Below are 57,671 nucleotides of genomic sequence, written 5' to 3'. Positions count from 1 at the left end.
GTGGGACACGGTGCACCAACGCGCTGGTCCTAAACTCTTCCCGTCCAAGGCACGATAAGAGGGCCATCCTCAGGCGCAGTTAGAACATTTGCAACTGGACCGGGGATTCCTTCTTCGCAGCGGTCACCACTTCTCCTTCGTTCTCCGGATTCACGATAATGACCGCACCGTCAAACTCCTCTGGCGTCAGATCGTCACGGACGGGACGCCCATGCTCATCCAGCTTGATGTCGGCCTCGGCCGTCACGCGTTTGGCCACCTCCATGAGGTCCCGATATACTTCGTCCCGGTCCACGCCTCGCATTATCGAGACGGCGTTTGCCACCTCTTTGAGATAGCGGAGAAAGATATTCCGTCGTTCGCCCTGCTGGCGGACGCGCAGACGCCGTCTCAGGTACATTCCCAGACGCCTACCGACGGCTTGAAATGCCAGCCGCAACTCTTTCTGAATTTCCGGATAGGCCGCGATGGCCTCCTTCGATTCGCTGGTGAACGGAACCCACACGCTGGCAAAGTGCACAAGGAGCGTCACCGGACCGCTTGGCAGGGAGTTGCGCGACTGGCTCAACCCGTAGGGTCGCCAATTCGTGCTCATTACTGTCTGCGTGATTGCGCAGGCTCCGGCCTGGAAGAGAAGCGGCACGCGGTTGGCATAGCGGAGCACGGTCATGGTCTGCCCTTCTGTGAGGTTGACGCTTTGCAGCGCCTCACAGAGTTGCTGACGCTCCCTGGCCTTGAGCTTGGCAGGAGACATGCGCGCTTTCAAGCGTGCCTGCTGAAGAATTTTGTCCGCACCCTCGGCACTGATGCCATCGAACGTCGTGGTCAAGAACTGCCGGAGTGTTCGCGCGTCGGTTTCGGCGAGCAGTTCCTCCAGAGTCTCCAACGAGACCCGGTAAGTGGCGGGAGCTCCACCGTAGGCCAGGCCGACTTCCACCTGGAATGGGTTCCCGCGATACACTGCCGGGGGACGCGTGACGGCTGTGTAAAACTCACCGGGAACCAGTTGTCGCAGTCCCCGCAGGATGAGTTCTTCCCCGATGGGTGAAAGACAATCCGTGGCCGGTGATTGGATCTTTGTCGTTTGCAGGGCCTGGAATAGCGTCTCCGCCTCGTGACGACTGACTCGCCGCGGATTGGCACGGCTACTCAAGCCTGCCGTTTCCAAAATCTTTTGCGCCACCGCAGGGCTGACCCGCGAAAAGGAATCCGTCAAAAAGCCGCTCAGCGTGTTCGCCTTCGTATCCTTGAGCATCGTTACCAGCCAGCCCAATTCCACACCGTAAGGATGAGGTTTAATTTCCTTGGGCTCGGGCGGCAACTGCTCCGCAACCCGTGGAAAGTCCCGGGTTTTTCCCTCCGGATCCTGATAGTGGAGTGTCACGTGGGGATTGGCGATGGCCGTCTGGAACAGGTATTCATCAACGCTTCCCCGTCCCCGCTGGTATTTCGCTTCAAGTTCGATGGCCACCAGCGTCCCGTGTTCCACATCATTCCAGGGCAAGCCGAAGGGCTGGAGAAACTCACCAATATTCTCATTCGCCGGGATATCGACGCCATCCCCTTTGCCGTTGACGATTTCCGGTCGGTTGTTTTTCGTGTCAATTTGAATTTGATAAAAATGGGCAGGCTTCTTGGGACCGGTTTTGGAAACAATGCTCACCGGTTTTCCGGTGGTCAAAAGGCCGTACATACCGGCCGCACTGATGCCAATTCCCTGCTGTCCGCGACTTTGCCGAAGCCGGTGGAATTTCGAACCGTAAAGCAGTTTTCCGAAAATGAGGGGTATTTGCTTTTTGACGATGCCCGGCCCGTTGTCTTGCACGATAACGCGGTAGCGGCTCTCTCCGGTGGGATCGATGCGGACCCACACCTCCGGCAGAACCCCTGCCTCTTCGCACGCATCCAGGGCGTTGTCCACGGCCTCTTTGACGGCCGTCAACAGCGCCTTCCGGGGATTATCAAACCCCAGCAGGTGGCGGTTTTTGGCGAAGAATTCGCTGACCGAGATCTCGCGCTGTTTGGCCGCGAGGGCCTCAGCACTCACCCGAGGGCGCGGTTGCCCATTTCCACCTGCCGTGGACGGAGTCTCGGCACGACCTGCCTGACGCGATTTTTCAATAGTCTGAAGACTCTGCTGTTCTAGTTTTGCGGTAGAAACTCCCATCGCGATCACACGTCCGTGTTGAAAACAAAAACAGGAAAGAAATTCGCATTATAGCGATCGTAACGAGCTATGCCCACAGGAGAGGTGTTTCACAGCCGCGACAAATCCTCAGCCCCCTCGAACTCCTTTTATAAAGTCTCACTGTTTTTGTCCAGAGTGGCCGAATCCTCTATAAAGGAGAACCAGTCCGCAGATGGTATCGCCAGGCAGGTTGCCACTTGTTTCACAATGACACGGACGGACCACACGCAGAAAGGATAGGATGATGAGCGGATCGAGAAATCAACGGATGGGTTTACGTTGGGCGATATGCCTCGCGATCGGTCTGACCACCGGGATGGTGATGGCGTGGGGGACCGCCCTCGCTCACGAACCGGCCCGTTCTGACGCGCGGAATCACAGGGCGGGAGATCTGTTCCCCAGTTACTGGGCGCCGGCCGCACCGGGGGCGATTTCTGCGCCTCTATACGTGGCACCAGTCCCGACGCCCCCGTACGTTGGCCATACCTGGGTTACCTACCAGCCCCTTTATCCCCACGAGTTCCTGTATCCCCATCGAAAGGTAATTGTCAGGAAGAACCCCCAAGGAGGTTGGACGCGGGTGAGTGTTTGCTGGTGGTAAACCTCTTGGCCTGGCAACCTTGCGCCGTCGAGTGCTGAGCAACACAAGCAGAAAACCGACGAGATCAAGGTACCGGCTCCCGGCGATATCTCTACCGCATGCTCGTAGAAGGAACGTCAGCTTGCGTAGATGAGGACAACAACCATGAAAGCAAAGTTATCAGTCACGATCGGTGTGGTGATTGCGCTCACAGCGAGCCTTGCATCGACCGACCTTTTGGCCGGCGAGAACACATTCTTTGGAAAACGGGCCGCCCGTCGCGCCATGTGCACCCCCTGGTACGGGGACTACTACAACGGCGCTTGGGGTGCGCCCGTTGCCGTGGTTGTTCCCCCAACTGCAGAATTTCAAACCCACTGGGGCTGGGGAGTGGGAAACATGCGGGTAACGACCATTGATCACCAATACACTCGCAACTGGCCGGGACCCGCGATGGGCGGTGCTGTTCCTCTGCGTCCCACCCCCGCTTGGCCGCAGGATACCGACCAATTCGGATATTACTATATCCGCGGTCCGTGGTGAGATTTCACCGTGCCTGCCATGACACTCTGCGCCCCCTGGACACGCGCCCAGGGGGATTTTCGGCAGTCCACAACAGGCAACGCGTGAAAGCGAAACGGCTGGGCAAAGGTCAGTTCGGTTCCCGAGTGACATAGCGGGTATGCAGCAGGCGATGCGACATTTCGCCTAGAGGTTGTCCCAGGTATTCCGCATAGAGTTGCTGAATCTGCGGGTTCAGGTGGGACTTGCGAATAGCCTTGTGTTCATCCTCTTTCTTGAGTGCGGCGATTCGGGCAAGGCGAACACGGTTATCGGTGTAGCGGGGTTGACCGCCACCGCCGATGCAGCCGCCCGGGCACGCCATCACCTCCACAAAGTGATATTCTTTTTCCCTTTTTTCGATCACCCGAATTAATCGTTCCGCATTGGCCAGACCGTGGGCCACAGCAACGCGGAGGGTGATTCCTTCCAGGAAACTCCACTCTGGCTTGAGCTGGGTGAGCGGAATCTCGGCCTCCTTGATGCCCTCGAGTCCAGCAAGACCGGGCACGTGGAGATCTGGGGCAGGAAGCTGCCGGCCGGTAATCAACTCGTACACCGTTCGTAAGGCAGCTTCCATGACTCCACCTGTATGTCCAAAAATATCGCCCGCACCGCTAGAGAGCCCTAACGGGGCATCCATCTCTTCCTCCGGGAGGGATGCAAAATCGATACCGGCCACTCGGATCATTCTCGCAAGTTCCCGGGTGGTCAACACGGCGTCCACGTCGCGGGTGCCGCTGGCCGTCATTTCCGGGCGGGCTGCCTCAAACTTCTTGGCCGTACACGGCATTACAGAAACAACAAAAATGTCGTCAGGTCGCTTTCCCAGCTTGTTTGCATAATACGTTTTGGCTATTGCACCGAACATCTGCTGCGGCGATTTGCAGGTCGATAAATTCCCCAGAAGTTCATGATGGAAAAACTCCATGTACTGGATCCATCCCGGGGAACAACTCGTGAACATCGGGAGCCGGACATCCCCGCCCTCCGCAAACTTTTTACGAAGCCGCGTAAGAAACTCGGTCCCCTCCTCCAGAATGGTAAGATCTGCGGCAAAATTCGTGTCAAAAACCGCATCGAATCCCAGGCGGCGCAGCGCCGCCACCATCTTACCGGTGACGAGTGTGCCGGGCGGATATCCAAAGCACTCCCCCAAAGCAGCCCGAATGGCGGGAGCTGTCTGCACGATGACGAAGTTATCGGGGTTATCCAGGGCTGCCCAGACCATCTCCACGTGGTCGCGCTCGGAAATCGCGCCGACCGGGCAAATCGCGGCACACTGTCCGCACTGCACACAGGCCACTGTGGCGAGATCCCTTCCCAAAGCCGGTCCAATGACAGTCTGAAATCCGCGAAATTGTGGAAACAGCGCGCCCACGTTCTGAATTTCATTGCACACGCTCACACACCGCCGGCACTTGATGCATTTACCGCTGTCCCGCACGAGAGCCGGTGTTGATACGTCCAGCCGCTTGCGTGCCCGTTCGCCTCGGTAGCTGATCTCCCGAATCCCCAACTCCGCCGCAAGGGATTGCAGTTCACAATTTCCGTTGCGGTCACACGTCTGGCACTCTCCGTTGTGTTCCGAAAGCAGCAACTCCACCACCGCGGTCCGTGCCCGACGAACCCGGGTTGTATTGGTGTAAATACGCATTCCTTCCCAAACCCGGGTGGCGCAGGAAGCCACCAGATTCCGAACTCCTTCCACCTCGACGACGCAGACCCGGCACGCTCCTATGGGTTTGAGACTTTCCACGAAGCAGAGCGTCGGAATCCGAATCCCGGCCTTCTTGGCGGCACAGAGGATCGTCGTGCCTTCCGGGACTTCCATCTCGTAATCGTTGATGGCAATTCTGACCATGGTTGTGGATTTCTGAGTGGCTGCTTCGGTCACCGCGTTGGAATCCATGGCTTGTCCTATCGGAAGACGTTTCAATCAAATCTCTCCTAACTGGTGTAACACCACCTGATGGGAGTTGCGCTTGCCATAATCGCACCGCAGACAACGTCGCGCCTGTCGGATAGCGACCGGTTCCGGCCAGGGAAGTTCCACTTCGTCGAAGTTGTGGCGACGTCTCTCAACCGGCAGAAGCCGGAGGGGCTCACGGGGCGTGGGGTCTGGCTCAGCCTCAGGGTCAAACGACGTTTCCACGGGATGGGGGTCCCGCCAGAAGGCGTGGTTTTCGCCAGTAAGAAACATGTCGATCCCCACCGCCGCCCGTTCTCCGGCGGCCACTGCCTCCACCACCGAGGCCGGTCCCGTCACGGCATCTCCGCCGGCAAAAATCCACCGCTGCGATGTTTGCCCGGTGACCGGGTCCACGTCGATAAATCCCCGGCTGTTCCTGCGAAGTTCAACATCACCGCAGAGGGCTTCCAGGTCCAGGGTCTGCCCGACGGCCACAAGAATCTGATCCGCAGGAATACAGAAGGCCTCACCGGCTTCTTTGGGCCGACGTCGTCCGGAGCGGTCAAACTCACCCAACTGAACGGGAACACACTTAAGGCCCACCACGCGGCCACCTTCAGTGAGCACCTCAACGGGTGCTGTGAGAAGCTGAAGGCGGACGCCTTCGGCCTCGGCCTCCGTAATCTCTTCCTCATAGGCCGGCATGGCTTCGCGATTCCGCCGATAAACGACCACGACGCTTTCGGCGCCCAAACGAACGGCGGTGCGCGCCGCATCAATAGCCGAGTTGCCTCCACCCACGATCACCACCCGACGCCCCACGGGTACCGACCCGCGAATGTTGTATGTCCGCAAGAAACTGAGCGCGTCCTCCACACCCTGAGCGTTTTCCCCGGGAATATTGAGTTTGGCCCCCTGAGGAGCGCCCACGCCGAGAAACACAGCATCGTAGCCCTGGGCGTGCAAACTGCTGAGTGTGAAATCTCGCCCCAGGGCCATCCCCGTTATGATTTCCACGCCCATCTGCTCGATCATGCGGACCTCTCGGGCGACCACCTCCCTGGGCAACCGATAGGCCGGGATCGCCTGGACGAGCATACCTCCTGGCCGTTGCTCAGCTTCGAAGACCTCCGGACGGTAGCCCAGTCGGGCCAGAAAATACGCGCAGGTCAGTCCCGCGGGTCCCGCTCCGATGATGGCGATTTTTTTCTTGGCATTCTTGGGGTTTTCCCGGATCTCCGGAACTTGCAGCGTCACCTCCTGATCGACCATAAACCGTTTGATCGCGCGGATGGGCACTGGGGCATCCAGTGTGGCGCGGCGGCACTTATCCTCGCACGTGTGGAAACATACCCGCGAGCAGACAGCGGCGAAGGGATTCCGTTCGCGGTGAAGACGAAGCGCTTCGGCGTAACGCCGCTCTGCCACGAGGGCGACGAAGCCGGGAATATCCACATTGGCAGGGCACGCACTTTCACAGGGAGCCGCCACCATCGCTGAGCAAACACCCGCCCGGCAGTGTTTGTCACGAATGTGCTCAACATATTCGGCACCAAAGTGGCGAATGGTGGATAGGACCGGGTTGGAGGCCGTCTGCCCTAAACCGCATAGCGAGGTCTCCTTGACCATTTCGCCGAGCTCGATGAGGCGTTCCACATCCTCCTCTTGTCCCTGGCCATTGCAGATCCGCTCCATGATCTCCAGCATCCGCTTGGTACCCACGCGGCACGGCACGCACTTGCCGCAGGATTCGTCCTGAACAAATTCCAGGAAATATCGGGCGACATCGACCATGCAACTATCGTCGTCCATGACGATCAGCCCACCGGACCCCATGATGGCGCCGAGCTCGGCCAGGGACTCATAGTCCAGAGGAACATTCAGATGCTGTCGGGGAACACACCCGCCAGAAGGCCCCCCAATCTGTGCTGCTTTGAACGGTTTGCCGGAGGCCGTGCCGCCGCCAATGTCGTAGATCAAATCCCCGAGGGGCATCCCAATCGGGACTTCCACGAGCCCCGCATGCTTGATCCCACCGGCCAGCGCGAAGACTTTTGTGCCGCGGCTTTTGGGCGTGCCCCACTGGGCATACCACTCACCCCCGCGAAGAACAATGACCGGGATATTGGCCAGTGTTTCGACGTTGTTCAGCACGGTGGGATGATCCCACAGACCTTTTTCCACAGGAAAAGGCGGTCGCGGACGCGGTTCTCCCCGATTGCCTTCGATTGAGGTTAGAAGAGCGGTCTCTTCTCCGCACACAAAAGCCCCCGAACCCATGCGGATTTCAATGTCGAAGTCAAATCCCAAACCGAGAATATTCTCTCCGAGCAGGCCTGTTTCTCTGGCCTGAGCAATGGCAATGTGGAGGCGTTCCACGGCCAGGGGATATTCCGCCCGCACGTAAACAAAGCCCCGCGACGCTCCAATCGTCGCCGCAGCAATAGCCATTCCCTCGATGACACTATGGGGATCACCTTCTAGAAGGCTGCGGTCCATGAAGGCTCCGGGGTCGCCCTCGTCGGCATTGCAAACAACAAACTTGATGGGATCTGTTTGTCGCCTGGCCGCATCCCATTTTCTCCAGGTGGGAAAGCCAGCTCCTCCCCGACCGCGAAGCCCGGACTGGCGCAATGTCTCGATCACCCCGTCGGGATCGCGCTCCTGGAGCACTTTCGCCAGTGCCTGGTAACCGTCCCGCTCAATGTAGTCTTCGATCCGCGTGGGATCGATCTCCCCGCAGTTACGAAGGACGATTTTCACTTGCCGTTTGAAGAAATCGATCTCCTCGATCCGCGCCACGTGCCTGCCGTCAGGACGGCGGTGCGTGAGTCGCTCCACAATCTTTCCCTGAAGGAAATGTTCCCGTGCGAGCTGGGCGGTGTCCTCCGGACAAACGTGCTCATATACGATGTCCTCGACCATGAGCACGGGTCCGCCGAAGCACGGCCCCATACACCCCGTCCCGATGATCCGCCACTGCTCGCGGATCCCCATCTCCACAAGGTTCTGCTCAAGCGCTTCTTTTGTGCGGAGTGATCCCGAGGCGATGCAACCGGCGCCTGTGCAGATGCGGACTTCCCGGCCACCGTTCTGTTGCCAGGAAGTCCGTTGTGTCCGAAGCTTATCACGCCACTGGCTGAGCTGTTCAACACTTGTGATCCGTGGCCGGTTCATAGGCATGTGACCCGTTGGTGGTTTTTCCCCGAACCGAGACTCCAAAACCGTCGTGAAACTACCTCGTGATGCGGCACATTTCCGGGAAGGATTGTTTGTGGAAGAATCCAAAAGCCGAAGCTTTTTGCTTGATGGTTGTACTTCGGTGCAGGCTTTTGAGGCTGCAGAATCTCCCAAGTTGGCGGAAAATAATCATTTGTCCCCGTTGCGATACTTTCGGAGGAGTTCGCCCAGGCGGGACACCTTGACCCTTTGGTGAACGTCGTTGTCGATCATGATGACGGGAGCAAGACCACACGCACCGAAGCACCGGCCCACGTCCAGGGAGAAACTCCGGTCTGAAGTCGTTTCCCCCACGTCGATCCCCAGTTCCTCCCGCAATGCTGCAAGCACCTGCTTGCCTCCCCGAACGTAACACGCGGTACCCAAACACACCCGGATCATATGCCGCCCGCGAGGCACGGTGTTAAAAAACGAATAGAAGGTCACCACGCCGGTTACCTCGCTGAGGGGCTTGCCGAATGCCCGCGCAATACGCTTTAGAACCGGTTCGGGGAGGTATCCAAAAATCGCTTGAGCCATCTGCAGTACGGGGATAAGCCCCCCCGGCACGTCCCGGTATTGTGCGAGGATGTCGTCAAGCTGGGCAAGCTTTTCTTCTTCGGTGACTTCCGCACAAAGACACCCTGAGGATGCGCCTGGTGCAGGCGTTACAACTCTCTGATCGTCCACGCGAATCCCTCCCGGTGTTTAAGTCCTGCGGCTGTTGCCCGGAAATAACTTGCGTCTCATCTTGAAAAACTTACATCACAATGCCACTTTCGACTAGGAGCGATAATTCAGTTTTTATTTGTCAAATTGGCCAGCTATTAATTCTCTTTTACACGACTAACCAACCCGCCATTATCTACGCAAAACCCTGACCATGGTTTGAATGAATTTCAACAAACGCGGCGAATCGGACTCCCAAGTTCCTCGAGGGGCCTGCCTGTCCCGTGCGTTTTTCAGTTCCTGCACAAGCCCTTTCTCGTGTCACCGCGTCTTGCGGCGGGCTTTCCTCCCGTGGAAAATCAGAGGCACAATCAGATGCTGCTGGCCGTCCGGCAGCGTGGCGCACATGCCCCAATCCCCAGCCCGGCGCGCCGTATGGGAGATCACCACCATGAGCAAGACCACAGACATCCGCATTGTGCGCGTGGATACAAATACCGAAGAATACGCCTACCGAACCCCGATGAAATTCGGTGGCCGGGTGGTGACCGACGTGACCCTGCGGAATGTGGTCATCGAGGTGGAAACCCGTGGCGGACGGCGGGCTCAAGGGTTTGGTTCCATGCCCGTGGGCAATGTCTGGGCCTGGCCAAGTCAGACGCTCCCTCCCGATAAAACCCTCCAGGCGATGGTTCTCTTCGGGAGCCATTTCCAGGCCTGGCTGGGCGAATACAAGGGCATCGGCCATCCTCTCGAAATCACGGAGGAATGGTCATCTGCTTACGACTACGTCGCGCGCTCCGTCGAGGAACACCTGCACCTCTCCGAACGGATGCCGCGACTGGCCCAGCTCGTCGCAGCCAGCCCGTTTGAAGCCGCGCTCCACGATGCCTACGGCCGAGTGCTGGAGCAGAACTCTTACAATGTGCTGGGAAAAGAATTTGCCAACGCAGATCTGTCACATTACCTTTCTGCAGAATTTCGCGGTGAGTACCTCGATCAATACACCCATCGTGAACCGACACCGCGGATGCCGCTCTACCACCTGGTGGGCGCCCTGGATCCTCTCACGGATGCGGATCTCAAGGAACGGCTCAACGACGGACTGCCGGAAACGCTTCCTGAGTGGATCATGTTCAACGGTCTCACGCACCTCAAAATCAAGCTCAATGGAGATGATCTCCGCTGGGATGTAGAACGGGTGCTGGCCATTCATGCTGTGACGGCCGAAACGCAGCGCAAGCGGGCGTGCGAGAGATGGTTTTATTCGGCCGACTTCAATGTACGGTGCCAGAACGTTGAGTATGTGCTGGAATTTATGTTGCGAATTAAAGAGCGCGCGCCCGAGGCGTTCGATCGTCTCCAGTACATCGAGCAACCCACCCATCGCGATCTGCGCGCCCACCCCGAAAACCGGATGCACCGTGCCGCCGAGATCAAGCCCGTCGTGATCGATGAGTCTCTCGTGGATTTTCAAAGTCTGCTTCTGAGTCGTGAGATGGGCTACTCGGGAGTCGCTCTGAAGACATGCAAGGGTCACTCAGAAGCGCTCCTCATGGCGGCAGCCGCGCAAAAATACAAGCTTTTCCTGTGCGTGCAGGACCTCACCTGCCCCGGCTATTCTTTCCTCCACTCGGCCTCACTGGCCGCTCGCATTCCCGGCGTGGCTGCCATCGAAGGCAATGCCCGCCAGTACTGTCCGGTAGCCAATCGCGGCTGGGAAGACCGCTATCCTTCCATGTTCCGAATCACCGACGGAACCGTGGGAACAGGAGTTTTGAACGGGAGAGGCCTGGGGTTTGAGCCGCTTGCGTGGTTGTGATAGGGCCCTTACCGTCTGGGAGGTTGGCAGCGGGTGGACTCACGGGTCACGGAGCGAAGACGGATATCTTCCAGCTTAACGACTTGCACTGACGATGCCTGGAATGAGTTTCGGACTCTCAGGTGGATTGCTCCACCAGTTGTTTTGTCGAAGCGGAAGTCCGCTCAGCATCGGGGAGTAGCGCCAACCCGACTTCAAGCGACAGATCGCCCCAATCGCATGTGAATTGAATAGAGATGGGCACGACGTTGGAGGGGAAGTGGACTTCGTGTTGTTTTCCCGTGATCACGTTGGGCAGACTGACCGCCAGTTGAAACTCTTCCAGCTCGGCTTTGGCGCCCCCCGCAACCATGTTGGTGAGTTCTCCCACGGCGTCCAGGACATCTTCGTTAACGTCGGACATCTCCGTGCACAAGAGAGTCGACGCGGCTTTGAGGGCCACTTCCCGGGACAGACTGAGAACGACAGCCCCGACAGCCTTGCCTGTCAGTCCGATGACGCCGCTCACCTCGTGGCACGCCCGACAGTCCTCCTTGACCATCAAACTCGTCCGCCGAACAGGGCAGTTGAGCATCGTGGTGAACGTCTTCTGAAGTGACCGCATGAACGGATTGATCAATTCGGCCCGCATTGATTCACCTTTCGCATCTCACCGACCGTCATACTTGCCTGCTGACCGCAGGCAAGCCGCCAAAACTGGTCAGCGCGAATCGCCCGACCGCAAGCTTTGGCTTGGCTCGTGATTGTGCCTAAACCGCACGGCGCTCCGCTGCGTTCTGCGATATTGAAATGTAGGCCAGTTTTGGTGACTGGGGCGACGGGCCATTGCGCCCCGGTGCCATTCTTGAGTGGGGTCTGCCCGTATTTTGCCTCCGAGGCGAACCCGGACGCACCCAACCATTTGGCGCTAGCGGCACATCGAGCATCACTGGGAAAGCAAAACACCAGTATGTTTAGCGACATAGTAATTTTATCTTCTGTCGCCGATTGAGTTTGCTTTTCGACGTTCGATTGGTCTGTTGCATGTAGCAATGTCCATTCGAGGAAATACTGAACTAGATTTTTCTTTCAGCAACAGATATACTGAATCGAGGCCCATGGTCTGGATCAAATCTCGACCGTCCGCCTCCCCGCGGCCGAGCGTTTGCCAGACCCACTGGGCCTGTTTTTGTCCCAAAATCCCCCATTTGTGCAGAAAGGGTTCAATCTCGCCCCCAAGGGGCCCGAGAAGCGGGCCCCGCCGGTCATTGACAACGATTGCGCCCGGCTTTCCCTCACGCCAGACCGGAACCACCCGTGGCTTCCCAATTCCTGAACTGATTTGTTTTGTCCGTCATGCCCGCTTCACGCGCAATTCAGCCCCGGGTAGAATAGGTATTTTCGCGATGACGATTGCCGGCTCTCTGCTAGGCGCCCAACCGGCTTGGACCGGCGACATCGCGGCGGGGTACGATTTGGTTTGATGTCTGGAAGGAAGGTTTTTCTCATTCCATGCCCAAGCAAAAAACGAAAAAGGCTGCGGCAAAACGGTTTAAGATCACGGCCACGGGAAAGGTGAAACACCGAAGTGCCGGGACGAGCCACCTGGCGACGCGGAAGTCAAAAAAGCGGCGCCGACAGCTTCGGGGTACGGATGTTCTTTCCAAGGTTGAGGCCAAGCGGATTATCCCCTTGATTGGCACGTGAAGGGCCCTTTCTTCTGCTAAGCGTTATCAGGGCCATCCAGCGCAATCGAAAAAGTGGGATCCGCAAGCTTTTGATGGTAACATCGCGGGGCGGGCAGGGTCAAACGCCTTCAGGGCACTGAAGGGGCCTTGTCCCCGCTTGCCGAGGGAGTCGTACTATGCGAACCAAAACAAGTGCAACGCGCAGACGGCGTGTCAAGAAGCTGTTTCGCCGAGCGAAAGGTTTCGTCGGCGGACGCCGCCGACTTCTGCGGACGGTCAAGGAGACCCTGATTCGAGCGGGTGTTTATGCCTATCGTGATCGCCGGGTTCGCAAGCGCGAATTTCGCCGCTTGTGGATCACCCGCATCAGTGCCGCGGTCCGCCAGCGTGGCATGTTGTACAGCCGATTTATAGATGGACTGAAAAAAGCGGGCATCGAACTGGATCGCAAGAGTCTTGCCGAAATGGCGGTCAACGATCCCGAAGGGTTCGACCGGGTCGTCGAGCAGGCCAAGGCTGCACTCCAGGCGGCTGGCTCGCCCTTGTGGTGACCAGCATGGCCCGTGGGGTGGCCCCAACACCGAGGGCGGCGCCGTCCAAATGCAGAATTTCGCGGAGACGTCATAGGGCAGGAGCAACCCAGCGGTTGCTTCTGCTTTTTCGTTGATGCTCCTTCGTAGCGTGTCCCGCAAAAGGAGGGCAGCCGTGGCAACCGTCCTGCAGTGGATGGACGCTCTCAGGCCCCAGTCTTAACGACTACCGCATGGCCGTTCAGATTGTGCACAACCACTTGCCCCGGTTGTCCTCGCAAGCTATCCACAAAGGAGGCTACTCCCGCACACTGGCTGAACCCATAATCGTCGAAGACGACAATCCCGCCGGCCGACAGCCTCGGCCAGATCCATCGAAAACTATCCGCTGCCGAGTCGTGAGTGTCCACATCGATGTGACAGAACCGAATGGGACCAAGCGGAAGCAGAGGACCGGTTTCATCCGGGAAAATCCCCCGGAGAATCTCGATGCGGGCAATCCCTAATGTCTCGGCAAGACGCTCAACGATTTCGGGCGAGGCGTCGGCATGTTCGCCCCCTCTATAGAACGCGTCCCTTTGCGAGGCTTTGACGACACCGTTGAACGTGTCGCACAGAAAGATCGGGGAATCAATTCCCAATTGCCGGGCACGACAGGCCAGGAGGACACCCGTCCCACCCCTCCAGACTCCCACCTCTACGAGAATCCCCGGAACTGAACGGACTTCGTTGAGGAGCGTCCACAGCTCCCAGCATCGGTACCGGTCTACAAGCGTGTGATCGCGAATTTTTTCGTAAAGCTTTAGGAATGTTCCGTCACGTAACCAGGGTGCGTAATCGGCGTAGGGCTGGACGTTTTCCACCGGCAGGTCGCGGTCCGAAAAACGCGGTACGCGACGTACTTCGAGTCCGAAACTTCGGATCAGATCTTTCGCAATTTGCCGCCAGGTTAAAGAGGTATTGACCATATGAGCCGAATCTCTTCTCGCTCCTGCATCAAACCTGTTCGTACCAGTACGGTGCCGCCGCGCTTATCGGCACTTTTGATGTCAAACTTTGACGATTTTTCAAATATCACACACGCAGTGGACATTAATTGATGGAGTCACAATACGAAAATCTTGTCGCTGGATTCCGGGAGCACCTTCGGTACAATGGAACGCGTCCCCAATCCCGGGGGCGAGTGAAACCAGTGCTGAGAAAATGATTCACACAGATCTAACGCAGGACTTTTCCCTGACGTACACAAGCGAGGAGGTCCGGACCATGATGAACGTTTCACGACGAGCGTTTTTGGCAGGGATGGCGGCAGCGGGCGGCGCTGCTTTGGCGGGTCGCTGGACGTTCGGCCACCCACATATGCCCGACATTAAAAGCGGGGTGGATCGCATCACGCTGGGCCGAACTGGTCTCAAGACTTCCGTGCTGGGCATCGGCACAGGTACCGTGGGCGGAAGCCAGCAACTGGCCATGGGCAGCGAAAACTTCACCAAAATGGTTCGCCACGCCCTCGACCGCGGCATTCACTACATCGATACAGCCGACAACTATAGCACGCACGTCTTTGTTCGTTTGGCACTCCAAAAAGTGCCGCGAGAAAAGTATTTCATCCAAACCAAAACCCGCGCGAGAAGTGCCGAGGTCCTGCATGCCGATATCGAGCGGTTCCGCCGCGAACTACGCGTGGACTACATCGACTCCGTCCTGATGCATTGCATGACCACCGCTACGTGGCCAACCGACATGCGCCCCGTCATGGATGCGCTCTATGAAGAAAAGCAGAAAGGGCGGGTCAAAGCGGTGGGTGTTTCCTGTCATGGCTGGGAACCACTCGTTGCCTCTGTGGATGTCGACTGGGTGGACATTCAGCTCGCCCGGATCAACCCCTTCGGCATGAAAATGGACGGCAAGCCGGAGGACGTAGCGGCCGTCCTCAAAAAGATGCATGACGCCGGTCGGGGTATCATCGGGATGAAGATCTATGGAGAAACGGGCCTCAACTCCCGGGATGAACGATTGCAATCCCTCAAGTACGTCTTGGGCTTAGGATGCGTGGACTGCTTCACCATCGGTTTCACGAGCGTCGAGCAGATCGATGAAACGCTGGCTCTGATTGAACAGGCACTCCAGCAGGGAGTTCACGCCTGAGACCCACGATCGGAATTGGAGGTGGGGTAATGGGTCGGGGTGGAACCCGACCTTCCAATTTCTCTGTCGGCCGGACGCCTTTCACTGCGTCCGGCCGCGGGATTCGCGCTATCGCATGCCATCCCTTAGGGGGGAAGGGTAATCTCATTGATCCCACCGGCTCACTAAAGCCCCAAAGCGGCCCTCACCAGCGTATTGTTCTGTTGAACCGGAGGGGCACATTTGCCGCGCCACCTTGTTGTTGTTGTTCATAACGCAAACAGCTTTGCCGCCCAGCTCGCTCAACAGACGGTTTGCTGCCCGGACACCCTCCGCATTGTCACTTTCCAAACTGTCCAGAAGAGAACCAAGACCTCGTACAAGCATTAAAGATACTATTTTTCTGACTTGACGCTTCATTAACATGACTTATCATGGCACTATTGTTCGGGATTCGCCTCCAATCCTCGACCGAAGCCGGCCACCAAAACGCAAAGTGATGGCAATCGCGACCTCCCTCATCGCCCTCGAAGCGAATCCGTTTATAATCCTATTGATGCAATTAACCAATTTGTGCCAGTAAGAAACTGCACACATCGGGAGGGGTTCTCTCCCACTGGCAGGCCCCATGGCAGGTTGCTGCCGGAAGGGGTTGCGTCCGGTTAGGCTCTCCCTAAGTTTGGGAGGTCTTGAGTGCCGCCGATTGTCCGGACCAACGGGCGTCGCTGGGTTCGGGCAAGTCCCCGTCCCGATGGTGACATTGCGATCAATTTCAGCAGTGGTTCAACAACCCGGTATGTTCAAGCCCTACTTACCATTGTGGTTCGATCGTGCCCGCCCCATCTTTGGTGCGCTCCTTCTGTTTCTCCCGCTTTATCTCTTGGGTGTCGCGTGGTTTGCTGCCGATCCGCAAACGATCGACATTGGCTACTCCCCCGCGCAACCCGTGCCCTTCTCCCACGCTCTGCATGCCGGCGAACTCGGGTTGGACTGTCGCTACTGCCACACCACGGTGGAGAAAGCAGCTCATGCCGCGATCCCGTCTACAGAAATCTGCATGAATTGTCATGATCGGATCGCCGCGAACAGTCCCAAACTGGCACTGGTGCGAGAAAGCTATGCAACTGGCCAGCCGATTCCCTGGGTGCGCGTCCACGATCTACCCGATTTTGTCTATTTCGATCACAGTGCTCACGTGAACCGCGGCGTCAGTTGTGTGGAATGCCATGATCGCGTGGACCGTATGGACCGGGTTTACCAGGCCAAAACCCTGCGAATGGGGTGGTGCTTGGAATGCCACCGCAATCCCGAACAGCACCTTCGTCCCCAGGATCAAATCACCAATCTCGCCTGGCAGGCGGGATCTCCGGAGGAGCAACAACGAATAGGCGAAGAATTGCGACGGAAGAATAACATTCAACCTTCAACGAGTTGTTCCACATGTCATCGATGAGTCGCCAAGGTGAGCCGATTGCCGATTATAATCCCCGGTATTGGCGGACACTGGACGAACTGGCAAACACTCCGGAATTCCGGGAGTGGATTGCCAAAGAATTTCCTCACGGTGTCGATCTCGAGGGACTCTCCCGACGGCGCTGGCTGCAACTGATGGCCGCGTCGTTTACCCTCGCCGGTTTTGCGGGGTGCCGCTGGGAGAAAACGGAAATTGTCCCCTTCGTGCATCGCCCGACTGGCCGAATCCCCGGCAAGCCCGAACGCTTTGCCACCGCCATGGATCTCTCTGGTGAAGTGACGGGGCTGGTGGCCACATGCGTGGACGGACGGCCGATCAAGCTGGAGGGCAACCCAGTCCATCCCAGCAGCCTGGGTGGTACCGATGCCTTTGCTCAGGCTGCCGTCCTGCAACTTTACGACCCCGATCGAAGTCGCGACGTCATCGCCCGATCCGACGGTCAATGGGTCGTGCGTTCCTGGGAAGACTTCACAGCGGCCCTGCGCGAGCGAGTTGCCGCTACATCAAGCGGCGAAGGCTGGGTGTTTGTTACCGGAGCAACATCCTCCCCCACCGTGCGGCGTTTGCGGAAACTTCTCGAACAGCGCTGGCCGAAGGCCCAATGGTTCACCTACGAGCCTCTGCATGACGATTTTGTGCGAAGGGGCACGCGGGAAGCCTTCGGGGTGGAGGCCCGCCCTGTCTATCGGCTGAATCAGGCCAAAGTCATCCTTGCGCTGGATGCCGACCTGTTTTTTGAGTCGACGGGACATGTTCGTGCTGCCCGAGATTTCGCGGCCACACGCGACGGAAACCCCGACCGCATGTCGCGGCTTTACGCAGTCGAGACTCGCTGGACTCTCTCCGGTTCCTCGGCGGATCATCGGCTGCCGCTTTCACCTGGCGAAATCTCGGCGTTCGTCGATGCCCTGGAAAACTGCCTCGCAACCCTTGCCGCGGGCGAATCGCTCCCGGATATCGGCTCCAGCCCCGATCAGTCGCCGGAGGCGCGGTATCGTGCGGTATTTCTGAAGGCCGTCGCAGAAGATCTGTGGCAATACCGAGGTCGCTCCGTGGTGGCGGCGGGCAACTGGCTGGGCCCGGAAGTCCACGCAGCCGTCGCACGAATCAACAAGAGACTGGAGAGTCTGGGTGGACCGGTCGTGTACCTGCCTGTATCCGATCCGATGACTGCGCGCACAGCAGAAAGCCTCCACGCACTTCACGAGCTTCTGGTATCAGGCAGCGTGCAGAACATTCTGTTTGCTGACACGAACCCGGTCTACAGCGCTCCATTGGCGATGAAGCTGAACCAACTCATCGAGAGAATACCGTTTTCTGCTCACCTTGGCCTTTATGCCGATGAGACGGCCCTGTCCTGCCGCTGGCATATTCCCATGGCTCATTTTTTGGAAGCCTGGGGCGACGCCGAAACCTGGGACGGCACGTATACGGTGGTGCAACCCATGATCGCCCCACTTTGGGGCGGCAAAAGCGTCATCGAGTTGCTCAGCCTCTTTCTAGATGCAAATAAGAACGCCCAGGATTGGGTTTATGAAACGTTCCAAGCGCGGTACCCGCACTCCCAAGCCGCGGACTGGGAAAGATGTCTCGCCCAGGGCTTGTTTCGAGAGGAAAATCGTCAGCTTAATTCCCTCACCGAGCTCGCTAACACGGCAAAAAGGGAAATTCCCGGGGATGCCGTGGAACGTTTTGTGGCGGGAGAAAAATCCACCGGAAATTCGGTATCCGTTCTGCTCACCGCTGACTACTCGGTCTACGATGGCCGATTCGCGAACAACGCGTGGCTTCAGGAGTGGCCCGACCCTGTGACCCGCCTCACTTGGGGTAACGCCGCTGTCATCGGGGTGGAAACCGCACGTGGCCTGGATTGCAAGGACGGTTCCGTCATTCGGCTGGAGGTGAGTAGTGCAACGCTCGACTTGCCGGTGGTCGTGGTGCCCGGAATCCCGCCCCGGACAGTGGTCGTTTCGCTAGGCTACGGGCGGAGTGCCGCAGGACATGTCGGGGGGCTCGTGCGGGAGAACATCCCGCCAGTGGGCGTCAACACGTACGCTTTGCGATCGGACGCCTCCCAGTTTGTTTTCTCCGGCGTCAAAGTGACGAAACTTCCCCGCAATCAACCGCTGGCCAGCGTTCAGGACCATCACCTTATTGACCGTGTGGGACTTCAGGGGCGCGTGGAGCGGTTAGGCGAACTGGTCAGAGAAGTCACGTTAGAACGACTGACCGATCCCCATGAACCTTATTCCGCGGAGGAGGTGGTTCATCATCCCCCACTCGAGTCGCTCTGGCCCGAACATACGTACGACGGCCATCGCTGGGGGATGGCGGTAGATCTTTCCAAGTGCATCGGTTGTGGGGCATGCGTCGTGGCCTGCCAGGCCGAGAATAATATCCCCGTAGTAGGTCCGGCCCAGGTGATGCGAAGTCGCGAAATGCACTGGATCCGGATCGATCGCTACTTCACCGGGACGCCTGAGAATCCTCGCACTGTGCATCAGCCTGTCATGTGCCAGCAGTGCGAGATGGCTCCGTGCGAGCAAGTTTGTCCCGTGGCGGCCACCGTTCACAGCCACGAAGGACTCAACGACATGGTCTATAACCGGTGTATTGGCACGCGTTACTGCGCGAACAACTGCCCCTATAAAGTTCGCCGGTTCAATTACTTCTATTATCACAAAGATTTGGATAATCCGCGGAATGAAGTTCAGAAAATGGTGTACAACCCCGAGGTGACGATCCGTTCCCGGGGGGTGATGGAAAAGTGTACATACTGTGTGCAGCGGATTCAGAATGCCAAAATCGAGGCCAAAAACCAGCGTCGCCCGCTCATCGATGGGGAAATCCAGACTGCCTGCCAGCAGGTGTGTCCGGCCCAGGCGATCGTGTTCGGCGACCTGGCGGACCCCAGTAGCGCGGTCGCTCAGCTTCATCAGTCCAATCGGGCTTACGGGATGCTGGCAGAACTGAATGTGAAGCCCCGCACAAAGTATCTTGCGCGGGTCCGCAACCCGCATCCGGCATTGCAGGCGATCGAGTATAGGGAACCCGCGGCCACCCATGAACACGGTGCTTAGCCAAGTTTATTAGCACGCGATATAGAACAACCAGGGGAGAAGAGAACCTTCCATGGGCTCGGCGTCAACGATTTCCAGACAACCGGAAGTGGACAACACGATGAGCGATCCGACGTCGCGACCACCGCTGGTGTTAGGCCAGCACGATTTCGCGACGGTGACGGAAACGGTCGCGCGGATTCCGGAACGTCCCGGAACCACGCTTGCCTGGAAACTCAGTTTTGCCGTGGCTGCCTCACTGGCCACGATGTTCGTCGTCCTGACGGGGTACCTTTTCGTAACCGGCATTGGAATCTGGGGAAACAACAGTCCGGTATTTTGGGGATTTCCCATCGTCAATTTTGTGTTCTGGGTGGGAATTGGGCACGCGGGAACGCTCATTTCGGCCATCTTGTTCCTTTTCCGTCAACACTGGCGGACGAGTATCAACCGGTTCGCGGAAGCAATGACCGTGTTTGCCGTGGTATGCGCCGGCATTTTTCCAGCCATTCACGTGGGCCGGGTGTGGTACGTGTACTGGTTGTTGCCGTACCCCAACCCGATGGGCATGTGGCCCAATTTTAGAAGCCCCCTCTTATGGGACGTTTTTGCCGTGGGCACCTACATGACCGTGTCCGTACTGTTCTGGTACTTAGGAATGATTCCCGATCTGGCCACGCTCCGCGATCGAGCAACTCGCCCGCTGCCGCGACTACTGTATGGGCTTTTTTCTCTGGGATGGTCAGGCTCGGCACGACACTGGCACCGTTTCGAAAAGGCCTATCTGTTTTTAGCAGCCCTGGCCACGCCGCTTGTTTTGAGCGTCCATTCGGTCGTGAGTTTCGACTTTGCCGTCTCGTTAATCCCCGGATGGCATACAACTATCTTTCCACCATATTTTGTGGCCGGGGCGATTTTTAGCGGATTCGCCATGGTGGTCACTCTCATGGTCCCCGCACGAGAGTTTTTCGGCCTCAAAGATCTCGTCACACTTCGCCATTTGGATAACATGAATAAATTTATTCTTGCGACCAGTTTTATGGTTGGCTATGCGTATCTGATTGAGGTCTTTATGGCATGGTACAGCGGGAATAAATATGAACTGTTCACATTTATCAATCGCGCGCTAGGGCCCTATGCCTGGGCATACTGGACGATGGTCATCTGCAATGTAGCGATCCCTCAACTCTTCTGGTTCAAAAAATGCCGAACCACTCCCTGGATCATGTGGATTATTGCCATATTCGTCAATATTGGGATGTGGTTTGAACGCTTTGTCATCATCGTGACTTCACTCAGCCGAGATTTCCTCCCAGGAAGCTGGGCCCTTTACAAGCCGACACTCATTGACTTTCTCATGTTGATTGGTAGTTTCGGAATATTTTTCACCCTGTTTCTGCTCTTCTGCCGGTATCTACCCATGGTAGCGATGGCCGAGGTGAAAACCGTGTTGCCGCAGGCCCAGGTCCATCACCGCCACGCCGCAGAAGAGCATGCGCCCTCCGAACTGGAATACGCGCGATAAAAAAGAACACCAAAAGTACGTGAGCGCACTGCGTTAGAAAGTTATGAGCAAAAATAGTGACAACTCAACAGAGCCGAATTCGCTCCAGCCGCAGTATGTGGGCATCGTAGCCCGATTTGCCTCGCCTGGAGACTTGCTGACGGCGGCACGGCAGATTGCAGCCGCCGGCTACCGATATTGGGATTGCCACACTCCATTCCCGATCCACGGTCTTGATCGGGCGATGAAGATACGGCCCACCATTCTCCCCTGGCTGGTGGCCGGGGCGGGAGCCACGGGGGCACTGGGTGCCCTGGTCCTTCAATGGTGGGCCAACGGAGTCGCCTATCCTCTGATCATCAGCGGGAAACCGTTTTTCAGCCTGCCCGCCAACGTCCCCATCATCTTTGAACTGACGGTGCTCTTCGCCGCCCTCACCGCCTTTCTCGGCGCGATTCTGCTCAACGGACTACCGCGACTTCTTTACCCGGCAAGCACGGCAGCCTCGTTTGCGCGAGTGACCACAGATGCCTTTCTGGTCTCCATCGAGGCCAAAGACCCTCAGTTTCATCCCGAGCGAACGGCCGAATGGCTGCGGAATCTCGGTGCGGAAAGTGTGGAACTGTGCCCCGCCCCCGAAGGCGATGACGCCATCCCGGCGGTAATCAAACGGGGATTGCTGGTTCTGGCCGTTCTCGCGCTGTTGCCCCCGCTGTTCATTGCTTTGGCACGACAGCATACCGCGGAAACTCCGCAGGAAAAGCCCCGTATTCATATCATCAAAGACATGGACTTTCAGCCCAAATATCAGACACAGGCCGTCAGTTCGCTCTTTGCCGACCGTCGGGCCATGCGTCCGCGAGTACCAGGCACCGTGCCGTTCGACCCCCATTGGCAGCCTCCGCCCGACGGATTTCTGACGGGGAAAGTTGGCAACGAATATCTCACCGAATTCCCAATCCCGGTCAACGAGGACGTCATGCGGCGGGGCCGCGAACGGTACGACATTTACTGCGCCACATGCCACGGCTGGACAGGTGAGGCAGGACAGTATGATGGCATGACGTCCCGTCGCGCGCGTGCTCGGGGTGAAGCAACCTGGGTTCCCCCGGCCAGTCTGACCGGTCAGGCTGTCCGCGAGCAGCCGGTGGGCAAGATTTTTGAAACCATCACCCAGGGCGTGGTGCGCGAAGGCCTTTACAGTATGCCTCCCTATGCAGTGCAAATTCCGCCGGAAGATCGCTGGGCCATCGTGCTATATGTGAGGGCACTCCAGCGGGCACGCGCTCCCTATCCGGAGGATTTTCAGGATTCTGCCCCTTCCGCCGGCACCGCCACCGCAAGCGCGGCTCCCGTGAATGAAGGGCACATAAAGGGCAATCTCGCTGGAGACATGCGCCATTAAAACCCAGGCCACCAACTGCATAATAGGGAATCCGTTTGACCTTTGACTGAATCGCACATGGGATCGGTAATGCAAGCGACGGAATTGACGGACATCAATTCGGCGGTTCAATCTTCAATGAACTCCTCAACCACGGGAGCATCTCGAGCGCCCCAAGTCTGCACAATTGGCGGAGTGATCGCGATCATCCTCGGTTTTGTGCTCTCCGGTGGATCTTTTGCCGGATGGATGCAGGATTATCTCGTGCACTACACCTTTCTAGTGAGTATCATGCTTGGGGCTTTGTTCTTTGTATTCCTTCAACATTTGACGCGTGCTGGTTGGAGCGTCACGGTGCGTCGTACCGCCGAGTTGATGGCCGGTGCCACGCCCACCCTCGTGGCCGTCGCGCTTTTGCCGATCGCCATCACTTTGTTTATCAATGGGCTGAATCTTTATCCCTGGGCGGCAGGCGATTTCTTTCTGCACCATCCCGAATTACGTCATAAAACGGTCTATCTAAATATTCCGTTTTTCTTATTGCGGGCAGCCTTTTGTTTGGCAGTATGGTGGTGGTTAGGTCGATTCTACCTGACGCGCTCGGTTGCTCAGGATACGGATGGAGACCCTGGCTGGACTCGGATGATGGAAAAATGGAGTCCAGCAGCCGCACTTCTGTTTACGGCGACCGTCACCCTGGCGGCCCTTGACTGGGTGATGTCCCTCTCCCCTGCATGGTATAGCACCATTTTTCCGGTGTATATCTTTTCCGGATGCGTGGTGGGAGGACTGGCCGGTTTGATCCTGATTCTCCTGATCGCCCAGCGACTGGGTCTTATTTCTCGTCGGGTTGTGACTGTCGAGCATTATCATGATCTCGGAAAACTCCTCTTTGGATTCGTCATTTTTTGGGGATACATCGCGTTTTCACAATACATGCTTATTTGGTATGGCAATATTCCCGAGGAATCTCAGTTCTATCTACCACGCCAGCAGGGAATTTGGTTATTTATATCGCTGGGCCTTATTTTCGGGCACCTGTTGATCCCGCTCGTGGGAATGATGCCCCGGGCAATCAAGCGCAATTCCTGGACGCTGGGATTCTTTGCCGTATGGTTGCTGGGATTTCATTGGCTGGACCTGTATTGGCTGATCAAACCGAACTGGCATGCAGCTGTGAGCCCTTTATCACTGGTCGGCGGAATTCTTGGCGGGGCGGGTGTGTTCGGAATTATGACCGGAATCGTCCTGAGAGGCTTGACGCGGTACGCGCCTATTCCTGTGCGTGATCCACGCCTGGACGAGGCAATTCACCATGAGGTGGCGTGAAATGATGCGAATTAGCATCGGTAATTGTGGAATTATGTAACTTGAGAACTGGTGGCCCATGATGAGTAGCCAAACTGTCCACAATGCAGAAATAGAACCCCAGGTCCAGGGCGAAAAAGATGTCAACGCGACCGTTATCGGCCTGATTGGGTTTGTGGGAGCACTCATTGTCTTTGCAATCATTATTCTGCTCCAGGTGATTTACTATGCCTGGGTGAGCCGGGTTGAAGCCCGGAACCGGCAGGTACTGCCTGAAGAAATCGTGGCGGTGAAAACGGAGCAGCAACTCCGCCTCAACGCGGTGGCGTCGCAGGTGGGAAAGGAAGCGGGCGTCCTACCCATTGAGCAGGCCATGCGTCTGGTACTCCGCGACCTGCAGGCTGGGCGACCGCCTACTGAAATCGGGGGAATGCTACAGCCGACCACTCCCGCCGCCCAAGCCAAGGACGAGACCGGTCAGGCCACGCCCGAGGCTGAATCACGTCCGAACAAACCGGCGACCGAGATAAAAAATTGAAAGTTCCACACAATTGTTGGAGCGGATCGGCGTTAGGGCATAAAATTTCAAAAGACCGAAGCAGTTGTTCAACGTTGAACCAGGCGTATTCCACCAGCGCGGTTCACATATGAAGCTCGCAACAAATGGTAGGAGCTGAACATGTCACGAGGCCGGCTCTCCAAGATATTTCTAGCGTGCGGGCTGTTCCTGTTCGGGGCAAACGCGAACGCCCAGTTGTCCGAAACTGCTCCCAACGAACTGGAAGGTGTAGGGGTTGACGAAAAACTCGGGAACACGCTCCCGCTGGATCTGGATTTCACAACCTCCGAGGGGCAATCGGTCCGACTGAAGGACCTGTTCGACGGCAAAACGCCAGTACTGCTGACCCTCAACTATTCAAATTGCCCCAAGCTCTGCCACCTTCAACTTAATGGACTTTTCGAAGGGCTAGAATCTCTTGATTGGACACTCGGCGGCAAATTTCGCATGATCACGGTGAGCATTAATCCCGAGGAGACAACTGACCGGGCAGCCGCCACCAAACGCCACTATCTCGCAGCTTATCAACGCCCCGAAGCTGATCGCGGCTGGTTCTTTTTGACTGGCAAAGAGGAAAATATTAAGCGTCTGGCGAACAGCGTGGGCTTTTATTATCGCTACGACCCGGCGACAAAACAATTTATTCATCCGGCAGTGACTATTGTCTGTACGCCGGAAGGAAAAATTTCGCGTTACCTTTACGGGGTGGAGTATCCCGCCCAAAATATTCGCCTCGCGCTTTTGGAAGCGAGCGAAGGCAAAATTGGGACGACGACCGATCGTATCCTCTTATTCTGCTTCCATTATGACCCCACTCGGGGCACCTACACCCTAGCCGCCTACCGGCTGATGCAGGTAGGAGGTGCCCTGACGGTGTGTGTGCTGGGGGCAGTCCTGGCGGTGTGGTGGTGGCGTGAAAAAACCCATCGCCATGCAGAGGATAGCCCCCCGGAAGCCCACGGAGAAGATGCCACATTGTCGGTTGACAAGCGGTTAGGTGAGCAATAAAGCCTCGCAGCGAACCGATGTCATGAGCGTTTTACTCGGGTGTCCCGATCAGATTCAATGAGTATGGATCCGTCACAAATCACGAATTATTTGCCAGGTGACTCACTTGCGGGTTTCCTACCGCTGGCTCAAAGCGGGAGCTTCTGGCTGCCGCCTTCCGGGTCCACAACGGCATCGGCTGTGGACTGGTTGTTCTATTTCCTTTTCTACGTGGCCGCATTTTTCTTTCTGTTAATCGTTACTCTGATGACGATTTTCATCCTCAAGTATCGTGTGCGTCCTGGCCGGGATGCACCCGAACCTTCTCCCAGCCACAACACCTGGCTGGAATTAACTTGGTCAGTTATTCCCACAATGATCATTATATTTATATTCGCGGTCGGGTTCGCCGGGTATATGGACATGCGGACTCCTCCGCCGAACGCCTATGAAATTCGAGTGACCGGTCAGAAATGGAAGTGGTTTTTTACTTATCCGACGGGCTACGTCGATGAAAATCTCCACGTGCCTGTGGATCGCCCAATCCGGCTCGTGATGACTAGCCGTGACGTCATCCACAGTCTCTTTATCCCGGCCTTTCGACTCAAAATGGACCTCGTACCGGGGCGATACACATCGACCTGGTTTCAAGCGATTCAACCCGGTGAGTATGACTTATTATGTGCTGAGTACTGTGGAGACAATCATTCATCGATGCTCGCCAAGGTCATTGTGCATCGTCCGGGCGAGTTTGAGAAATGGCTGGAAGAGGCCTCCAATTTCATGAAAAATCTTTCGCCTGTCGAAGCCGGTCGAATCCTCTACCAGCGTCAGGGCTGCGCACAGTGCCATTCGATCGACGGTAGTGCGAAGGTCGGGCCGACGTTTCTGGGACTTTACGGCAGCGAAGTCAAGCTTGCAGATGGATCCAGCGTCACGGCAGACGAAAACTATCTTCGCGAGTCCATTCTCGTGCCCGATGCCAAGGTCGTAGCAGGATTCCGACCGCAGATGCCCCCGTATCAGGGGCTCCTCGATGAAGAGAAAATTGCTGCCCTTATTGAGTTTATTAAGTCACTTAAATCCGATCAGTCGGCTGGAGGACATAACTGATGGTTACCGAAGTTGCAGAACCCAAGCCAATAGCCCGCGCCACACCGCCGGACTATCTTCACGATGGCCGTGGAATCTGGTCATGGCTCTTTACACTCGATCACAAGCGGATCGGGGTCATGTATCTGGTGGGCATCTTGACCTCGTTGCTTCTGGGTGGGATTTTCGCGCTGCTGATTCGTACTCATCTGGCGATACCGGCGCTGGTTCATCGCCCCGGTCAGACGATATCCACCGGTGAGAGTGCCGCCGTGATTGTGGGCCCCAGCCAGCCCACTCCGCCCGGTGCCGTCAGCTCTCAGGATGCTGCGGCCCAACTGACGGCCGAATCAGAAGCAGCTACCGCCGCGAGCACCGTGCAGCCGACACCCCCGCGTTACTTGCTGACGCCGAAGGAATACAATCGCGCATTTACTCTTCATGGTGCGATCATGATATTCCTGGTCATCATCCCCGGTATTCCTGCGGCACTGGGTAACTTCGTGCTGCCGCTCATGCTGGGAGCCAAAGACGTCGCGTTTCCCCGCCTTAACCTCATGAGTTTCCACCTCTGGTTGATTGGTCTGGTGTTTTTCCTCGTCGTGCTGTTCACGGGAGGACTGGATACAGGCTGGACGTTTTATACTCCTTACAGTACAACCACCGATACGCGGGTAACAACGGCGGTTGTGGGAGCGTTCATTTTGGGGTTCAGCTCTATATTCACGGGGATCAATTTTATTGCCACGATTCATTTCCTTAGACCGCGGGGAATGAGCTGGTTTCGCATGCCCCTCTTTGTTTGGTCGCTCTATGCCACGGCGATCATTCAGGTCCTTGCCACGCCGGTGCTGGGCATCACACTTTTGCTGATCGCCCTGGAGAAAAATTTTGGTTTGGGCATTTTTGATCCCAAGCTCGGCGGTGATCCGGTTCTTTTCCAGCACTTTTTCTGGTTTTACTCTCATCCGGCGGTTTATATCATGATTTTGCCGGGTATGGGCATTATCAGTGAATTGGTTTCTACGTTCAGTCGCAAACATATATTCGGCTATCGCTTCATCGCCTTTTCCAGCGTGGCCATCGCGATCCTCGGTTTTCTCGTCTGGGGACATCATATGTTCACGAGCGGCCAATCGCGGCTGGCCAGTATGATCTTCAGCGCGCTGACTTTCAGCGTGTCTATTCCTTCGGCGATTAAAGTCTTCAACTGGCTGGCGACCATGTATAAAGGGCGTATTTCGCTGCAAACACCGATGTGCTATGCCCTCGCGTTCATCCTCCTTTTCGGAATCGGAGGACTTACCGGGCTGTTCCTTGGCGCCCTGGCCACCGATGTTCATCTCCACGACACGTACTTCGTCGTCGCGCACTTTCACTACGTGATGTTTGGTGGAACGCTCGTCGCCTTCCTCGGTGGCCTTCACTACTGGTGGCCGAAAATGACAGGCAAAATGTACAACGATACCCTCGGCCGTTTAGGAGCGCTTCTGATATTCCTCGGTTTGAATTTGACCTTCTTCCCACAATTCGTGTTGGGCACCCGCGGGATGCCGCGTCGCTACTTCGACTATTCCAGCCTGCTTGATCGCCATCCGGAATTTGCAGGCCTCAATTTGATGTCCACAGCAGGGGCATATTTGACGGCAATCGGGTTGGTCGTGGCTGCCATTTGTCTGCTCGGTTCGTTGCGATGGGGCAAGAAGGCACCGCCCAATCCCTGGGGTTCGGCATCCCTGGAGTGGCGATGCCCCTCACCACCCCCAAAAGAGAATTTCCTTAGTCCTCCCATCATAACGCCGGCTTTCGATCCATACGACCTCGATCAGGTGGTCTACGATCCGGAAACGCAGGGCTACTGGGTGCGACAGACCGCCGTCACATGATAAGTTGGTTGGTCCTTAATTTTGACAATTTATGTATTTCTGACGATCAGGTTTCCATTTTGCAGTGATGACGATGGCGACACACTCCGTTGAAGTCCCGGAACAATTTCACCAAACAGGGGAACAGGAGCACCATGCGGGCGAGCATCCTGCACACCTGGCCCACCATTTCGACTCCATGGCCCAGCAGTTTGCGGCTGGTAAGCTAGGGATGTGGATATTTCTGGTGACGGAAATCCTCTTTTTTGGTGGGCTCTTTTGTGCCTACGCGGTTTATCGGGCCAATCATCCGGAAGTGTTCGTTTACGCCCACCACTTTTTACACAAAAACCTTGGTGCGCTCAACACTGCAATCCTTATTTTCAGCAGTTTCACGATGGCCTGGGCGGTGCGTGCCGCACAACTGGGTCAGCAACAGACATTGCGGCTGTGCTTGATCATAACGCTCCTTTGCGCCGGCGCATTCCTCGGGGTGAAATATGTGGAATATCGTCAGAAATGGGAGCACGGCCTTCTCTGGGCGGGCTGGTACCACCCGCACGTGACGGATGCAGAGCACCACGGGGATGCTCCTCCAAAACCGGTGTCACCGGTAACCTCGCCAACTGCTGGCAAAGCCACTACATCACAACACACGCCAGAGTCTACCGCAGCGGCGACGGCGGGTGAGCGCTCCGAATACCCTGGCGAACCACGTCTAGCCGGTGTCTTCTTCAGCATCTATTTCTGTATGACAGGTCTTCACGCGCTCCACGTCATCGGCGGGATGATCGCCATCACCTGGCTTCTCATCCGCGCAGTTCAAGGAGTGTTTGGGCCGGAATACTACGGGCCGGTGGATTACGTCGGCCTCTACTGGCACCTTGTGGATATGATTTGGATCTATCTGTTTCCGCTTCTGTATTTGATTCACTGAGATCCAAGCGAGACTTCCGGTAAGGGAAGCAACTCCTAAAGCGAGAGACTTTCCAAGAGGAATGACTATGGCGTCACAGCATGCAGGCCAGGCACATCATGCGGGAGGGCACGTAGTGCCAGGATACGTCCTGGTGGCCGTCTTCATCGCGCTTTTGGTACTCACGGCACTGACGGTAGCCGCCACCTGGATCGACCTGGGGTCGGGGAATCTTTTGGTGGCGATCGGAATAGCCACGGTGAAAGCTGCTCTGGTTGCGCTGTTTTTCATGCATTTGCGGTACGACCACCCGTTTTATGGCATCGTTTTTACTGTGGCTTTACTTTTCCTGGCACTGTTCCTTGGGTTAACGCTCGTTGATGTCCGGCAAACGTTTCCCGAAGTCCAAGCTGCGATCGAGAATCCCGTGTGATCTTCGCGAGGCTCTTGCGGTCATTTCATCCACCGCTGCACTTGCTTAAGCGAAGCCCCGCAACGAAGGCATGAACGATCACGTCGGGGGCAATCTGAAGACGAGCATCTGGTCGCGAATTTTCTAGATTTTTTAAAACGACCGGGGTTATAATGAATGCGCGGTGGAAAGTGCCGGGGCAAGGGATGACCGGTAGCGCAGGGCTTGTCTTTTTGGGACTTATCGAACAAACGGGAGGGTGCCATGGTGGACATTCGAGAACCGCGGATTCGGGCGGCGGCCGAGCGAGAGATGGCCAAATGGTCAGCAGCCCAGCAGATTGCGGAACGGGTAATTCGATTTGATCAAGCACATGCGGGTCAAAGAAAAATCGGGCCGTTCATCACCATTTCGCGCCAGGCCGGTTGCGGCGCGGAAGAAATCGCCCAGCGGGTCGGCGAAAAACTTCAGTGGGATGTCATCGACAAAAACGTGCTCGACGCCATGGCCCAACGATTTTGCCTGGAGCGAAGCCAGTTGGAGTCAATTGACGAGTCACCGGGCAACTGGGTGCGAGATACACTGGGACAATGGCTGGATCCGCATGTTATTTCCAGTGACAAGTTTCTGGCCTGTCTGGAACGCGTGGTTTGGGCGGCGGCGCGAAAAGGGCAGGTCATTTTTGTGGGGAGGGGAATTCGCTTCGTGTTGCCCGACGATGCTGGACTGGCCGTCCGGATTGTCGCTTCCGAGAAGTATCGCGTTGCGAGAATTCAAAAAGAGAAGGGGCTCAGCGAATCCGAAGCTCGACGTTTCGTGCAGGAGCTCGAAGCGGCCCGGCAACGCTTCGTCCAGCAGTTCTTCCATAAGGATGTCAATGATCCGCAGTGGTACGACCTCGTTCTCAATGTGGAACGCTGGGGAGTGGAGACGACGGCGGATCTGATCGTGGCGGCCTGGAGGGCTCGGGAGGCTGTCCTTTCGGCCCAACAACGGACGTAGCCCACACGTCCATGACTCGGAAGAACGCGGTAGAGAAAGTTTTCTTTGGCGAAGGCCGAGCGAAAAGTGCGGCGTTGCCGTGTGCCTCTTGCAAGTTGAGAAAATCCCGCTAAGATAGGGTCGAACTGGGAGGGGGCCCGGTGAATCGTAACAGGCTGTTTAGAGGAAGGGTTTCGGCCGGGGTTTCCCTCATCTAGGAGTTCGGAAAAGCGAGCAGCGGCAATGACTCAACCCAACCACGTGCAATTGGGGGAATTCCGTCACATCGACGTTTATGAAGTTGACGATGTGACGGTTGTTCATTTTAAGGAAAGCCGAATCACCGATGACCTGGGGATTCAGGAACTGGGGCAGGAGTTGTTTTCGCTGGTGGACCAGGGAAATCGGACGAAGCTGCTCCTCAATTTCGCCAATGTGCAGTTTCTTTCCAGTGGCGCTTTGGGAAAGTTGCGGGCTTTAGAGAATCGGGTATCCAAACGGGGCGGTGTTGTCAAACTGTGCTCGATCAATCCGAACATTTACGAAGTGTTCAAGATTACCCGGTTTGACACAATCTTCCAGATTTTTAAGACCGAAGCGGATGCTCTGGCCAGCTTTTGAGATCGCTTTTACCCGATAACCGCCTTGTCCGTCTCGCTTTTCTTGAATTTCACGTTTTCCAAAAATTGGTCTTGGCCAATTTTTGAAGAATTGCTAAAAAGGCAATTGATCACGGACAAGGACGTCCCCTTCGAGGTTCTTTCTCGTCAGGATGACGTTGTTTGCATCTGGCGATTGGACCAGACCGCCGGACGCGCCATTTTGCCACGAGACTCCCGTAAGAGTCTCCGCTGGGCGGGCATGGTGCTACATGCCGCTCGCCAGACAAGTGCGAATGTGAATTTGGCTGTAAGAGCCATCCGCCGTGTGCGTCAATAAAACGTAGCAACGGCGTGGATTTTGCGGCATCGTGCCTGCTGTGCGGAAAGATCAGACTATATTTGGTTGTGAGTAATTGACCAGAACTTAACAACGTAATTCACGCCACTAAACCACAGAAATCTGACAACCACCACACCACGCTCGTCGTAGCAAACGGAGTGGAGCCGCCCAGTACGATGGGACATCGTTCTGGGGACACCAACCAAGGAAAGGAGGACGTCATGTTAGTGCTGACCCGCCGAGAAAACGAACGGATTGTACTTCCCACCGTGCACACGTCTATTCAAGTGGTGCGGATTTCGGGATCCACTGTGAGGTTGGGGATCGATGCGCCACCGGAGGTGCCGGTACTCCGTGAAGAATTGTTGGAGGCGTTCCAGCAAGAGATGAACACCTCCCAGCAGAGTTCCGCTCAGGCTCCCCCTTTGCGAATTGCCCCGTCTCAACGGGGTGATTTGCCCCCCGGAGAGCCACAGTTCAAGACGCGGGATGCGTACGAGAAAATCCTGGACTGCCTGGTCGTGGCTCTCGAGTATGCGGAAGCCCAATTGTCACAGGGGAACATCGAGCTTGCCCATCAAACAATTCATAAGGCTCTGGTCCACCTTCATGAAACTCGGCAGGTGGTTGCAGGCGGAAAGACGGATTGTTCCATACAGACCGCTCCAACGCAGCAGGGACGGCTGGCCCTGGTCGTTCAGAACGTCAAGAAAAGCCAGCGTCCCATTGCGGCCGTGCTCGAGCGTGCAGGATTCAAAGTGAAGACCGTGCTCAATGGATGCCAGGCTCTGGATTATCTGGCGAAGAATCCCCGTCCCGATCTGATCGTCTTCGACTTTGATAAGCCCCTCCCCGCCCGAAAAACGCCTTGCGACACGGCGCGCACCTTGCGTGAAATCAGGGATAACCCGGAATTGAGGGGTGTCAAAGTGATTGCTCTCGGCTCGCGAAGTCCCGCTGAATTGCAGGTAACCATCGGTCCGCATGGTGTCGACCAGTGGATCCCAACGGATCACCAAGCGGAAACACTTATCCGCGAGCTGAAATTATGAAGGAGACGCCGAGGAGCGGAATTTTTCGTCCATCAGCGCTTTGACTCACCCGTGGATACGACATGGACAACGCGCCACGGCACCCGGCTGGTGGGACGCCTTTGGGAGCCAGCCGACTCTTCTCCCCGCGCACGTATTTTCGGATTGCATGGGATTCTCGAACACTGCGGTAGGTATGAGTGGTTCGCCCACCAGTTGACGTCCCATGGCTACAGTCTGGAAATGATCGACCTGCGGGGACACGGACGTTCGGAAGGTCCGAGGGTCAGCGTTCGCGATGTCGATCAGTACCTCGAAGACCTGGATGACGTCAGCCGGCAACTCCGCGAGGCTGGCCGAGAGCCGGATTTTCTTTTCGGACACAGTATGGGTGCCGGGCTAATCATTTTGTGGTGCGCCACCCGACGCCCACCTGTCAAAGGTGCTGTTCTCAGTGCCCCGCCTATCATGATTGCCGTGCGGATACCGCGATGGCTGATTGAACTGGGACGATTTCTTGTGAAAGTTTTTCCGGACATCCGCGTCGTTCAATTGAAAACGGCGCGGCGGTTCGGTCAGCATGCTGTATCGCGGGACCCAGCGGTGCTCAAAGCCCTCCGTGAGGACCCTCTCGTTTTTCGCGGTCGTTTTCCGCTTCGAACCGGTCTGGAACTCATTGATCTTCAGGAAAAACTCCAGCACGCCGCGACCGAGTTTGAAACGCCTTTTCTTTTGCTCCAAGGCACGGGCGACAAGCTCTCTTCAGCAAACGGCGCGACGCTGTTCTACGAACGGGCATCCACCGTCGATAAGACGTTGCGGCTGTATGAGGGGCTTTATCACGAAGTCCTCAGCGAGCCGGAGAAAGATCAGGTCATCGTGGACGTGCTCCGATGGCTAGATGCCCACTTGGCCAAATCACCTCAGCAGCGGAACCCACCAGCTTGATAGTCGCGGCGATCGCCCCACCGTCCACAACAGCCAGGGGAAGCGCGTGGCTCGGCGAGGAATTTCAGAGAACTGCCATTTCTTTTAGGAGTTCTCTTTCTGACGCCAGCACGATCTCTCGTGGGGCACGACCGGCGTGGCCCTCCAGGATACCGCTTGGTAAAACGTGCTTGTTAGGGCCAGTCATTGAAGGTGAATCATCCGAGTCGTTGGCACTGTTAGGCCCCAAGAGCGCTCCTACCTGGTGTTCCCCGTGAGGTTTGGGCACACCGCTTCTCTGCGCAAATAAGCAATCTGTGCTACCCCGGACAACCTCAAGGACATCGTTTTTCGAGTCTTGCCTGGCAATTCGCGCGGGATTAGCCGCATCTGGCGGGAAAGTCGCGAGTTTTGGAGAAGTTACAACCCGGTCTGGACCGGGCGTACACAATGGCACTGCAGGTATCAAAAGCGCACCACCAACTGGCCGGGGTGGAATAAGATGGCTTCAGATCGCATCATTAGTTGTAAGCGGGAAATGCGATTGCCGGATGCGGATTGGGGGCACATCTTGGAAAAACAGGATAAGGGGCAAAGAATAGCAAATCGATATTAGTGGAAGGGTAAGAACGTCTTGCCTGCTTTATCCGCAATGATGGTCCGTCCAAAGAAAGCAATCTCTCCCCGAGCTGTATCGTGGGTCCTGTCAGGACGTCGGCGCAGGCGCTGACGTCCCGTGTGGTCCGTATGTGGTTTCACAGTGGAGGTTGTAGCGATGAAACGAATTGTTGCTTTGTTCGTGGCTTTGGGATTGTTGGTCGCTGTGGTTGGTTGTCCGAAGCCAGCCACTCAAACAGAAAAGGGCAAAACGCCCGCCGCGAGTACCACTCAAAAAGAAGCTCCGAGCGAAGTTCGACCTGCTGGTCAGGAGCAGCCAGCCGAGCCGCAAGGTGCCGCCGAACAGAAAGGACCTGAGCTCCCGGCTCCTTCGGCACCCGCCGGAGTGACCATGCCGCCAGCCCCCGAGCAGCCTGCCGCCCAACCGGCTGAGCAAAAACCGGCCGAGCAACCGGCGGAACAACCTGCTGAACAGAAGCCGGCGGGGCAGCCTGCCGAACAGAAGCCGGCTGAACAACCCGCAGCCCAGCCCGCGGAGCAGAAACCGGCCGAACAGCCGGCTCCCGCCGAACAAACGCCGGCCCAACAACCGGCCCAGAAGTGATCCAGGGGTCGATCCCGTCAGGAGCAGTTTGCACTCGGCCTGGCCCCTTCCATTTTAGAGAATGATGGAAAACGCAGCGCGAGCTCCCCCGGAGCTCGCGTTTTGTTTTTTGCCCCGCCGCATGCGGGTGGTGGAAGAAGTTGGCGTCCTCGCCGATGGAAACGGTAAATTGGTCGCTGACCCCGGTCGGCCGGCACCTCCTGCGGTATAATGGCATCAAGTGGTGTGATTAAATTCTGTCAGACAACCTAAGTGTGTTGATAAAGAATCCTCTGTTTATGCCGACGCTTCGTACCATCACGCTCGGATGCAAGGTTAACCAATACGAGACGGAATACCTGCGTCAGGGGTTCCTCCATCTGGGGTATCGGGACGCTGAGCCCGACGACCCAGTGGACCTGGTCATATTTAATACCTGCACGGTCACCCATCAGGCGGACGCTGAATGCCGGAAGATTCTCCGAAGGCTCGCCCGGGAACATCCCGAAGCCGAAATCATCGTGATGGGCTGCTTTGCGGCCAAAGCGGCGGACGAAATTGCGGCCATGCCCGGCGTCTCGGAAGTGTTGACCGACAAGCGTCAGATGCGGGATTGTCTCGCCCGGCGAGGCCTTGTGGATGTCCCCACGGGGATTTCGTTTTTCGCTCGCCGCCATCGTGCGTACGTCAAAGTCCAGGACGGCTGTGTTTTGCCGTGCACATATTGCATTATTCCCCAAGTCCGCCCCGGGTTGTGGAGCCGCCCGGTGGAAGACATCCTCTTAGAAGTTCGGCAACTGGTGGACAACGGCTATCGGGAAGTGGTGCTGACAGGGGTCCACCTAGGGTTATTTGGCCGCGGACCGAACGACGACCGATCGGTCGATCTTGCCGAACTCGTTTCACGACTCCTCGGTGTCGATGATCGGTTTCGCATTCGGCTGTCGAGCCTGGAAGTCAATGAAGTGAGCGACCGCCTCCTGGAGCTGATGGCGGAAAATGGCCATCGGATCTGCCCACATCTCCATATCCCTCTACAGAGCGGGTCGCCGAAAATCCTCAAGCGGATGCGGCGTCGAGCAGATGTTGAGTATTACTTGCGTCGTTGCGAACGGGTGAAACAGGCCCTGTACTACCCGGCGATCACTACGGATATCATGGTCGGCTTCCCCGGGGAAACGGATACCGATTTCGAAGAAACCTGCCAGGTTGTGGAAACGGTGGGGTTTGCAAAGATACACATTTTCCGGTTCAGTCCGCGGGAGGGAACCCCGGCCGCCGAGTATCCCGATCAGGTTCCGGAGCATGTCAAGAAAGAAAGGTCGGCCCACTTGGACCGGCTCGCCCAGCAAGTGAGACGGCGTTACATCGGGGAACTTATTGGTTCTCGGCTGCAGGTTCTTTGGGAAGACCTCGTCACCGACCCGGCGGGCCGCCCCCAGGCCGTGTTGGGCATGTCCGACCGATATATTCCTGTTCGAGCTCCTGCAAATTTGGGTGAACTCGGAGAGCTAGGGCAAGTCGATGTGTGCGGATTTGATGGCGAGTTCCTTTTGGTCGGCGGGCAGGATTGCTCGACCACTTTGGCCGTCCTGAATGTCACAGCGGATTGACTCCAGCCCCGCCATTTTGGGGAGCGGTGTTGAAATAATTTGGCCGAGACGCCATCATAAGGGGAGTGATCGTCCATCCCGGTTTGCGAACCTCCGGGCACAAATGGCGGGCTATCGGGTACACGAAATATGAGGTTTGACTCCCATGCGGGCTCCGGGGCTGGCGTCGCAGCCAAGCCCGTGAGGGTTCCCACCCAAAAATATCGCGGAAATCCGTGAATGCTAACTGGTTCTCACGGTCTTTTCCGCCGGATAGAAGATTCCCTCCTGAGACGAGGATACGGCCATGGCTGTGCGAAAGTCGAGCAGCACTGGGGACCAATCTGTGCGGGATGAAACCACGGCGACAGCGGTGGAGCTGTCTCCGGCATCCACTGCACGCCGCAAACGAATCCTGCTGGTCGACGACGACCCGGAGATCGTTGAATCGATGCGGGTGGCCCTAGAAGCGATGGGGTACGAGGTCCTGATCGCGAGGGATGGAAACCAAGGGCTGGCCCTGGCGGATGCGGAAAACCCAGACCTTGTTATCCTCGATATGATGATGCCCAAGAGGAGCGGCTTTCTGGTCCTAGAGCGTCTCCGCCAAACGCGGAAGGTCCCCGTCCGTGTCATCATGATCACCGCCAACGAAGGGAGTCGGCACAAGGCGTACGCAGAAATGCTTGGCGTAGACGATTACATCCGTAAACCATTCGCGATGGATCGCCTGCTGGATAGCGTCCGACGGTTGCTGGAAAGCTGATCCCGAAATGGTTTTCACAGAGGGGCTGACGAATTCGGCATCTGCAGGACGCCAGCCTCCAGTACCCCGGTGAGCGTCAAAAGCATCGCTGGGAACGAGGTGTCAGAGGCGAATCCCGCGGGCAGCCGCCAGTTGAATGATCGCTCTTTTGAAGTACTGAAATTTGTACTTGGGCTTTCTCTTCGCCCACAGATACGCCGACTGGAGGATTTCCGCAGGCAATCGTCCGGCTTTCACCAGTCCGACCACGTAGGCGATAAAGCCTTCCTCTTCGGGTGTCGCCGTGTGGAGAGAGGCTTTCAGTACTTCAGGATTCAACCACTCGGGAGTGTCGGCTGAGCATGTTCGCTGAAGTAACCACCCACCTAAGAGAGAAGTGGCAAACGTCCTGAGAGCTGTCCGGCGATCCATCATTGGCGTCCTGGTGGATGCATTTTTACGCGTCGACCAAAACTTCAAAGCCTTTCCATGCGGGGCGATACTACCGTGAGCCCGACCGCTCTGACAAGGCCAAAAATCTCACCAACTCTCACTCTGCGCTGCGTGTTTTTACTCCTGCTTCTCACGATGAGCCGGGAAGATTGGGGCATCAATGGGGAAAGGGTCCTGAATCAGGCGCGGCGGGCACGACAAGCGTGCCCCTCCGTATTCTTGGGAGGGACCTGCTCCGCGCGTCCGCCCCTGCTTGTCAGGCTCGTTTTTGAAGGTTGGGGAGTCCATTCCATTTCACGGCGCAATTTCGCTGAGTACGCTTGCTTTCACTTATCTGTTAAAACATGGCAATTTTAGTTATCACGGGAGCGATCGTCTGGCACTTCCATCGGCGGCAATCACATAATGGCAGGAAATCCGTCCCGCTGCCTCCAGAGAACCCGTTTTGCTTGCGAAACCGAAAAGTCGCACAGTCGGCAAGGAGGGCTCGATAATGAAAAGACCCGCAACTCTCGGCGCTGCGATTGAAACTCGACACCGATCGACCGCCCAACCAAGGGATTGTGTCGCCCTCATTGCTATTCTTGTTGTCACCACATCCTGGATCTGGGCAAGCAGTGGTTGTCGGAAGGCAGTCATTACTCCTGAGGCGAAGCCCTGGCCGGCCATAGCAACGGATCCCCTGGAAACCGACCCCGAACTGGAACAGTGGCCGATGTTCCGAGGTCCGCTTGCACAAGGCATCGGCGTGAAGGCTCATCCGCCGATCCAATTCTCGCCGCAGCAAAACCTCAAATGGAAAGTTGCGGTGCCCGGTCAAGGCAACAGCTCACCGGTAGTGTGGGGTGATTACGTGCTTCTCACTTCTGCCGTGGGTGATGGCCGGGAACCCATCGGAATGCTTCTCGCCTTCCGCCGTTCTGATGGCCAGTTACTCTGGCGGCGGGAGGTGGGCCGACTCCATGGCAAAACGCATCCCAAAAACGGTTACGCCTCACCCAGCGTGGCCACGGATGGAGAGCGAATCGTCGCGTTTTTCGGTTCCGCAGGCTTGATCTGCTGCGATTTCCAGGGCCAACTCCTGTGGCAAAAACCGCTCGGGCTGCAAGAGCATACCTATGGGGTGGCTGCCAGCCCAATCATCCTGGGTGACACCGTCATCCAACTGTGCGATCGTGAGGAGTACTCGTTTCTGATCGCTGTCGACAAGCGGACCGGCGAAGAAGTATGGAGAACCCCGCGGGATTCCACCGGCTGCTGGACTACACCTGTGCCCGTGCGACTGGCAAAAAATCTTTCTTACTTGGTTATCAACGGGGGAGAGGTGGGCAGTGTCGGGCGACTGAGCATTTACGACTCTCAAACTGGCCGCACCCTCTGGTCCTATGATGGATTAGAAACCCTCGTCACCCCAGTAGCCCTGTTCCGCAACCAGACACTTTTCAGCCTGAGCGGTCGCAATGGGCCGATCCTGGCCTTTCATCTGGAAGGAAAGGAAAGGGCAGTTCAGGCCCGGCTACTTTGGCGTCTGCCGCGGGGGGGGCCGTACATCCCGTCGGGCATCGTCTATCGTAATCGTCTGTATGTGCTTTCCGATCTGAAGTGGCTCACCTGTTACAACCCGGGAAGCGGCGAGGTCATCTGGCGAGCCCCTCTGGAAGGGACGTTTACGGCCTCTCTTGTGGCAGCCGACGGCCGATTGTATGCGGTCAACGAACGCGGCGTAGTCTTCGTGGTGGCGGCGGGGGACGAATTCCGTCTCCTTTCCCGCAACGAAATTGGTGGCCGGTGCCTGGCCACACCCGCACTGGTCGATCGCGATTTCATTTTGAGAACAGATGAAGCGCTCTACTGCTTCAATGAACCTGCCCCGTCAAGGGATATCGATCAGGGGAATTCCCAGCCGACCGCGAGGGGGTCTGAAAGCGGCAAAGAACGAAAGAACTCGTTGACTACATCCGGGAACGCCCTTCACGACAGTGCAGCCGAATCGGCGTCCGCGAAGACGCCTGTGGATATTGTGTCCGGAACTGATTGGCCAGTTTTTCGGGGCACGCCCACGGCCACCGGCTTGTCGCTGGGCCGATTCGATCGGCCGCCCGAGCAGGCATGGGTCTTCACCGCCGAGAACGATTCTTTCACAGCCACACCGGTAGTGGCGGAAAATACGGTTTTTCTAGGCGGCAATGAAGGCAATTTTTACGCTGTGGATCTCCAAACAGGTCGAAAACGTTGGGCATGGAAGGCACCTGCCGGAATCCTCGCGCCTGCCGGCTATTCGAATGGCAATGTCTACGTAGGAGACATCAACGGCGGCTTTCACTGTCTCCGAGCGCAAACCGGTGAACCTGTCTGGCAGATAGAGGTGGAAGGAGAAATCGACGGGGGCCCCGGCTTCGCCACCCTACCCTCAGGCAAACAGGTCGTGGTGTTTGGATCCCAGGATACGTTCCTCTACTGCGTGGATGCGCAAACAGGGAAATTCGTTTGGAAAGCTGGTGGTCACGACCAAATCCGCTGCACGCCCCCCATCGTCGAGGGCCGTACTTTCATTGCCGGATGCGATGGAAAACTGCATGTGGTCGAAATCCACCATGGCCAGGAAATCGCCGCTGTTGACCTGGAAGGTCCAACCGGCTGCACACCCGCAGTGGTCGGATCTCTGGCCTACGTGGGCACGGAAAATGGTGTGTTTTTTGGGATCGACTGGATGCAGGCCAAAGTCGTCTGGCGTTATGACAATGAAAACGATGGCAGAGCCTTTCGGGCGTCCGCGGCGGTGAATGAGCGCTACGTTGTGGTGGGAAGTCGGGACAAAGCCGTCCATTGCTTTGACCGCATCTCTGGCCAACATCTCTGGCGATTTCCGACGCGCCGGTTCGTGGATGCATCACCTGTCATTGTGCGGGCCACCCGGAACGGCGATCCTGACGACGATTTGGTTCTGGCGCCTTCGCTGGATGGCCGAATTTATGCCATTCGTGTAAAAGACGGAGAATCACTGTGGTCGCTTACTGTGGGCGGGTCCATTTCGGCATCCCCGGTGGTGGTGCAAAAGGCTCTCCTCGTTGCCACCGAGGATGGCGATCTGGTGTGTTATCGTTCCGTTCCCGATCCGTAACATTATTTAGCCAGTAACTGAACCACTATGGGTGAAGTTTATGATGATCTTTCCCAGGGCTGCGGAGATCAATAATCCGAAGTTTTCTCGAACCTTAGAGGAACTGAAAGCCCGTTTGCCTCGGCCGGTTATCTGGCTTGTGGGAAAGGCCCAGGCTGGCAAGACGTCGATAATTCACGCGCTCACGGGAGATTCACGCGCGGAAATCGGAAATGGATTTGAGCCCTGTACGAAGTCCTCGTGGCGTTATCCGTTCCCAAACCATGAGTTGCCTCTTCTCGAGTTCCTGGACACTCGCGGCCTTGACGACCCGGATTATGATCCCGCAGTGGACATGCAATGGCACGAGGAGCAAGCGCACCTGGTCATGGCCGTCATGCGGGCGATGGACCCGGCACAGGAAGTTGTACGATCTGTGATTCAACAGCTGACGGTTAGGCATCCCGAATGGCCGATCATTGTAGTGCAGACGTGCCTTCACGAGGGGTATCCCTGGCGGGAGCCGCGGCATATCCTCCCGTATCCTTTTGATCGCGCTCCCTTGCCACCGGAAGTGCCGCAGGACCTTGCCCGGGCCCTCACCCTGCAACGTTCATGGTTTCAAGGCCGCAACGTCCGGTTTGTGGCCATCGATTTCACACTGCCTGAGGACGGATTCACCCCGCAGTTTTACGGGCTCGAGCAGCTCTGGCAGGCCATCGAGGACGCGTTTCCGCTAAGCCTCCGGGGGTTGATCGCAGCGACCCAAGAGCTGCGTCATCACGCCGGTGCCATCCATGCGCAAAAAGCGCAAGATGTGATTTTCCACCACACACTCCTTGCCGCGGCAGCGGGAGCAGTCCCAGTTCCGGCGATCGACTTACCCCTCATTTTGGGCATTCAATTCCTCATGGCCCAACGGCTCGCAGCCATCTACAATCAACCGCTTACTTGGGAGCGTTTTTGGGATATGGTGGCAACACTGGGATGGGGATTTTTTACTCGCTGGGGGGTGCGTTATGTGACTCGCGAACTGCTCAAGGTATTGCCGTGGCTTGGCCTGCCGGTTGCGGCGGCCTTTAGTGGCGCTTCCACCTACGCCCTGGGACACACCCTGGCCTGGTATTTTGCAGAGATCAAAGATGGTGCACTGCCCACGGCCGAGGACATCAAGCACGTTTATCAGAATGAACTTATGTTTGCCCGGGAGCACGCCGCACGCCTTTTTCAATCGATCAAAGGTACTTGAAAGACAAAAATGATAGTCAGTCTGTTCCTTCCAACTCGTGCTGACACACGTTTGACAGAATCACCATATGGCCGACCAATAAATTAGCGTCTTTTTAGTGTTTAATAAGCATTAAAAATAAAGCATTAAAAATAAGAGGGACTTCCATGTTCAGTAAACGTCAGGCTATTCTCTGGGCGATCACCCTGGCGATCGTGGCTGTTCCCTACGTTGGCCTGATGGTTGTCGGGGCGTACACTCTCTGGCGTAACGGGTGGGTATTTATCTATGGTATCATCACCGCAGCGATCACCGCGGCTTTTTTTGTCGCTGTCCGTTATTATCGCAAAAAATCGCCACCAGGTGCGTTCAAAACACCCCTGCCAGCGTGTCCCGAAGATTGGCCCTTGCGAGAACGAGAGGCCTGGGAGAAGGTAGAACAGCTTGCGTTGCAAGCCGCGGCCGGTGAACTATCCGTCAATAGTGTCAACGATATTCAGGATGTTCTGCTTCAACTCGTACATACGGTGGCACAACATTTTTATCCCGACAAGGAGCAAGCGTATCTCCAGGTGCCGGTGACCGATATCCTCAAAATAATTGAAAAAGTAACCCGGGAACTTCGTGAAACCGTTCAAAAAAATTTTCCCGGTTCCCATATTCTCACTATCAACGATTGGATGAAACTCCGAACATACTGGCAGTGGTGGCAATCTCTGTATATTATTTACCGCATAGTGACCGCTGCTGCCTCGCCGATTAATGCGCTATGGCGTGAGTTTCAGCGCTATGTCACCAGCCAGTCTGTTCAGCAAACAATGGATCAAATGAAGTGTGAAGCGCTGGCCTTTATCATCCGCCGCGTGGGATTCTATCTCATAGAGCTTTACTCAGGTCGGGTGATTCTGGATGAAGAATTATTCGAGAACCAAAGAACAGCTGACATTCAGACGCAGTGGAAAGCAGCCGCGGAGCACGAAATTGTTCCCTCGGAGTTTATTCGGATCGTGGTGGTGGGGCAGCTCAAAGCGGGAAAATCGAGCCTTGTGAATGCCCTCTGCAGCGACTGGCGAGCACATACGGACGTTCTCCCGGCCACCGATCAAATTGCCCGTTACCGTCTCATCCCCGAAGATGACAACTCCGGAGAGAACGACAAGAATCGATTGCCGGGAGGACTTATTCTCGTGGATACTCCAGGTTATCAGACCGCCCAGGAGATTGCGAAATTCCGCTCCCTGTGGGAAGAGCTGGAGCAGGCGGATATGGTGCTGATTGTTTGTTCGGCTCGCGTCGCTGCCCGAAAGCCGGATCAGGAATTTATCCAGCAATTCCGGCAATTCTTCCGAGAGCGTCCGCTGCTGCGTCAGCCGCCGCTTATTGCGGTGTGTTCATTCATCGACGAGCTCCGTCCCCGTCAGGAGTGGAATCCCCCCTACAATTGGCAACAACAGAAAGCCGCCAACAACTTATCGCCGAAGGAACAGTCGATTCGGGCATTTGTGAATAGCGTCCGGCGCGACCTCCAGCTAACTTCCAACGAGCCCGCCATCCCTGTGTGCACACATCCAGACCGCCTGTACAACGTGAAGGAGGGGGTACTCCCCGCGATTCGCGACCGCTGGCAGGAGGCCCAAGGTGTGCAGCGAAATCGGCTTCTGCGAGAGCACCGCAAACGCGAAAAATGGGGATTGCTTGGTCAACAGGCAACACACGTTCTCCCGCACGTCTCACGGGTCGGCATGCGATGGTTGACGGCGCGATTCGTCGAACGACTGGTGAAGCAAGGCTGGAAACTCCTCCAGCGCTGATAAGCCGATCGCATTATTTGCTCGTCCATCCCAGATGCAAAATTGGTGCGACGGGTGCTAATGAATCACTCTGGATTGGGCCCGATGTAGCGGGTGGCTGCCACGATGTCGTCAAACCACACGCGGCTGATATGGCCTTCTGGCGCCTTCGTGATGTAAAGTAATGCCCATACGAAGTTGATCTGAAGGCGTTCGTCATTTCTCCAGCGAAAACCCGGAAAAGGTTCTCCGCCAGGCGGCACCGTAAATGTTTCTGGACCTCCTTTCTCGTCATTCCAACGAATGGACTGGCCACCCTGGCCAGGCAGAAATCGATCGAAGGTCCACTTGCCGCGGGGGAATCCCGCTCCGAGGTGACTTACCAGACGACCGTCCAGCCAGAGGGCAAGTTCACCGTTACGCTCACTCGGCGGATCGTTTAACTGGATCATCACCTCCAGGCATTGCCAACGCCCTTTGGTGACTTTCAAATTTGGATCATTGATGAAACAATTACCCCAGGTCTGACCGCGGGGCGGACTTGCCCGCATTTCCATCCAATAGGTGTAATAGTCCCAGCGCCAGTCGCTGCCAAAGGGTTCGATGCCCACCGTCAACCGCTCATTCCCGCGAGGGCGTTCGCCGGCACCACCCTGCGGCCAGGGAGTAGGCGGGTAGTAACCACCCACATGAAAGAAATGGTGGATGGGCGCACAATCGGGATCGAACTTTACATAAAACCGCACGAAGAGTTGCTTGTAGCCTCGCTCCAACCGCCGGTAGAGATGCCCACCGGTTCCCCGGCCTCCCGTGTGCGTCATGAGAAGCGAACGCGTTCCCGTGCTGCCCGGTGCGTTTTCCGAAGCGAGACTCATGATTTCCGGATGGGAAATCTGCGTCCAGCGGCTTTGGAGTTGGCTGATCGTGTCCAGCTCAAAATCCTCGACGAGCACCACATCGGGATGACTGCGCAGCCTTGCCCAATCACCAACTTTCTGAGCAAGGCCTGGTCCCTGAGGCAGGCCCCTAGGATTGGCCTCTACCTCCGATGCGGCAAGACCTGCGGCATTGACCACCGCGCTGGCAACAATCACGACACACTCCAGAAGCGGCCTGCAACTCAGCATGGCTGGACCCCTCGGATAGCAAAGACACAGTGTAGGCTGTGAAACGAATCGGCCAAACCGCACGAACATAGATCGGGCGGCGGATCATGGTGCCGGGGCGTGCGTTCCGTTCCCTCGAAGTATCCGCACGGTCCAGAAGGCTGAATCAAAACGTCACGGATATACCCCTTGCATCGACCGGTCCGCTAGGCTCAGCCATTCCCGCAACTTCGGCCGTTATTATGCACTAAAAAATCACCACCGCAACTCTTCCAACTGGCGGTGGTCGTTTTAGATCAGTACAGACCACAAGCGGAAACTACTTTCTGGAGCGGGACGACACCCGCGAAAAGCTCGAGGCCCTCCAGGTGGCCTTCAATATGGGGCTCAAGATCCGGGCCGCCGACCTCCGCGAGCTTCTGGACATCTCCGACACCGCACCGGAGGAGGAATTTCTCCAGAATCCGGCATATCGCAGCCTGGAACAGGCGAACGGAGAGGAGGGAAAAAATGTCCGAGGAAAAGAAACCCTGGTTCCTGGATGAGGAATACCTCCGCACTGCTTCTGACAAAATGAAGATTCTTGCCAAGTATGCCCGCTCGCAGTGGGAGTGGGAACACATGTCGGAAGAGGAAAAAAGAAAAGAGCTCGAGAAAGTCTATGAGATAAGGGAGAAATGGCGCAAACAAGGAATGTTTGACCCCTATACACTCGCAGCCCTCGAAGAGCGGGAGAAAGGCAAGGCTGCTGGTCGTGATGCCCGTTCTCGTCCGGATGAAGAGCAAGACGCCAGCGGAACGATTATCCTGTAATCGAGAGAGATCCGCAACTCCTTGAGCCTCTTCGACTCGTCATCCTGTCCCAATTCCCGTCTCCCTGTGGTGTAGAATCCACAGCATGGATCTCTACACACCCTCGGCTGATAGTGGCCTCTTCAACCTCCTGGGAAAGCTCTTTGCCCTGGGGCGGGCGGTGGATGCCACCCGTACAGGGAACGTCTGGACCAAGCGGCAGGCCCTGGAGGCGGTCCTCGATCTGGCTCCTCAATTGCAAACGGCGATCATAAGCCACGACGCCTGGGATGCCGCCGGGGCCGCGCTCCACAACCAGATCGTTGCCGCGGCGCAAAGTCTTATCCGTCGCTACATCGAGGAGAAAAACTTCACCTACCGGACACTCAACCAGGCCCTGGAAGTCATCCGCAGCGATCTGGTGGCGGGCGGCTACTATTTCACTGCCTCCACAAAGTCCCTCACCGTCACGCCGGGAGCGGCAAACCAGGGCGATGCCCTCATTGCTGTTTCCGACCGCAACGGCTATGGCGAACCCGTCTGGATCTATCCTGAAACGATCAATTTGAAGAGTGATGGAACCCGGTTGACGGTATCCGGAGCCCGGGCTAGCACTCTGGGCCGCGGCGATCGCGACTGGCCCCAGGGCTCAGGGGCCTACTTCACTATCCCCCTGGCCTCTCTCAATCAGTCACTGCTGGCCAATCCCGGATTGGAGACGACGTCAGCCGCAAACACCCCCGATGCGTGGACGATCCATACGGGAACACCGGGCACCACGATTGTCATCACCGAACCGGAACAGCAGCAGATTGCGATCACAGGAAATCCCACAGGAGGTTACTTCGTACTGACCTGGACAGATCCTCTGGGAAAAGTCTGGCACACGACGCCCCTGGGGCCGGCCCCCACGACTTCCGATATCCAGGCCGCCCTCCGCGGGATTCCCGGCCTCGCAGCAGTCACAGTCAGCGGCACGAACCCCTTTACGGTCATCTTCGAGGACACACCGGGGGACATCGCCCATCTTCAGGTGATCAACAGGTTAACTGGCGGCACAAATCCGCAGGTGACCGTCACCACAACCCGGGCGGGCGACGTGCTGAGCTATCGCGGGCGGAGCCTCAAGCTGGTCGGCAACGGGAGCGAACAGACGACCCTCTATCAGCCGGTCCGTCTCAGCCCCGGTCGGGTGTATCTGTTCTTTGCCCGGGCACGACGCTCGTCCAGTGCCACGGGGACTGTCAACTTCGAGCTGCGGCGGTCGATCAGCGACACCGCGCTGGCTGATTCCGCGGGAAATGTCAAGGTTTTTGGGTTTATTGTTTCTGATCCATTTCGGACTGGGATTTTTCTTCCTTCTTTTCCTGTTCGGCAGGCGGGTTGATCGGCTCAGGAGGTTCCTGGAGGAGCTCGCGCATCGGTTTACCGGACTTGTAGGTTTCCAGCTCCTTCATGAGGGCCTCTTTCTCCTCGCCTTCGCCGAGTTCCACGGCTTTCTGAGACCATTCGATGGCCGTTTTCAAATCGCCCAGTTCGGCATAAGCAGCCGCCAGCGTGCTGAGGATATGGGCTTCCTTGTACTGCGTGAGCTCGCACGCTTTCTTTGCTAATTCGAGAGCCCGCTTGCCGTCCCGCAGTTTGTCGTCGGGAGAAGTGGCCAGCACCCAGGCCAGATTGTTCAGAACGCCACTGTCGTTGGGGTCAACCTCCAAGGCCTTTTCGTAATCCTTGATCGCTTCCGCATGGCGTCCCATGCTGAGCAGGGCATCGGCACGCCCCCGGAGTGCCGCCACATTCTTGGGATCGGCTTCGAGCACCTTCGAGAACTGCTCGATCGCTTTGCCGTAAAACTTCTGAGCGGAATACAACAGGCCTAACTGAAGCGCGAGGGTGACTTCGTCCTCACCGCTCTGCGCCTTTCGCACCTGTTCAAGATCTGCGATAGCCTCGCTGAATTTGCCGCTGCCGGCCAGAATGGCTGCCCTCAGCCGTAAAAGCGCTGGATTACCCGGACGCAACTTGATGGCCTCGTTGATATCTTTCAGAGCTTCCTCCGTTTTCTTCAGTTCCTGATAAACAGCAGCCCTGATCATCAAAACGGCAGGATTTTTAGGATCAAGCTTGGCCGCCCGGTCTAAAAGCTCGATCGCTTTCTCGTATTCCTTCTGGACAGCGAGAATCCGTGCCCGGTTGAAAAGAGCTTCCGCGGTGTTCGGGCTGAGCTTTTCGATTTGGTCGCACACCTTGAGGGCTTCGTCATAGCGTTTCAGCTCGATCAGAGTGTCGATCTTGGATTCCAGCGTAGGCAGTGAATCCGGCTCCTTTTCCAGCGCTTTATTGAGGTCCGCCAGGGCCTCTTCGGGTTTATTCGCCTTCAGGTAGCTCTGCGCCCGCAAACGCAGGGGTTCGGGGTCGTCGGGCAAAAGCTCGACGGCCTTGGTCAGGTCGGCGATGGATTCCTCCTTGCCCTCCGTGAGCTGTCCGCGAAGCATGTACGCGTCGGCAAGCAAGCGTGGATTGTTCCCGCCCAGTTCGATGGCGCGGCCACATGCCTCGATAGCCTTTTTCTCATCTCCCCCAGGGAGAGCCTGGAGCCTGGCCACGGTAAACCAGGCCTCGGCCTGCGTGGGATCCACCGCCAGACCTTTCTCGAGATCTTCCAGAGCCAGGGCCCGAAACGCCGGCCAGTTACGATCGATGGGAATTCCGCCTAGGATGACCTGCGCAATCATCATTCCGCGTTGGATCCGCGTGGCCGCCAGAAGCTGTCGCGCAAACTCCTCATCCTCTTTATCCAGTTTTTTCGACAGGGCCTGTTCGCAAAGGCGGATTACCTCACCCAAATCATTGAGTGTTCGCGCGGAAAGCTTCAACTCCACCGCGCGATCAAGGTCTTCCCGGCCAGTTGTTTCCTCCGCCTTCTTGGCTTCGCTCCCCGCAGCAGACTCCTCAGACGCCAACACGTTCCTCGCACCGATACCGACAAAGCTCCCCAGTAATACGATTGACACCAAGGAGGCAATATATCGGGCAAGACGCGGTGATTGGGAAAGACTTGAGGGCTTCATCTTCACACTCCTGGCGGCAAATGACACTCCCATACGAACAGGCAATTGGGAAATTGTAGCAAAATTTGCGCGTGCAAGTGAATAAAGTTTTTCACTTATCATTATGGTGAGAAAACGCCAGCAACGGCTATCCCAGGTTGGCGACGGCCATCCACCACCCGAGGAGGGAACCGATTTTCAGGCAGGAGCGCCATCGCGCTTACAGGCCGCTCGGGGAGACCCCTGTCGGTTACCGCGATAACCGTCCGATAGCCAGAAAGCCTCCTGGACCATCTAACGCCCAAATGCAGTTTACGGCCTGGTAGCCACCGTGGCGACGGACAAACCAATGGCCAATCCACACTGAGACAGTCAGCGGGTCGGGTTTTCTCATGCGAAAAAAGATGCGACGGTAGCGACCGCCGGTGTGCCTGACGGCTGTTTCCATTCACTGGTCTTTATTGGCATTTCCGGGCGGATTGGCCTGTTCTTGAGGGGCTTCCCCGCCAGGTGCCGCGGCCGGAGGGTTTCCCTGGGCCGGGGCGGGCGGGTTATTGCCGCCAGGTGGTTCAGCGGATGCGGTCGTAGCGTGCCCTGCATCGACGAGAAGCAAATTGGCCCAAAATAGCGGATGTACCATTTTTGCTGGGGGATCGTCGGGCTTGATTTGCACTCGGGGTTCCTGTCCGGGATCAAGTGGCTCCGTCATCACCAGGAGCATCGCCCTCTGGAGGCTCTCGCTGGCCGACTTTTCCGGCCATTCCTGGAAAAACTCTTTTAACAGTCTATTGAGGCTCTGCCCGCCTGTCCGCCATCGCCCGAGAAGCAGTGTCTGCGAACCCATCGCCTGAAGGCTCGCGGCGGCAAGAAAAACTTCCTGGCCCCCGAGCGAAATGTCATTCTTTCGCAAAGCCGATTCCGTAGCCATGTGAAGGCCCGGAAGGGCCACCGTGAAAGGTCGTCCGTAGGGTAGCTCAAGCCACTCACCTAACTCGCTATTCACTTTGGCCAGGGGAAGCGGTGTGAGATTGAACGGCCGAGCGCAGTCGCCTAGATCCTCCAGAACCACAAGCTGGTCGAATAGAGATGCGACCAGATGGCTCGGGGGAGCGCTCGGTGATGAACGCAATACCAGTGCTCCCGGGAGCGATTCAAGAATCGCGGAGACGCGCTGCTGCCCCACGGCAGCCTCTTCCTGTGGGTTAAGGCGTCCCTGAAAGACGAGTGTTCGAGCTTGGGGAGGAACACTGGCCGAAGCGCCCATCACCGCGGAAGTCGACGAAATTGAGTAGTAAATCTTGTGTTTAGCGACAAGAGGAAGATATCCGTTATCCGCCTTGACACAGAGCGCCTCAAATGGAAGATACCACAAAAAGCCATCTGGCACGATGATCAGTTGGTCGAAATCGGCAGCCAGATCGGCTTTTGAACCCGCCACCAGAAAGTTGAGCAAATTGGCACCCGCCGATTGCCAGCCAGTGTCTGTCACGTCTTTGACCGTGAATTCGCGGTTGCCGTCCAAGAACCCGAGCTGCGTGAGGTACTGGGTCAGCAACTTTTGGACCGCCACCTGCCCCCCGCGGAGTTGCCAGGTGTCATACTGATCATTCGTGACATAAAAGACGAAAACCTCGTTCCCGGCGGCAAAAAACGTCCACAGGACAGTACCTGGCGGAAGTTGCTGGCGAATCTGCTTGGTCGGAATGAGAGGCGGAAAGGGAACACCCACGGCATTGCGATCCACGGCCATCGCACGCAGCAGACTCTCCTGTTTTCTCACCACTTCCACCCAGGCATCCCACTTTTTCTGGAGAGCCACCTGTTCCTCGTTGTTTTTTGGCACAAGATTGCTCGCGATAAGCTCTTGTCGCAACTGCCGCGACTGTTTGCTGAGCTCTGCGAACTGGGGATACCGCGCAAGCAGGTTTTGCCGCTCCTGGCGTGCCTGATTATCGAGAAGGATTTCCGGCGCCTCGAGAAGTCGCCGCAACGCATCCAGCCGTCCTCCCAGCGGGAGAGCCGATTGAAATCGGTGCCGCCGGGCACGGTCGGCTATTTCCAACGCGTCCTCCCATTGCTTTCGCTGCCATGCGATGGCAAACCACTGATCGTAAAGCGTGGGATGAGGAGTCGAAATGACAGCCAGACACTCCAAGGGATCGATCGCCCAATCCAGGTTAGTAGGGTCCCGCAGAAGGAGCTGATACAGCTCGTGGGCAGTCCGGGGCGTGATTGGCCCGCGCAGCCCGATTTGTCCCGACGCGTAGACCCGCGAAAGACGCGATATCTGAAAGAGCCAGTGGGATGTGCTGCGCATCGCAGGAAGGGCCGCGTTGAGAGCCGCCTGCCCCTGTGACGTGGCGCCGCTATGAAGCAACAAGGCTGCTCGCAGAAACGCCAGCCGGGCCGCCACTCGACCGGTGCTCATCTGCCGGCGGGAAACAATGCTCTGGGCGTCATCGAGGGCCGAGGACGCCATCGCCAGATTGTTGGTCGCCAGGGCCTGCTCCGCCAAACTGACGTCCAAACTGGCCTGGATGAAGGGAATCCGCTTGGTCTTCGCCCAGGCGAGAGCCGCCGGCAGCACTGGGTAAATTGTTTGCGACCGCCCAACCAGATGGGCCACCGCCGCCAAACGCAGGGCTTCTTCGAGCATCAAGCCGTCGCCATAGTAAAACGCATCGTAGCTGGCTTCCTGAAAGAAATTGATGGCGGCGCCATAATCCCCACGAGCCAGCGCCAGTTTTCCGAGCTCGATGAGAGCGATCCCCGAAAGCTGGTGCTCAAATCTGCCGGCAACGGTGGTCGAACGAGTGAGAAGCGGAATCGCTGCATCCAAACGGCCTTCACTGACCGCGCTCAGTCCCCCGAGTAGGTCCCCCCAGCATTGCGACCAGTGGTTGGGCTGAGTGTACTGAACGGAAAACACACTCGATGCCGGCTTACTCAGCGGATCTGCCAGAGATAAGGGACCAAGAAGCTCAATCCTCCGGCGCAACGCCAGCGCTGTGCAGCGGATGATTTCCACCACATTAATGGCCCGAGCCTCCTGGGGCACAATGGCACCCCGTTCCAGCAAACTGGGATCCACAATGATCTGCGAATAGGTGTAAAGGCCCGTGGAGGGAACCTGGCCAACAGGGTTTGTGCGAGTTCTCTGTCCCCAGGGGATCGGCTGATTGGCGCTGCTGAGCGGGCTCGCTCCCGCCGGCGGAAGAATCACCTGCTGCAGCCAGGTGGGATAGCTCAGGGCAATTTCCAGAGCTGCTGAATAACTTTCGTACGCCCGATCAAGCTGCCCCATCTGGTAATAGCACTCACCCATCATCGCAAGGTAGCACACGGAATCCATAAATCGCCGTGTGCCGAATTTCATGGCGCTGCGGTAGCACGTGTCGAACATCTGGAGCGCATCGCGGAATTCCCCCTCATGCATCAGTTCCAGGCCACTGTAATAGAGGGGTTGGGGCACTTGTCCCCCGGAGCTTAGCTGAGCCAGGCCCGATTTAGGCAAAAGACATCCCACCGAGAGGGCTAGCGCGAGGCTCAATAGTCCAGGGACAGCGCGTATGCCCGGAAAGGACCTTTCCTCGCGAGAATGGAGCCGCAGAATTCTTGATGCTTTCATCGAGCTCGCCTGTCGACGCAGTAGCAAATCAATCAGCCCGGGGAGCCGGTTTGTCCATTGACGACGGTTAGGCATCCTGCCCACTGCCCCTCGATCCCTTCGCCCGACCTTTTTCCAGCCCCCGTTGGTAAACCACAGCCATCCTTAATTCGATCTTACGACTTTTTGAGAGCCCCGGCTAATAGGCAGCTAAAGTCTGCCTCCCGTACGGACGATAACGAAAATAACGGATTTGCTGGTCCGCTCGGTGATTGAATGCTCACGTCTGTGCTGCGCCGAGTCCGGAGTGCTGGATCAGACAGGAGGACCGGGAAGGATGGATGGCCCTCTCGGGGGTGGGTGACGAGAAAACACTGGCGTCGAAACACGCCCCTATCAGGAACACGGAGGTCGCGAATGGACGGCCAAAAATCACGCACATTGGCTGCATTTCTGCTGCTCGGTGGGATGTCGCTGGGGATGCTCCTGTTGGGCACTGGGTGCCAGGTGGATGTTGGAGGACAGACCCTTCCCAGCCCCTACTACATGAAGGATGACGTGCAGTACTTTGCGCCGGGTCCGGAATTCAAGCTTGCCCGGGAGGCGGCGGCACTTCAGCAGGCCAAGGCCCAGCAGACACAGCAAACCCCTGTCCGCTAAGCCGGAGATTGTAACGCGGAGCCAGCCCTCCCGCGGAAGCGGCACCAAACCGCCAGAGACCGCGCGAGGGGGGCATCCGTTTGGGATGTGTGTGCTGTTCAACTGCCCCGACATCCGCCGGGGCATTTTTCGTGGGAGCACGTGCCAGCATGGACTTTCCGTTCCGACTCCCTCTCCTGACCGAGTACTGGATTGAGCTGGTATTGGTCTGGCTGGGATTCGGGACCGTGATCGGTCTTCTCGCGCGAGTCGTCTTTCCCGGCCGTGAACCGAGCGGACCATTGGGCACGGTCCTCATCGGCGTGATCGGGGCAGTCGTCGGACCTCTCTTCATAGAGACGGTGTGCGCTCTGGAGGAATTCAACCCCATCAGCCCGTTGGGCTTTGTGGCGGCACTGGGCGGAGCCTCCGTGGTGCTGGTCCTTTACCGCTTCCTCCTGTTAGTGATGAGTGACCATCTGCCTCCCCAACGGACCGAAGAGCGTCTCGCTCCTCCGCCGGAATACCCTCCACCCCCGCCACCCTACCAGTATCCCTGGCCGCCTCCTCCTACGGCGTGAAGTGCCGCCCGTCAGTCGGTCAGCCCCAGTTCCGTAAGCGGAACAACAGAATCGCGCCTCGTCAATTCACGAAAGCGCTTAAATCGGTGGAAGGTGAGATAATTGGCATCGTGAGCATTGTGGGCCCCGCCTGTCTCGTCGTCGTAGGCAGTTCGAATGGCGGCAATAATGTCGTCCCCGTCGAAAAGCCAGTCGGGATACTGGAACCCGTGCCACTGGGTGTCCGGATGATAGAGGAGCACGGTGCGGATCTCCCAACGCCGTAAATCCTGTGAAGCAATCAACGCAAGTGTGTTGCGGACCCTTGCGGCGTCTAGTCCTTGATGTTTGGGAGGCACCCAATTGACGAGCGACCAGTACCGCTGAGACTGCGGATCGAAGCGGATGGTGAATTTCTTGGCTCCGCCCGGAAAATCCGCAAAATCGCGATTGGGATCAAACCGGAGCGTTCGCCCGTCCCGAGCCACGTGAACAAGAGCGGCTTTTCCTCCCTCGGGACAGGCCACCCGCAGAATGTTGAGAATCTCCCCCGCCGGATCGATCACGATATTTCCTTCCAGAAAACCACCGAATCGCCCACCAAGCCACGACGAATCGCCGGGCAAAGGATCACTCAGAGTCCAGTTATCCGCCACGAGAAGATCCGCGTCGACAGGAGCCGAGATCACCCGGGCGCGAAACGATCGCCCCCATTGCCGCGGATTGGTGGTATCTTCCACGGCCCGCCATATTCGGCCGTTGTATTCAACCACGGGCACAGGCGCACAGTGAAAGCGACCCCTTGCCAGCAGGCCGCTCATCTCATCATCCGGTGAAGTCCACGTTCGCCCCCCATCGTTGGAGCGTCGAATGACGAGATTGCCATAGTGACTCCACGTCCCCAATAGATAAAGATGCTCGCGATGAACAAACAGCGTGGACCAGAACTGTCCGTCCACATCAGCCACGTGCTGCCAGCTTTCACCACGATCTTTTGAGATAAAAACCCGGGTTTTCGCCCTCTCGTGCTCGGTGGACCCTGGTCCAAACTCGTCGTGGGAGGCTACATAAGTCCCGTCCGGAAGGACTGCGAGACTCGGCGATCCGATATAGATTTTGCTGGTCTGGGGCGAATGATCGATGATGACCCCGGGAACCGTCTCCTGGATCGGTCCACCTCCAGCCGGGGCACACGCCGAAATGGTGAAGGTAATCACTGCCAGGCAGAGCACCCCGCGCTGCAACATCATGCTGCACACTCCTTTCAGGCTTCTGGACCTCTGACTAGCTCGTTCGGCAACACCGACATCGCCAGACGCGCATTCTGCTCAGATACATCCGCGAGCGATTGAAAACTATATAGAAACTCTGCGGTGATCTTCAGAAACTCGCCTGCAATCTGAGGACACCGGTCGGCCACCTCATTCACCTCCCAGCGGTCGTCCGGCTTCACAAACAGCCTGACCCGGCGGCGAAGTTCTTCGATTTCCCAGTCACTCAGCGAGTCCTCTCCCTCCTGTGTTCTCATTTTTACTAAGTTGGCAAGGTCCGCCCGGGCACTCACCACAGTAAGATCCTGAGCCGTCCAATGCTCGGAAACTGCCTCCTCACCGTCTTCCGTTCCGTTGCAGGACTCCGCGATCTCTTCGGCGTCTTCTTGACCGACCAGCCGTACCTGTGCGAACCAACCACGCGTGCGCACAGCCAGAGTTCGGTGTCCATCCCAGACAAAGAGGCGATCTCGCACCTGATCCAGCTCTCCGCGAATAACGGGAAGAAGATCTTCTCCACCAATTGCAACCCATGTCTTATTTGGCGGAATCGCCAAATCGCTTTGCCCGATAGACGTGTCCCCACCGGAAAAGCTCAGGATACTAGCCGCCAGATCATGGAGATAGACGAGGGCCTGACTCCGCTCCGATTGTCCGGCGCCATCGGAAAACGCGATTATCAAGGGAATGTGAAGAAGTTCCGCGTGCAAAGGCGCATGCCACGTACCCAGCCAGCCGTGCTCTCCCAGAGGCATTCCCCGGGCTGAGGTGATGACCAGCATCCAGGGCTCCCGGGAAGCAATGTCCTCCAGTGTGCTCCACAACCCGGCCAGGCAAAGGTCGAGAACTTCCACTTGCGCGGCATAAGCTGAGACAAACGGTAACAGCCAGTCGGGGTCCGCCTCTCCCCGAAAGCGAAGCCGCGGTACGTTGGTCCCCGGCCACGGCTCAGGATCACCCTCCTCATGGTGCCGCATTCGCATTGCCAGCGGTGCATCCCAGCGATTTCTCAGGTCGGAAAGATGGCACCACACCAGCGCCGCCCCTTCCATCTGTGACAACGTTTCGCACAACTCCGAAAACACCAGGGCCGTGCGAGTCTCCGCCCAATCTTCCGCAGGTCGTCCAAGCGGAATCACCTCGGGTTCTCCGCGGACAACCCGAAGGGAAATCCGCTCTGGATCCCCGGCCTCGTCCGACGTCCCACCGATCAACCGATGTTCCTCAAAAGATTGAGCCAACGGATGTGTCAAAACTGATCTTTCCGGGCTGATGAGAACCGTCTTCCAGCCCCGCTCGCGCAGCGACGACACGACGCACCGCTCTGTGGCGCCCTCCTGGAAAATACCGGTCCGGGCAATCTCCTCAATCCGCGACGACAGAGAATCACGAATCCTCCATTGCGTGAATGCCATCTGCGCGGGATGGAGCCCCGTCCACAGCGCTGCCGTTTGCGCTCCGCGATGCGGCGAACCGATCAAACAGTGATCAAACACAAAACCACTCGCAGCAATGCGATTGAGCGATGGTGTTTCCACCCAGTCGTTGCCATAAGGTCCCAAAAATTCCGCCCGCAATCCGTCAGCCTCGATAACGATGATTTTCATAACGCTCCGTTATGGCTCCGATCTCACCTTTTTTCCCATTGCTCCACCAATTGACGCCACCGGACTGCGCAATCCGTCCGAGCGACAAGGAGCTCGTGCCTGTCACCCGGATTGGTCGCAAGATTAAACAGATATTCCTCCACTTTATCACTCGCCCGACAATGAAGGTACTTCCGGCCTGCCAGTCACGGCCGGACCTTTGCTAGGGGACGCACAAAATCGAAGGTACCCCGAAAGCCGTTCGCAGTCGAACGTGCAGCCTCGGTGTGAAAACTCATCTTACCAGGCCGGAAGAATCTCTTATCACGGCTGTCGAGGAGACGACTCTGATGATGGGCGTTAATTTGGTGAAGAGTCTCACACGGAGGGTGTGAGCATGGTTCGCCAGGTAATCATGGACAAGCAGTAGAAAAAGATCGCGAAGTGCTTCAGGCCACCTGTCAGGATCGAACCCAATTCCATGTCCCATGTATTGGCGCGATGGGACTCGGCAAAGTAGAGAACACCACCTCAGAACTGCTTTTGCCGAAAACGAGCTTGTGGAACCTGATGGCAGTCGTATCCAACATACGTTATTAGAGCGAGATGGACTCCAATCGACTTCCGTAACTGTTGATACAGAAAAAACTTCCGACACAATGGTGCCGCCTGGTGGCACACAATCCGGCACACTGGGCGAAAAGACATGATCCGCGCCGGCAGTGCAGTCATCGCCGTGATACTGAATCGGCGCCGCCGAGCGAATTGCTGGCTGATTCTCTGCTGGAAGGTCATGCCCCTCGACTGCTTGAGTGAGCAACTCGCAAAGATACCAGCCCCATGCCATGCCACGGGATACTGGGGTTTGCATCGCAAAGCCGGGCTGACAGCGAAGCATGAGTTGAGGAGATACATATCACAAAATCTGACAAAACCCGACAGTTGCGGCTCGCTCAGAAGAATGCCATCGAGCTTCTGCTGGCCGGCAAGACTGATCAGGAGGTGGCCGAGGCGGTGAGAGCGAGTCGGCAGACGGTGACCCTGTGGCGCAACAGGGATGAGTTGTTCCAGGCGGCCCTGGATGCCCGGCGGCATGAAGTCTGGGGAGCCCAGGTGGAGAGATTGCGGCAACTGGTGGCTCGGGCGATTCAGGTGCTTGAGGATGATCTCCATCAAGACGAAGATCGGCAGTTGCGGCAATCGGCGGCCGTCCACATCCTCAAGTGCGTGGGGCT

Annotated in this window: 44 protein-coding genes; 32 read left to right on the top strand and 12 right to left on the bottom strand. The window is 57.0% G+C overall.

The features are described from left to right. Window positions 1-79: 79 nt before the first annotated feature. Window positions 80-2,167 carry a DNA topoisomerase VI subunit B gene (gene top6B / locus ABJK56_RS17280; protein ID WP_347245929.1) on the bottom strand — a complete coding sequence of 696 codons (2,088 nt, stop codon included), beginning with the start codon at window positions 2,165-2,167 and terminating at the stop codon, window positions 80-82. A 766-nt stretch (window positions 2,168-2,933) separates the two neighbouring features. Here top6B and ABJK56_RS17275 point away from each other — a divergent pair. Beyond that, the gene (locus ABJK56_RS17275) at window positions 2,934-3,311 is read left to right on the top strand and encodes a hypothetical protein (protein WP_347245928.1); all 378 of its coding nucleotides are present in this window, start codon (window positions 2,934-2,936) and stop codon (window positions 3,309-3,311) included. A 109-nt stretch (window positions 3,312-3,420) separates the two neighbouring features. Here ABJK56_RS17275 and ABJK56_RS17270 read toward each other — a convergent pair whose 3' ends face one another. The 3 genes from ABJK56_RS17270 to ABJK56_RS17260 all read right to left on the bottom strand — a co-directional run bounded on the left by ABJK56_RS17270 (window position 3,421) and on the right by ABJK56_RS17260 (window position 9,150). Next, window positions 3,421-5,268, bottom strand: a complete 1,848-nt coding sequence (locus ABJK56_RS17270) for an NADH-dependent [FeFe] hydrogenase, group A6 (protein ID WP_347245927.1) — start codon at window positions 5,266-5,268, stop codon at window positions 3,421-3,423. Then, window positions 5,269-8,418: an FAD-dependent oxidoreductase gene (locus ABJK56_RS17265; RefSeq protein WP_347245926.1), complete on the bottom strand. Its 3,150-nt coding sequence runs from the start codon at window positions 8,416-8,418 to the stop codon at window positions 5,269-5,271. Window positions 8,419-8,610: 192 nt separating this feature from the next. Continuing rightward, window positions 8,611-9,150, bottom strand: a complete 540-nt coding sequence (locus ABJK56_RS17260) for an NAD(P)H-dependent oxidoreductase subunit E (protein WP_347245925.1) — start codon at window positions 9,148-9,150, stop codon at window positions 8,611-8,613. A 430-nt stretch (window positions 9,151-9,580) separates the two neighbouring features. Here ABJK56_RS17260 and ABJK56_RS17255 point away from each other — a divergent pair, with 430 nt between their 5' ends. Then, window positions 9,581-10,951 (top strand): mandelate racemase/muconate lactonizing enzyme family protein, encoded by a 1,371-nt coding sequence (locus ABJK56_RS17255; protein WP_347245924.1) that lies wholly within the window; start codon window positions 9,581-9,583, stop codon window positions 10,949-10,951. A gap of 118 nt (window positions 10,952-11,069) precedes the next feature. On the opposite strand, the gene ABJK56_RS17250 is transcribed toward ABJK56_RS17255, so the two are convergent. Then, window positions 11,070-11,582, bottom strand: coding sequence for a chemotaxis protein CheX (locus ABJK56_RS17250; RefSeq protein WP_347245923.1), 513 nt, complete (start codon window positions 11,580-11,582; stop codon window positions 11,070-11,072). Between the two features lie 860 nt (window positions 11,583-12,442). Here ABJK56_RS17250 and rpmI point away from each other — a divergent pair. Continuing rightward, window positions 12,443-12,637 carry a 50S ribosomal protein L35 gene (gene rpmI / locus ABJK56_RS17245; RefSeq protein ID WP_347245922.1) on the top strand — a complete coding sequence of 65 codons (195 nt, stop codon included), beginning with the start codon at window positions 12,443-12,445 and terminating at the stop codon, window positions 12,635-12,637. Window positions 12,638-12,794: 157 nt separating this feature from the next. Further along, a complete protein-coding gene (gene rplT, locus ABJK56_RS17240; RefSeq protein ID WP_297034016.1) occupies window positions 12,795-13,169 on the top strand; it encodes a 50S ribosomal protein L20 in 375 nt (124 codons plus the stop codon). 185 nt (window positions 13,170-13,354) lie between these two features. On the opposite strand, the gene ABJK56_RS17235 is transcribed toward rplT, so the two are convergent. Next, entirely contained in the window at window positions 13,355-14,116 is a 762-nt protein-coding gene (locus tag ABJK56_RS17235; protein ID WP_347245921.1) for a TylF/MycF/NovP-related O-methyltransferase, read from the bottom strand. A 298-nt stretch (window positions 14,117-14,414) separates the two neighbouring features. On the opposite strand from ABJK56_RS17235, the gene ABJK56_RS17230 reads away from it, so the two are divergent. From ABJK56_RS17230 to ABJK56_RS17140, 19 genes are all read left to right on the top strand, one after another. Further along, the gene (locus ABJK56_RS17230; protein ID WP_347245920.1) at window positions 14,415-15,296 is read left to right on the top strand and encodes an aldo/keto reductase; all 882 of its coding nucleotides are present in this window, start codon (window positions 14,415-14,417) and stop codon (window positions 15,294-15,296) included. A gap of 775 nt (window positions 15,297-16,071) precedes the next feature. Continuing rightward, the gene (locus ABJK56_RS17225) at window positions 16,072-16,728 is read left to right on the top strand and encodes a cytochrome c3 family protein (protein ID WP_347245919.1); all 657 of its coding nucleotides are present in this window, start codon (window positions 16,072-16,074) and stop codon (window positions 16,726-16,728) included. Beyond that, window positions 16,716-19,829 (top strand): TAT-variant-translocated molybdopterin oxidoreductase, encoded by a 3,114-nt coding sequence (locus ABJK56_RS17220; protein ID WP_347245918.1) that lies wholly within the window; start codon window positions 16,716-16,718, stop codon window positions 19,827-19,829. Before ABJK56_RS17225 ends, ABJK56_RS17220 begins: the two co-directional genes overlap by 13 nt. Window positions 19,830-19,881: 52 nt before the next feature. Continuing rightward, window positions 19,882-21,333 carry an NrfD/PsrC family molybdoenzyme membrane anchor subunit gene (nrfD, locus tag ABJK56_RS17215; protein WP_347245917.1) on the top strand — a complete coding sequence of 484 codons (1,452 nt, stop codon included), beginning with the start codon at window positions 19,882-19,884 and terminating at the stop codon, window positions 21,331-21,333. A 43-nt stretch (window positions 21,334-21,376) separates the two neighbouring features. Next, entirely contained in the window at window positions 21,377-22,717 is a 1,341-nt protein-coding gene (locus ABJK56_RS17210) for a quinol:electron acceptor oxidoreductase subunit ActD (RefSeq protein ID WP_347245916.1), read from the top strand. Window positions 22,718-22,834: 117 nt separating this feature from the next. Beyond that, window positions 22,835-24,025: a quinol:cytochrome C oxidoreductase gene (locus tag ABJK56_RS17205; protein WP_347245915.1), complete on the top strand. Its 1,191-nt coding sequence runs from the start codon at window positions 22,835-22,837 to the stop codon at window positions 24,023-24,025. A gap of 61 nt (window positions 24,026-24,086) precedes the next feature. Next, window positions 24,087-24,542 (top strand): hypothetical protein, encoded by a 456-nt coding sequence (locus ABJK56_RS17200; RefSeq protein WP_347245914.1) that lies wholly within the window; start codon window positions 24,087-24,089, stop codon window positions 24,540-24,542. Window positions 24,543-24,683: 141 nt separating this feature from the next. Next, a complete protein-coding gene (locus ABJK56_RS17195; RefSeq protein WP_347245913.1) occupies window positions 24,684-25,571 on the top strand; it encodes an SCO family protein in 888 nt (295 codons plus the stop codon). A gap of 63 nt (window positions 25,572-25,634) precedes the next feature. After that, window positions 25,635-26,663, top strand: a complete 1,029-nt coding sequence (gene coxB, locus ABJK56_RS17190) for a cytochrome c oxidase subunit II (RefSeq protein ID WP_347245912.1) — start codon at window positions 25,635-25,637, stop codon at window positions 26,661-26,663. Further along, a complete protein-coding gene (locus ABJK56_RS17185; protein ID WP_347245911.1) occupies window positions 26,663-28,528 on the top strand; it encodes a cbb3-type cytochrome c oxidase subunit I in 1,866 nt (621 codons plus the stop codon). The genes coxB and ABJK56_RS17185 overlap by 1 nt, the downstream gene beginning before the upstream one ends. A gap of 73 nt (window positions 28,529-28,601) precedes the next feature. Beyond that, window positions 28,602-29,444: a cytochrome c oxidase subunit 3 family protein gene (locus tag ABJK56_RS17180; RefSeq protein WP_347245910.1), complete on the top strand. Its 843-nt coding sequence runs from the start codon at window positions 28,602-28,604 to the stop codon at window positions 29,442-29,444. A 67-nt stretch (window positions 29,445-29,511) separates the two neighbouring features. Further along, window positions 29,512-29,856 carry a cytochrome C oxidase subunit IV family protein gene (locus ABJK56_RS17175; RefSeq protein ID WP_347245909.1) on the top strand — a complete coding sequence of 115 codons (345 nt, stop codon included), beginning with the start codon at window positions 29,512-29,514 and terminating at the stop codon, window positions 29,854-29,856. Window positions 29,857-30,099: 243 nt separating this feature from the next. After that, window positions 30,100-30,837 (top strand): cytidylate kinase-like family protein, encoded by a 738-nt coding sequence (locus ABJK56_RS17170; RefSeq protein ID WP_347245908.1) that lies wholly within the window; start codon window positions 30,100-30,102, stop codon window positions 30,835-30,837. Between the two features lie 222 nt (window positions 30,838-31,059). Then, the gene (locus tag ABJK56_RS17165) at window positions 31,060-31,437 is read left to right on the top strand and encodes an STAS domain-containing protein (protein WP_347245907.1); all 378 of its coding nucleotides are present in this window, start codon (window positions 31,060-31,062) and stop codon (window positions 31,435-31,437) included. A gap of 542 nt (window positions 31,438-31,979) precedes the next feature. Then, window positions 31,980-32,810 (top strand): carbon storage regulator, encoded by an 831-nt coding sequence (locus ABJK56_RS17160; protein WP_347245906.1) that lies wholly within the window; start codon window positions 31,980-31,982, stop codon window positions 32,808-32,810. Between the two features lie 51 nt (window positions 32,811-32,861). Then, window positions 32,862-33,737: a lysophospholipase gene (locus tag ABJK56_RS17155; protein ID WP_347245905.1), complete on the top strand. Its 876-nt coding sequence runs from the start codon at window positions 32,862-32,864 to the stop codon at window positions 33,735-33,737. 754 nt (window positions 33,738-34,491) lie between these two features. Beyond that, window positions 34,492-34,938, top strand: coding sequence for a hypothetical protein (locus ABJK56_RS17150; protein WP_347245904.1), 447 nt, complete (start codon window positions 34,492-34,494; stop codon window positions 34,936-34,938). 278 nt (window positions 34,939-35,216) lie between these two features. Then, the gene (gene mtaB / locus ABJK56_RS17145; protein WP_347245903.1) at window positions 35,217-36,530 is read left to right on the top strand and encodes a tRNA (N(6)-L-threonylcarbamoyladenosine(37)-C(2))-methylthiotransferase MtaB; all 1,314 of its coding nucleotides are present in this window, start codon (window positions 35,217-35,219) and stop codon (window positions 36,528-36,530) included. 286 nt (window positions 36,531-36,816) lie between these two features. Beyond that, on the top strand, window positions 36,817-37,275 hold the full coding sequence (locus tag ABJK56_RS17140; protein ID WP_347245902.1) for a response regulator: 459 nt from the start codon (window positions 36,817-36,819) through the stop codon (window positions 37,273-37,275). Window positions 37,276-37,377: 102 nt separating this feature from the next. On the opposite strand, the gene ABJK56_RS17135 is transcribed toward ABJK56_RS17140, so the two are convergent. Then, a complete protein-coding gene (locus ABJK56_RS17135) occupies window positions 37,378-37,686 on the bottom strand; it encodes a hypothetical protein (RefSeq protein WP_347245901.1) in 309 nt (102 codons plus the stop codon). Between the two features lie 514 nt (window positions 37,687-38,200). On the opposite strand from ABJK56_RS17135, the gene ABJK56_RS17130 reads away from it, so the two are divergent. The 3 genes from ABJK56_RS17130 to ABJK56_RS17120 all read left to right on the top strand — a co-directional run bounded on the left by ABJK56_RS17130 (window position 38,201) and on the right by ABJK56_RS17120 (window position 43,846). After that, entirely contained in the window at window positions 38,201-40,828 is a 2,628-nt protein-coding gene (locus ABJK56_RS17130) for a PQQ-binding-like beta-propeller repeat protein (RefSeq protein WP_347245900.1), read from the top strand. Between the two features lie 40 nt (window positions 40,829-40,868). Beyond that, window positions 40,869-42,056: a DUF697 domain-containing protein gene (locus ABJK56_RS17125; RefSeq protein ID WP_347245899.1), complete on the top strand. Its 1,188-nt coding sequence runs from the start codon at window positions 40,869-40,871 to the stop codon at window positions 42,054-42,056. A 146-nt stretch (window positions 42,057-42,202) separates the two neighbouring features. Next, entirely contained in the window at window positions 42,203-43,846 is a 1,644-nt protein-coding gene (locus ABJK56_RS17120) for a GTPase (protein WP_347245898.1), read from the top strand. A gap of 65 nt (window positions 43,847-43,911) precedes the next feature. Here the strand turns inward: ABJK56_RS17120 and ABJK56_RS17115 are convergent, their stop codons facing one another. Beyond that, window positions 43,912-44,952: a hypothetical protein gene (locus ABJK56_RS17115; protein WP_347245897.1), complete on the bottom strand. Its 1,041-nt coding sequence runs from the start codon at window positions 44,950-44,952 to the stop codon at window positions 43,912-43,914. A 359-nt stretch (window positions 44,953-45,311) separates the two neighbouring features. Between ABJK56_RS17115 and ABJK56_RS17110 the strand changes: the two genes are divergently transcribed. The 3 genes from ABJK56_RS17110 to ABJK56_RS17100 all read left to right on the top strand — a co-directional run bounded on the left by ABJK56_RS17110 (window position 45,312) and on the right by ABJK56_RS17100 (window position 47,110). Further along, entirely contained in the window at window positions 45,312-45,476 is a 165-nt protein-coding gene (locus tag ABJK56_RS17110) for a hypothetical protein (RefSeq protein WP_347245896.1), read from the top strand. Beyond that, on the top strand, window positions 45,442-45,744 hold the full coding sequence (locus ABJK56_RS17105; protein ID WP_347245895.1) for a hypothetical protein: 303 nt from the start codon (window positions 45,442-45,444) through the stop codon (window positions 45,742-45,744). Before ABJK56_RS17110 ends, ABJK56_RS17105 begins: the two co-directional genes overlap by 35 nt. Before the next feature lie 85 nt (window positions 45,745-45,829). After that, window positions 45,830-47,110, top strand: coding sequence for a hypothetical protein (locus ABJK56_RS17100; protein WP_347245894.1), 1,281 nt, complete (start codon window positions 45,830-45,832; stop codon window positions 47,108-47,110). On the opposite strand, the gene ABJK56_RS17095 is transcribed toward ABJK56_RS17100, so the two are convergent. Beyond that, window positions 47,043-48,794 carry a tetratricopeptide repeat protein gene (locus ABJK56_RS17095; protein WP_347245893.1) on the bottom strand — a complete coding sequence of 584 codons (1,752 nt, stop codon included), beginning with the start codon at window positions 48,792-48,794 and terminating at the stop codon, window positions 47,043-47,045. The two genes, ABJK56_RS17100 and ABJK56_RS17095, sit on opposite strands and share 68 nt — an antisense overlap. A 427-nt stretch (window positions 48,795-49,221) precedes the next feature. After that, window positions 49,222-52,401, bottom strand: a complete 3,180-nt coding sequence (locus tag ABJK56_RS17090) for a CHAT domain-containing protein (RefSeq protein ID WP_347245892.1) — start codon at window positions 52,399-52,401, stop codon at window positions 49,222-49,224. 396 nt (window positions 52,402-52,797) lie between these two features. On the opposite strand from ABJK56_RS17090, the gene ABJK56_RS17085 reads away from it, so the two are divergent. Together ABJK56_RS17085 and ABJK56_RS17080 are read left to right on the top strand one after the other, a co-directional pair. Next, a complete protein-coding gene (locus ABJK56_RS17085) occupies window positions 52,798-53,040 on the top strand; it encodes a hypothetical protein (protein ID WP_347245891.1) in 243 nt (80 codons plus the stop codon). Between the two features lie 149 nt (window positions 53,041-53,189). Beyond that, entirely contained in the window at window positions 53,190-53,600 is a 411-nt protein-coding gene (locus tag ABJK56_RS17080) for a hypothetical protein (RefSeq protein ID WP_347245890.1), read from the top strand. Between the two features lie 11 nt (window positions 53,601-53,611). Here the strand turns inward: ABJK56_RS17080 and ABJK56_RS17075 are convergent, their stop codons facing one another. Together ABJK56_RS17075 and ABJK56_RS17070 are read right to left on the bottom strand one after the other, a co-directional pair. Next, window positions 53,612-54,829 carry a sialidase family protein gene (locus tag ABJK56_RS17075; protein ID WP_347245889.1) on the bottom strand — a complete coding sequence of 406 codons (1,218 nt, stop codon included), beginning with the start codon at window positions 54,827-54,829 and terminating at the stop codon, window positions 53,612-53,614. 14 nt (window positions 54,830-54,843) lie between these two features. Then, a complete protein-coding gene (locus tag ABJK56_RS17070) occupies window positions 54,844-56,457 on the bottom strand; it encodes a sulfatase-like hydrolase/transferase (RefSeq protein WP_347245888.1) in 1,614 nt (537 codons plus the stop codon). 921 nt (window positions 56,458-57,378) lie between these two features. Here ABJK56_RS17070 and ABJK56_RS17065 point away from each other — a divergent pair. Further along, window positions 57,379-57,671 (top strand): helix-turn-helix domain-containing protein (locus ABJK56_RS17065; RefSeq protein ID WP_347245887.1); only part of this gene is annotated, 293 nt, incomplete at its 3' end.

It is taken from the genome of Thermogutta sp., assembly GCF_039793925.1.
In the GTDB taxonomy this organism is placed as follows: Bacteria; Planctomycetota; Planctomycetia; order Pirellulales; family Thermoguttaceae; genus Thermogutta.
This window is presented reverse-complemented; position numbering and strand designations above follow the sequence as displayed.

Excerpts from the sequence above, each read along its gene's own strand:
- ABJK56_RS17265 (WP_347245926.1), bottom strand. The coding sequence starts at position 8,418 with ATGAACCGGCCACGGATCACAAGTGTTGAACAGCTCAGCCAGTGGCGT.
- ABJK56_RS17070 (WP_347245888.1), bottom strand. The coding sequence starts at position 56,457 with ATGAAAATCATCGTTATCGAGGCTGACGGATTGCGGGCGGAATTTTTG.
- rpmI (WP_347245922.1), top strand. The coding sequence starts at position 12,443 with ATGCCCAAGCAAAAAACGAAAAAGGCTGCGGCAAAACGGTTTAAGATC.
- ABJK56_RS17165 (WP_347245907.1), top strand. The coding sequence starts at position 31,060 with ATGACTCAACCCAACCACGTGCAATTGGGGGAATTCCGTCACATCGAC.
- ABJK56_RS17225 (WP_347245919.1), top strand. The coding sequence starts at position 16,072 with ATGTTCAAGCCCTACTTACCATTGTGGTTCGATCGTGCCCGCCCCATC.
- coxB (WP_347245912.1), top strand. The coding sequence starts at position 25,635 with ATGGATCCGTCACAAATCACGAATTATTTGCCAGGTGACTCACTTGCG.
- ABJK56_RS17200 (WP_347245914.1), top strand. The coding sequence starts at position 24,087 with ATGAGTAGCCAAACTGTCCACAATGCAGAAATAGAACCCCAGGTCCAG.
- nrfD (WP_347245917.1), top strand. The coding sequence starts at position 19,882 with ATGGGCTCGGCGTCAACGATTTCCAGACAACCGGAAGTGGACAACACG.
- ABJK56_RS17100 (WP_347245894.1), top strand. The coding sequence starts at position 45,830 with ATGGATCTCTACACACCCTCGGCTGATAGTGGCCTCTTCAACCTCCTG.
- rplT (WP_297034016.1), top strand. The coding sequence starts at position 12,795 with ATGCGAACCAAAACAAGTGCAACGCGCAGACGGCGTGTCAAGAAGCTG.
- ABJK56_RS17080 (WP_347245890.1), top strand. The coding sequence starts at position 53,190 with ATGGACTTTCCGTTCCGACTCCCTCTCCTGACCGAGTACTGGATTGAG.
- ABJK56_RS17250 (WP_347245923.1), bottom strand. The coding sequence starts at position 11,582 with ATGCGGGCCGAATTGATCAATCCGTTCATGCGGTCACTTCAGAAGACG.
- ABJK56_RS17120 (WP_347245898.1), top strand. The coding sequence starts at position 42,203 with ATGTTCAGTAAACGTCAGGCTATTCTCTGGGCGATCACCCTGGCGATC.
- ABJK56_RS17135 (WP_347245901.1), bottom strand. The coding sequence starts at position 37,686 with ATGGATCGCCGGACAGCTCTCAGGACGTTTGCCACTTCTCTCTTAGGT.
- ABJK56_RS17130 (WP_347245900.1), top strand. The coding sequence starts at position 38,201 with ATGAAAAGACCCGCAACTCTCGGCGCTGCGATTGAAACTCGACACCGA.
- ABJK56_RS17210 (WP_347245916.1), top strand. The coding sequence starts at position 21,377 with ATGAGCAAAAATAGTGACAACTCAACAGAGCCGAATTCGCTCCAGCCG.
- ABJK56_RS17095 (WP_347245893.1), bottom strand. The coding sequence starts at position 48,794 with ATGAAGCCCTCAAGTCTTTCCCAATCACCGCGTCTTGCCCGATATATT.
- top6B (WP_347245929.1), bottom strand. The coding sequence starts at position 2,167 with ATGGGAGTTTCTACCGCAAAACTAGAACAGCAGAGTCTTCAGACTATT.
- ABJK56_RS17205 (WP_347245915.1), top strand. The coding sequence starts at position 22,835 with ATGAACTCCTCAACCACGGGAGCATCTCGAGCGCCCCAAGTCTGCACA.
- ABJK56_RS17185 (WP_347245911.1), top strand. The coding sequence starts at position 26,663 with ATGGTTACCGAAGTTGCAGAACCCAAGCCAATAGCCCGCGCCACACCG.
- ABJK56_RS17105 (WP_347245895.1), top strand. The coding sequence starts at position 45,442 with ATGTCCGAGGAAAAGAAACCCTGGTTCCTGGATGAGGAATACCTCCGC.
- ABJK56_RS17125 (WP_347245899.1), top strand. The coding sequence starts at position 40,869 with ATGATGATCTTTCCCAGGGCTGCGGAGATCAATAATCCGAAGTTTTCT.
- ABJK56_RS17255 (WP_347245924.1), top strand. The coding sequence starts at position 9,581 with ATGAGCAAGACCACAGACATCCGCATTGTGCGCGTGGATACAAATACC.
- ABJK56_RS17230 (WP_347245920.1), top strand. The coding sequence starts at position 14,415 with ATGATGAACGTTTCACGACGAGCGTTTTTGGCAGGGATGGCGGCAGCG.
- ABJK56_RS17110 (WP_347245896.1), top strand. The coding sequence starts at position 45,312 with ATGGGGCTCAAGATCCGGGCCGCCGACCTCCGCGAGCTTCTGGACATC.
- ABJK56_RS17220 (WP_347245918.1), top strand. The coding sequence starts at position 16,716 with ATGTCATCGATGAGTCGCCAAGGTGAGCCGATTGCCGATTATAATCCC.
- ABJK56_RS17115 (WP_347245897.1), bottom strand. The coding sequence starts at position 44,952 with ATGCTGAGTTGCAGGCCGCTTCTGGAGTGTGTCGTGATTGTTGCCAGC.
- ABJK56_RS17075 (WP_347245889.1), bottom strand. The coding sequence starts at position 54,829 with ATGATGTTGCAGCGCGGGGTGCTCTGCCTGGCAGTGATTACCTTCACC.
- ABJK56_RS17160 (WP_347245906.1), top strand. The coding sequence starts at position 31,980 with ATGTTAGTGCTGACCCGCCGAGAAAACGAACGGATTGTACTTCCCACC.
- ABJK56_RS17170 (WP_347245908.1), top strand. The coding sequence starts at position 30,100 with ATGGTGGACATTCGAGAACCGCGGATTCGGGCGGCGGCCGAGCGAGAG.
- ABJK56_RS17150 (WP_347245904.1), top strand. The coding sequence starts at position 34,492 with ATGAAACGAATTGTTGCTTTGTTCGTGGCTTTGGGATTGTTGGTCGCT.
- ABJK56_RS17085 (WP_347245891.1), top strand. The coding sequence starts at position 52,798 with ATGGACGGCCAAAAATCACGCACATTGGCTGCATTTCTGCTGCTCGGT.
- ABJK56_RS17235 (WP_347245921.1), bottom strand. The coding sequence starts at position 14,116 with ATGGTCAATACCTCTTTAACCTGGCGGCAAATTGCGAAAGATCTGATC.
- ABJK56_RS17090 (WP_347245892.1), bottom strand. The coding sequence starts at position 52,401 with ATGAAAGCATCAAGAATTCTGCGGCTCCATTCTCGCGAGGAAAGGTCC.
- ABJK56_RS17195 (WP_347245913.1), top strand. The coding sequence starts at position 24,684 with ATGTCACGAGGCCGGCTCTCCAAGATATTTCTAGCGTGCGGGCTGTTC.
- ABJK56_RS17180 (WP_347245910.1), top strand. The coding sequence starts at position 28,602 with ATGGCGACACACTCCGTTGAAGTCCCGGAACAATTTCACCAAACAGGG.
- ABJK56_RS17140 (WP_347245902.1), top strand. The coding sequence starts at position 36,817 with ATGGCTGTGCGAAAGTCGAGCAGCACTGGGGACCAATCTGTGCGGGAT.
- ABJK56_RS17275 (WP_347245928.1), top strand. The coding sequence starts at position 2,934 with ATGAAAGCAAAGTTATCAGTCACGATCGGTGTGGTGATTGCGCTCACA.
- mtaB (WP_347245903.1), top strand. The coding sequence starts at position 35,217 with ATGCCGACGCTTCGTACCATCACGCTCGGATGCAAGGTTAACCAATAC.
- ABJK56_RS17175 (WP_347245909.1), top strand. The coding sequence starts at position 29,512 with ATGGCGTCACAGCATGCAGGCCAGGCACATCATGCGGGAGGGCACGTA.